This is a genomic window from Paraburkholderia sediminicola, assembly GCF_902859805.1.
Classification (GTDB): Bacteria; Pseudomonadota; Gammaproteobacteria; order Burkholderiales; family Burkholderiaceae; genus Paraburkholderia; species Paraburkholderia sediminicola.
This window is the reverse complement of record NZ_CADIKC010000004.1, coordinates 518,300-575,970: the sequence shown is the minus strand read 5'-3', so window position 1 is coordinate 575,970 and position 57,671 is coordinate 518,300. Positions and strand designations below refer to the sequence as shown.

Below are 57,671 nucleotides of genomic sequence, written 5' to 3'. Positions count from 1 at the left end.
GACTGACACACTGCCCGACTCATACGGAATTGCTTTTCTGCCGCCACGCCTCATACGCAGCCCTGGTTTTTTCGTCCGGCGGATAAGTGCCGGGCAGGGCGGCGCCCTCACGAATACGCTCGGTGAGAAACACTTCGAGTTGTTCCTGCTCGCTGGCGGCTTGCGCAACTTCGGCTGCCATTTTGAACGGAATGACCACCACGCCGTCGGCATCGCCCACGATCACGTCGCCGGGAAACACCGCTACACCGCCGCAGCCGATCGGCACATTGATATCCACCGCGTGATGCCGGATCAGATTCGGCGGCGCGCTTGCGCCGGCACAAAACACCGGCATGCCGAGCGCGGCGATCGTCGTGCTGTCGCGCACCGGACCGTCGGACACCATGCCCGCTACGCCGCGCACCTGCAACCGCAGCGAGAGGATCGAACCGAACGAGGCGCTGCCGCGTTCACCGCGGCAATCCTGCACGAGTACGTGACCGGCTGGAATGGTCTCGACACATTTGCGTTGTGCGTACTCGGGGTCTGCAAAGAGTTCGAGCACGTCGATGTCTTCGCGCGAGGGAATATTGCGCAGCGTGAAGGCCGGCCCAACCAGATTCGCGCCACTGTGCGCGGCGAGCGGCGCGACGCCCTGCATGAACGTATTGCGCAAGCCGCGCTTGAACAATTGGGTGGTCAGCGTGGCGGTACTGACATGGCGGAGTGCTTCGAGCGTGGCGGAGTCGAGATCGGACATGGTGTCGGGCGGCCTCAGGTTTTAGGGGCGGAGAGATGGCGCTCATATGACGTGCTGCGTCGCAACGGTTAAACGCAATGCGGTCGTTGCGATCTCGCGCACATGATCATAGCGCCGCCGAGGATCGTGCAGCAGGCTCGCACAACCATGCTGACGTAACGACGAATCTGATGAGTCCGGCGAAGCCGGCGAGGCACGCAACGTGCTACCTGAGGAGTGGATCTGAACGCCGAGCGGGAGAAATAACAACGTCGGCGTCGCAATAGAACACGGATGTCAGGGCAGCCGCTTAGGCGGGCAAGGCGATGGACATGGGTTTGCACCAGCCGCCGCGGCGAATCGGGTGTCGGCATCGGTCAGCCAGGGTAGTGGAGCCGAGGGCCGGTTTTTCATCGGCGTGCAATTTTGGCGCGTTACTGTGCGCACGCGTTGCGCCCAGGCCATGTTTTACAATCGCGGGCCTGCATGCAACTCGACGCATGAAATCGAGTCGGAGCCATGAACAGCAATATCGCAGCCGCGCAAATCGGCGGCAAACAGCAGGGTAATACGTTGGCCGAGTCTGATGGCCTAACCGGTTTTTTTGAGCAACAACAGAACATGAATGGAGTATTGAGGCTCGATCAGGCCACGATCGTGCTCGTCGAAGACGACCCGGATAGCCGGGAATCGCTGGCCTTGTTACTCAAGGCGGAAGGGGCGCATGTTGTCGCTGTGGCGGATGCGGAAGAGGGCGTCGAAGCGGCAATGCGGTTATTGCCTGACGCCGTGGTCTGCGACCTCGAATTGCCGGGCATGGATGGCTTTTATCTGATCCAGCGGCTGCGCGATCACGAGATTCGCGGTGACCACGCGCCTTCGGTGGCCGTGGCGCTCACGGGCCATACCGACGACGCTTACCGCTTACGCAGCATCGGCGAAGGCTTCCAGCATTTCATGACCAAGCCGGCATTGCCGGAAGACCTCGTGACACTGTTGCACGACGCGATCGACGCTCGCGCGGCAGGCTGAGGAAGCGGCCTCGCGGCCGGAGGCGGTTTCTTGCCGCCGGATCTTCGGCCGCAAGCTTTCGTCTGGCGAAACGATCTGCAATCAGATTGCAAACCTGATTGCAGGCGCCGCTGTTATTTGGCGGCGGCGACCGGTGCAGCAGCGCTGGCGCTGGCGGCTTCCGCTGCCTGACAGGCTGAACACAATCCCTTCAATTCGATTTCATCGCTCGCCAGGCGGTAACCCGCGTCTTCGATTTGCGCGACGAGCGCCTGGCGCAGCTTCGGCTGATGCAATTCGGTGACGTTGCCGCATTGCTGGCAAACCACCAGAATGCCGTGCTGGCATTGAGTCAGGTCGTGGCAGACGGTGAACGCATTGATCGATTCGATCCGATGCACGAGCCCTGCCGAGAGCAGAAAGTCCAGCGCCCGGTAAACCGTAGGCGGCGCCGAGCCCGGATGGATCTGGCGCATGTCGTCGAGCAGCGAATACGCTTTGGTGGCGCGCCCGGAATTCAACAGCAATTCGAGCACTTTGCGGCGGATCGGCGTGAGTTTTTCGCCGCGTTCGCGGCAATATTCTTCCGCGAGTGTCAGTGCGGCTTCCTGCGATTCACCGTGGCCACTGTGCATGTGCCCCGGCTCATGATGATGAGCGGAGGCGGCAGGCGTGGTTTTGTCGGTAGTCGCGGCGGGCTTGGCGGTCTTCATGCGTGGATTATAAAGGCCATCGTGTTCGGCTGTGCCGGTGTGCGGCGTACCTGCCGGCCGTGGCTGGACACCGCGCCGCGGCGCGACGTGGCCCGTAAAGGCGCCTGTAAAACCGCCTAATCGCCGCCGGATCGTTCAAGTCAGCGGGAAATCGATGTATTTCTTGAATCCCGGGCGTGTCGCAAGCCGCGAATACCAGCGCTCCAGATTCGGCAACGGCGGGCGTTCGACACCGTCCAGCCCGAACCAGCGTTTCGCGTACGCGCCGATCACGATATCGGCGAGCGTGAACTTTTCGCCCTCGAGGAAGAAACGGCCTTGCAGATGGTTATCTAGCAGGCGCCACAGCAGCGTGACCGCGCCGAAGTCGGTGGCGAGCTTGTCGGCGTTGCGTTCGGCGGCGGGTGTGCGCACGAGGGCCCAGAACACGGGCCTTTCCGCGGGTTGCAGCGTGGTGAGCGACCAGTCGAGCCAGCGGTCGATGCTGGCGCGCAGTTTCGGTTCGGACGGGTACAGGAGGCTCGATTCCCCGTATTGCAGCACCAGATAGCGCAGGATCGAGTTCGATTCCCACAGCACGAAGCCGTCGTCGACCAGCGTCGGAATTTTGCCGGTCGGGTTCATCGCCAGGTAGTCGGGCTCGTTGTTACGGCCGAATTGCAGGCCTGCGTCGATGCGTTCGTACGGCAGCACCAGTTCGTCGCAACACCACAAAACTTTTTGTACGTTGACCGAGTTGGCGCGTCCCCAGATCGTGATCATCCGGTAAATCCTTTCTTTATATTGACGGGTGGCAAGCCGCGCGCGGCGCGCGGCGTTCAGCCAGTAACGATACACGATGCGCATGGGTTTGCGCGCCGCCAGCCTGCAATCTTCTGCGTGAAATGTTGCCCGGAGCGTGGACAAAGCGCTTTAAGCACAGAGAGCCGATTGCCACCCGATGTGCCATGCCGGCAACGTGCGGGCGTTGCGTACAATGAGCGCACCCGAATACGACGAGGCATCGCATGGCCCGCATTGTCCCCGACGACTGGAAGAGCCTCGCCGCCACCGGCGCGGCGGCACGCGAACGCGAAACCCTCGCCCTGCTGGAAGAAGCGCTTCCTGATGGCTACACCGTCTATCACGGCGTGCATTGGACCCGCCTGAACCAGAACTTTTCGGTGTTCGGCGAGGCCGACTTCGTGATCGTCAGCCCGGCCGGGCGCGTGATGATCGTCGAACAGAAAACCGGCTTCCTGCGCGAAACGCCCAAGGGGCTCGTCAAGGTCTATCTTCAGACAGAACGCAATGTGGCGATCGCGCTTGCGCATACCGTCGAAACGCTGCATCGGCGCTTCACTGCGGCGTTCGGCGCGGGTACGTATTTCATCGAAGAACTGTTGTATTGCCCGGACCACATCGTCAAGGATGCGGCGATTGCCGGCGTGAATCCCGCACGGATCGTCGACGCGACGCGTAAGGACCGGCTTGCCGCGATCATTCGCGAAGCCTTGCCGGCGGACGAAGCACGCCTTGCCTGCGCACCGAAAATCCATCACTTTCTCGCCGACGAACTTTCGCTGACGCCTGACGCCAGCGCACTGGTCGGCCAGGCCGGCACGCTTGTCACGCGTCTGGCCGGAGGGCTCGCGACCTGGGCGCGACGGCTCGAGTTTTCCCCGTTCCGGCTGCGCGTGATCGGCACGGCCGGCTCCGGCAAGACTCAATTGGCGGTGCAGGTGATGAAGGACGCAGCGGCGCGTGGCCAGCGCCCTTTGTACGTGTGTTTCAACCGGCCGCTCGCGGATCACATTGCGCGGGTCGCGCCGCCTGAGGCCAAGGTGGCGAACTATCACCAGCTATGCGACTGGATCGCGCGCGACGCGGGCCGCGAGCCGGATTTTCAGTCCGGCGACGTCTTCAGGCAGCTTGAAACGACTTTCGCCGAAACGCCGATCGACGCGCGCTGGCAATTCGACGTGCTGATCGTCGACGAAGGACAGGATTTCCAGCAGCCGTGGGTGGCCGCACTCGAGCGTCTGTTGCGGCCGGGCGCCGCGTGGTGGTGGCTCGAAGATCCGCTGCAGAATCTGTATATGCGCGAGCCGGTCGAGTTACACGGCTGGACCACGCTGAAAGAGACGACTAACTACCGCAGTCCGCGCGACATTCTCGATTATGTGCGCGACGTGGTTGGCGCTTCGGTGCCGGTCGCGGCAGGTCTCGCCTCGGGCAGTCCGTTCGACGGCTCCGATATTTCGCTTTCCGTCTACGACGAAGCGAACGCCGCCGAAGGCAGCATCGAGGCAACCAAGCGGGCGATCACGCAGGCATTGTCGCTCGGCTTTCGCAAACAGGATATTGCGGTGCTCTCGTTTCGCGGCCGTGAAGGCTCGGCGATGACCGCGCAGGATCATCTCGGACCGCATCGGTTGCGCAGTTTCACGGGCAAGTACGATCTGTTCGGCAACCCGGAGTATCGCGAAGGAGACGTGCTGTTCGAGTCGATCTATCGCTTCAAGGGACAGTCGGCGCCGTGCGTGATTCTCACGGAGGTCGACTTCGAACTATTCGACGAGCGGATTGCGCGCAAGCTGTTCGTCGGCGCCACGCGTGCGACGCTGAAACTGATCATCGTCGCCTCGCAGCGGGCCGCGCGGCATCTGCATCTGCGTGATGGTAGAGAGGGTAAAGAGCTCAGAGAAACCAAAGAACTCAGAGAGGCGAAGGAAGCCTAGCCGCCGCTCACGTCCACGCGCGCGCACCCACCAGCATCCCGGTTTGCGTAAGCGCGTCCCACCAGATCACGCGCAGTAACGGCGCCTGCTGCGCGATCAGCAGCGCCTGCACCGGATCGCTTTCGACAAAGTGCGTGACGCCGCCGCGCAATGCCGCCGCAGCCTTGTGAGCGGCGGTGCCGGCGGCACTTTCGTCGTGGGTGCCGGGCGTGCGCATCACCAGTTGCATATGACCGAAGCCGTGCCGCGCGAGCCACGCTTCCGTGCGCGCGCGATCCAGTTCCGGCCGCCCGGTGATGATCGTGCGCACGCGTTGCAGATCGATGCCCGGCAGCACCTCGAACGGTAGCAGCGCGTCGCGTTCGGCGAGCGCCGCGGCCAGATCCTCGTCGTAGCGGGCGAGCGGTACGTCGGGTAGCAGGATGCCGTCGAGGTCGATCGCGTAGGTGGCGTATTCGTGATCGTCGGCCATGGCGGGCGCGGTGCCCGCTTCGACACGTTCCCAGTCCTCGCGATAACGCTCGGTGTAGGCCTGGCGCTCCCAGGGAAACAGTGCGAAGTAGCCGCGGGCGTCGATCGCATAGTCGGGTTGCGTGCGGCTCAGGTCGTCGACCGCGGCGGTCAGTGTTCTGACGTCGAGGCCATGATGCTGCAGGAACGCGATGCAATCGGTCAGTGTAAAGCCGCGCCCCGCGATGTCTTCGCACAGCAGCACTTTCGAGCCGGCGGGCGGAATCGGCAGCGTCGAATCCCAGGCGACCGTGCGTGACTGGCGGTCGTATCGAAGGAAGGCGACGGGCGTGCCGGCCGCATGCGAAACCATCAGCGCAAGCGGCGCGCCGCCACGCAGAATGCCGATCGCCATGGTGAAACGCTCCGCCAGCAACGCAGGTTGCAGCGACTCGATCCAGTGATCGAGTTGTTCGTACGTCAGGGGCAAAACCGGCTTGTTCATGACTCTCAGGGCGTCGCGGTGCGCGCGTAGGGCAGGTGTCCTGTAGACGGAGAGCGACGCGCGGCGCGGTGCTGCGGCAGGCCCCCGTTTTTGAGACGAAGAATTTTGGCGATATTATGCATGCGGTTCAAAGATCGCGCGTCGGGGTGACGCGTGTTGCCGGACGGGGCGTGTCGCAAAGACCGCTGCGGCCGCGGGAAAAGCGCAAGAGCAAGGGCGACCACGAGGGTGTTGCAGGTTCGCTGACCGGTTAAGCCGGCAGCGCCGCCGTCCGCAAAATAACAAACGATGGAATGACCAGACAGATGACCAAGGTGAGCATAGCGGTGAATGGCAGGAAAGGCGCGATCAGGTGCGTAGGGTGGGGGCTGGGTCTGATCCTTGGACTCGCCGCGTGGAGCATGCAGGCACACGCAGAGTCGTTGCCCTTATCGCTCGACGTGAAGGGCAAGATCAGCAAGACCAACGATGCGGCGCACCAGCTGTATCACTTCACCGAGGCACAACTGCTCGCGCTGCCGGCTCATTCGATTACGACCGCGACCACCTGGACGCCACGTTCCACCTTCACAGGACCGCTGCTCGCGGATATCCTGAAGACAGTCGGCGCATCCGGCAGCGCGGTCGAGATCCATACGCTCGACGACTACACATACACCATTCCGGTGTCGGACTGCGATCGCTACGGCGTGGTCGTTGCGTACAGCATGAACGGCCAGCGCCTGAAGATCAGCGACTTCGGGCCGCTGTTTCTTATCTATCCGCGCGACGCGTTTCCCGATGAACTCATGGGCGCGGCGGGCGATTCTAAATTCGTATGGCAGATCAAGGCACTCATCGTCAAATAACACGCCGCCCCTGGCGTCGTGTCCTCTATGTGTTGATCTGGCTGACCGCGCTTGCGGCGCCGGCCGGCGCGATCGGCTATCTGTTGTACGCGAACCTGCTGAATCCACGCGCCACCGAACCGCTGACCGGTCAATATGATGGTTTTTACTGGGACGCCGCGCAACTGCAGATCGCCTACGCGCGTTTCGAGAACCAGTTGCTGCTATATCAATCCGGCGTCGACGACGACTATCAGCGGCTCGTGCTGCGCTATCAGCTGCTGCAATCGAAGCTGCACGTGATGGCCGGTTCGACACGCAGACTGACTACTCAGCTTGCGCTGCTGCAACGGCAACAGGAGGAAATCCAGTCGCTCGATCATTTGCTGGACGGGATTCAGCCTGAGGTCGACGCGTTGCCGAAGGACCGCAGCGGCGCCGACAGGATTGTGGTGGAGTTGCGCCAGCACTGGAACGAGGTCAACGACCTCGCGTTGAGCCGCCGTTTCGCCGACGTGGCTGACCGTGAGGCGATGAACCGCGATTTCATCGATAAGCGCCGCATGCTGTTCGCGGGCGGCCTGTTGCTGCTGTTGTTGTCGGCGGCCGCGACCACGCTGCTGGTACTCAACGGCCGGCGCCGCACGCGTCTGATGCATCAGCAGCACGCGGCGCTCGACGCAGAGCATCAGGCGAGCCGCGCGGCGCGCGAGGCGAGTCTCGCGAAGGACGCGTTTCTCGGCATGATCAGCCACGAACTGCGCACGCCCTTGCATGCGATCGTGTCGTCGATCGAATTGCTGGGCTTCAACTATCACTCCGAGGCCGATCGAAAGGTCATTCAGCGGCTCGAAACCGCAGGGCGGCATCTGGAAGCGCAGATGAAAGACCTGACCGACTACGCCCGCCTCGGCGCCGGCAAGCTCGAGTTGCGTCACGAGCATTTCGAGCCGCGCGAGTTGCTGGCGTCGATCGTCGACGAACACGCGATGTCGGCCGCCGCGCGTGGCCTCAAGCTGGAAAGCGAGGCGAGCGGCATGAGCGGCCTCGTCGACTCCGATCCGCACCGCATCCGCCAGATCGTCAACAACCTGGTCACCAACGCGATCCGTTACACCGAAACCGGCACGGTGCGCGTGCAATTGAGGCAGCGGCCGGCGGTGCTGATTTTCGTCGTCAGCGATACGGGGCCGGGCGTGCCGCAGGCGCAGATTCCGCTGATTTTCCAGGAGTTCACGCAACTGGACGCGTCGCGCGCGCGCCGCTTCGAGGGCGCGGGGATGGGACTCGCGATCGTGCAGGGGCTGGTCAAGCTGTTCGGCGGCACCGTCGAGGTGGCGAGCACGGTGGGCGAAGGCACGACCTTTACGGTGACGATCCCGGTCACGCCGGTTGCGGCAGCCGCGCCGCCCGGCGTGGCGGCGCAGGCCGAATCAGGCGGTGCGCGCCCGTGCGTGCTGATCGTCGACGACAACCGGCTGATTCGCGAGTCGCTCAGCGAAATGATCGCGCACATGGATTTCGACGCGCACGCCGTCTCCAATGCCGACGATGCACTTGCGTGGCTCGACGCGCGTCGCTGTGACGTGGTATTGCTCGATCTGCATATGCCGGATCGCGACGGTTATACGTTCCTTGCGGATTTCGCGGCGCGTGGAGGACCGTCGTCGGGTGTTCCGGTGATCGTGGTGAGCGCGTATGCGCCGGAGGCGGATAGCGTAGGTAGTGCGGGTGGGGCAAGTGGGGCAAGTGGTGCGGCGGGGGAAGCGGAAGAGGCCGGCTTGCAGCCGTTCTTTGAAGCGTTATTAAAGCCAGTACATTACGAGGAGCTGCGCAGCGCGTTGCAGCGAGCCCTGGCTTCGCGGCATACGGTGTGACGTGACGCCTTGAAGAAACGCAGTTGGAGGAGGGCTCAACCTGAGCACACACCTTCAGCCGCTTACCGGCGCATGCAACCTTAAGGCCGGTTGAGGCGCTTGGACAGATCGGCGACCAGGATCGCCATACGCGCGGGCTTTTCATAACACGCGACGTCGTAATTGCGGATGACCTGGCTTATCTCTGATTCGCTGGCCTTGCCGGTCAGCAGTTCGCCGGTCAGGACGAAAATCGGCGCGTCCGGATTTTCCGACGCCCGCACGGCGCGGATCGCTGCCGCCGAGGTCTGCGAACCGAACAACCAGTCGATCACAACGCCGTCGAAGATCTGCGTTTGCAGTTGTTCGGTGAACGCCGCGAGACCGTAGATCGCCACCGCTGCGAAACCGCTGCGCTCGAGATAGTCGCGCAGGTTGTCGGCGGAGGCCTGATCGTCGTCCACCACGGCGATGGTCGGCTTGTCGGTTTCGGCGCGGCGCGGATAGATCTCGATCTTGTGGACTTCGTACGCGCTTTGGTAGAGCGTGCCGTCGTGGCGCGCCACGCGCCATTGGCCGAGCTTCGAGTACGCGACAAATTCAGGGCGGCTGCCCGGTTCGAGCGCGGCGCCGACCCATGCTGTGCAGGCCAGCTCGATTGCGCCGACGCAGAACAGCGCCTCCTGGGCGATGGCGCCGACCATGCCCGGATCGAGCGACTGTGCGCCGAATAGCTGGGCGGCAGGTTCGCCGAACACCTCGGCAACCTTCTTGATCTGCGAGAGGGTCCAGGGGCTGTTGCCGCGCAGCTTGCGGTGTCCCTGCGAAAAACTCAGATCGAGGATGCGGCATAGCTCAGTGGTCTGCTGGCGTTTGCCGATCCCATGCCGGCTCATCAACTCGCGCACGCGCTCGGCGACGGCAATGGAGTCAGGTGAGTTTGTTTCGTTGGTCATACTGCGTGAGGATCTGCCTTCTTGAAGGGTGGCTGGGGGCATGCGATACGGCACGCGCAGCGCGGCCATGCACATTGGATGCGCATTGACGCGGCAACGCGGGGGACAGCAAATGTACCGTAAAAAGTCTCACGGCCTGTGTTTTGGTATGACCGCCGCCAAACCTGTCGGTACGAGGTGTGAGCAGACAAATTCGGCGATCTGTTTATGCCTTTTGCATCGAATGCATTTTACCGATTAAACCGGGAAGAATCTGTAAGTAATTCCGATTGGATTTTTCCCTATCTGCTGTTATGTCGGCGGCATGTTGGCCAGCTTGGCCGCCGAGTTTTTCAGACCCTTGAAAATCCGCTCGGCGACCTTGCCTGGAAAGCGCTCAGGCAATTCGGCCGAGACCCGCGCGATGACCTCCGGCGTCTGCTCGATCAGCCTCTGGATCAACGGCTCGGCGTTCGCACCGTATGAACACCGTAGCGCCATGGTGTTGAAGTGGCGCCGCTGCACGTCGCGGAAGGCGTCGTGTTTGCTGCGCGACCACATCCCCATGGCGAGCCTGGCCTTGAACCATGACCACTGGTTCGGGCCGCTGCCTTCCACCGGCCAGATCGACATCACGTCGTAAAGCGGCGTGAGACGGTACTGGCCACCCGCCAACAGGCGAATGCTGAAGTTCTTCGCGTGGCCGTCCGGCGCCGCCAGCATCCAGAACAGGATCTGGCTTGCCAGCAGCGTCTCGATGTCCTGTTGCGCCGACACCGATTGCTGGAGAATCCGCGCGAGATCCAGTACGCCCGGACCGCCTTCGTTTTCGTACTTGCGATGCGACGGCACGCCGTACACCTGGCAGAAGTCTTCCTGCGGCAGGCGCAGCAGCCATTGCCCGCTCGAATGCAGTTGCCGGTCGAAGCGTTCGACGCTCAGCACCCGCTGCTTGCCGAACGTCATGATCTCGGCGTTGGCTACCGGCAGGCCATAGGCGCGCAGAATCCGCAGACACAGCCATTCGTTTTCGACCGAGGTGCTGAGGTCGGCGAGCTTGTTGCCGACCAACCCGAGCGGGAGCTTGAAAATGTGCGTGGTGGGCGTGGCGCCATGCGGGCGCTGCCACTTGCCGTCGTGCCACAGCAGGGCGGTTTTCTCCTGTGCGCCGGCGAGCGAGATGCGGAAATCGTCCGCTTCGTCGGCCGCGCCAAGGGCGGGAGTGCTGACAGTGCGCGCCAGCATGGTCTCGATCTCGCTGTCTGAGAGCGGCGTGCCCTCGATGCGTTCGACGCCGGCCGGCGCGTCGTCTTCGGCCAGCAACTGGACGGCGCCCACGCAATCGCGGCCGATGGCTTGCAGCAGATCGAAGGCATCGAGCGTATCGGTCTGGTAGCGCTGGGCGATGCGCTTTCTGATCGCCTCGCTGTCGGGGAGCAGGTTGTCGAAATAGTTGAGCACCCGTGGCCCTTTGTTCGCCGCGTTGCTCGGCGCGAACGGCAGCGAGAGCGAAAGCGGCCGGCCCGCGGGCGAGGCGACCCATGCAGGGTCGTAAGCGAACTCCATGGGGCCGCGGGTGGGCAGGTGCCAGACGCCGACGCGCTCGCCGTTGGCCCACACCGAAAGCGCCCGCGAATGCGTTTGGCGGCCCATGCTTACCACTCGACCAAAGGCGCCGGTTCAGGCGCCGGCTGGTTTTTGTCGCGTACCTGCAATTGCAGACCGTAGGCGCCGCACAGCGCCAGCAATTGTGCGAGGGTGAGGGCGGTGGCATCGGTTTCCAGTGCCGAGATGCGGCTCTGGCTGACGCCGATGCGCGCGGCGGCGTCGGTCTGCGTGAGGCCGGCCTGGCGCCGACCGGCAGCGAGCAGCTGGGCCATCTGGTCCGTCGTGGCGACAAGGTGGATCATGGCAAATTATCCGTGAGACGAATAAACGCACTTTATGCGTCTTGCAGATATTTGTCAAATATTCGTGAGACGCATATTCGGCAAATATCTGTCTGGCGAATAAACGGCAAATATCTGCACGACGAATAAATTCTATCTGCGTGTATCCCAGCTGGGCCGGCCGTGTAGCATGCTGTGAAAATATTCTCTGCCGACTCCGCGCGACTCATGAACCGACCGACACTGCGCCACACCGACGTGCCGTACCACACGCAATGGGGCAGCCCCGAATGGGTACGCCACATCGTCGAACAGGAGGGCGACCCATGCGACGATCCACACTGGCAGCAGAGCGGTTTTGCCGACCCGGAACGTTACCGTTTCTGGGCAAAACGCCTGTGCGGTCTGACCTGCCTCGAATCCGCGCTCGACTACTGGCGCATCGAACACGTGCCGCGCGCTGCCTTGCTGGATGAAGCGTTGCGCCACGGCGTGTACCGGCTGCGCGACGACGGCGGCGTCGATGGTTTGATCTACCGGCCGTTCGCCGACTGGCTTGGCGAGGCATTCGGTATTCAGGTCGAGGTGCTGCCGCAGGCGCCGCTCGAAGAGATTGCCGTGCGCATCGACGGCGACACGCTGGCGATCGTTTCCGTGAGCCCCGAGATCCGTTATCCCGAGCGGCCGAATCAGCACCAGGGCGGGCATCTGATCCTGCTGCATGGGCGCGATCGCGATGGCGTATGGTTTCATAACCCGTCGGGCATTGCGCCTCACCAGGCGGATGTCTATTTGCCGTTCGCAACGATGGCGCGTTTCTATGCAGGGCGTGGCATGACGCTCACTCGCATCGCGCGCTAGACACGGCCGCCGGCAAGCCGCACGGCGAACGCGATGATCGGGCCCGTTTTCTGCTGAAGAGCTTGACACCGACTTTTGCGATACCGGAGCCCGCCATGAAGCGAACCTATGCCGTGCTTGCCGCCGGCCTCGTAGCGTTCAGCGCCGTCACCGCAGCGCATGCGGCCACCCAGGATGACCAGTCCAGGGCCTGCCGCGGCGACGCGATGCATTTTTGCGCCGCCGACATTCCGAACAGGGAAAAAATCACCGCCTGCATGAAGCAGCACCTCGACGAACTCAGTCCGCCGTGCCGCGCGATGTTCAAGGGCGGCAAGAAAGACGACGCTAAAGCCGACGCCGCCTCGCAATAACCTTAGTGGCGGCGCGCCGCTGCTTTTCAGCGAATCACGCTAATTACTGCGCTACAGATGTAGAGGCAACCGCGTTCCCGCGATCAGGCCCCACGGTGCGCCGGGCGTCGTAGAATCGCTTGTTCCCGATTCCCGGAGTAGCCGCGTGTCTGACCAGCCACACCCGCAGTCACGCCCGCCACGTTTCCGTCTGCCGCGCCGTGCCCGCACGCCCTGGCAGGCGCCGCGCGCGCGCACGCTGTTCACGCGTCCCGCAGCCTCGCCGCAGCGCGTGCTGCTGCAGCGTATCTATCTCGTGCTCGGCTTGTGCGTGCTCGCTTTCGCCGTTCTCTATCTCGACCGCGACGGTCTGCGCGACGCCAACCGCAAGGTGATCGGCATCGTCGACCTGATGTACTTCACGATGGTCACCGTCGCCACCGTTGGTTATGGCGATATCGTGCCGGTCACCGCCCGCGCGCGGCTCATCGACGCCTTCTTTATCGTGCCGATCCGTATCGTCATCTGGTTCGTGTTTCTGGGCACCGCTTATCAGTTCGTCATTCAACGCGTCATCGAGGAATTCCGCATGAAACGCCTGCAAAAACAACTGCACGATCACGTCGTGGTGTGCGGCTACGGCTTGAGCGGTTCGGTCGCGGTGCGCGAGCTGTTGGAAAGCGGCTTCGCCGCGGAGTCGATCGTCGTCATCGATTCGCAGCAGAACGCGCTCGAAGCAGCCACGGCGTTGGGCGTGGCGGGCCTGCTCGGCGATCCGTCGCGTGAGGATCTGTTGCAGCAGGCACAAGTGCGCATTGCCAAAGCGGTGATCATCGCTGTCAGCGACGATGCCGTTGCGATCCTGCTCACGCTGACCGTGCGCAGCGTCGCGCCGGACACCAAGATCGTCGTGCGGATCCAGGAGCAAACCTACCAGCGCCAGTTGCGCCAGGCCGGCGCGGACGTCATCGTTTCGTCGACCAGGATCGGTGGCCTGCTGCTCGCCGACGCGGTGGACAGCAACTACATCGTGCCGTTCGTCAACGACCTGCTGTCCGCGCGCGGCCGGGCCAATCTGATCGAGCGTCCGGCGACGGCGCAGGAAGTCGGCCGCTGGAGCAATGCGTTGCCGGGCGCCGTGGTGGTCGGCCTGGTCCGCGCAGGGCGCATGCTGTCGTTCTACGACGACGAGCCGTGCCCGATCGAAGCAGACGACCTGCTCATGGTGATCCAGTCGTCGCGTCCGCCGCGAGCGAACGCCTCGCGCTAGCCCACACTGCAACGCGCACGACCGGGTGCGCTGAATCGAACGCATCAACTCGTCTGAACAGGAAAACCCCGCTTATGACCCGCCCGACTACGCAGATTTTCGACGCCGCCGCCACCGCGCAGCTGATCCCGTACGCGACGCTCGTCGACGCATTGAGGCGTGCGAGCATCGACTACGCGCAGCAACGCATTGTGAGTCCCGAACGGCTCGTCGTGCCGCTCAACGAGGGCGGCATCATGCTATCGATGCCGGCGACCGCGCCAGATCTCGCGATCCACAAGCTGGTCAACGTGTGCGCGAGCAATCGCGCGCGCGGCATCCCGACGATCCACGGCCAGGTGATGGCCTTCGACGCCGATACCGGCGAGACGCTCTTCATCCTCGATGGCCCGACAGTGACAGGGCGCCGCACAGCGGCGATGTCGATGCTCGGCGTACACACTTTCGCGTCGGCAAAGCCGCGCGAATTCCTGCTGATTGGCACCGGCACGCAGGCGGTGAACCATCTGGAAGCGATCGGTGAGCTGTTTCCCGACGCCCGCGTGTGGGTGAAGGGCAGTGCGCCAGCGCGAGCCGAAGCGTTTTGCGCCGCGCATGGTGCACAGGGTGCGCAGGGTGGCAGCGCACGCCAACTGCAACCGCTGGCCGACCCCAACGCGGCCATTCCCGATTCGGTCGACGTGGTGATCGCGCTGACCACCAGCAAGCAGGCCGTCTACGACGAAGCCGCGCGCGCGAACCGGCTCGTGATCGGCGTCGGCGCGTTCACGCCCGCCATGGTCGAGATCGGTGCGCGCACAATCGCAGGCAGCGCGCTGTTCGTCGACGACGAAGCCGGCGCCAGGCATGAAGCCGGCGATTTCATCCAGGCCGGTGTCGATTGGGCGCGGGTCGGTGGAATTGCCACCGTGGTGGGCAACGCTGCATTGTTGCCGTCGAAACAACCGATTGTTTTTAAAAGTGTCGGCTGCGCGGCGTGGGATCTGGCGGCCTGCCGCGTGGCGCGCGAAGCCTTGTCCGGCGGCTGATCGCGGACTGTTCGCCGCGCCCGGTGCGTTGCGGTTCGGAGGTCCTGATTGGCATCTTGCGCCAACCTGCGGCACATGTTGCCGTGCAAACAATCTCAAAACGTTGCACCATAGGCGTTTGCCAGAAAAAAGCGCCGGTCCGCCGGCGTTTTTTTGCCCTTTGTCTGTTGACCTGACGCCTACCACGACGCTGCGACCGCGCTATGACGACCCAACACGCTTCAGCTACCCCCGACCTGCCGCTCGACATGATCATCTTCGGCGGCACCGGCGATCTGTCGTTCCGCAAGCTGCTGCCCGCGCTTTACATGGCGCATCTGCACTGCAATTTGCCGCCGGATACCCGCATTCTCACGATTGGCCGCAAGCCGTGGTCGCGTGAGGAGTACATCAGCGAATTCATGGAAACGAAGGCGAAGCCCTTCATCGAAAAGAAGGCGTTCGATGCCGCCGCCTGGGACAAATTCCTGGCGCTGTTCGAGTACGTGCGCATGGACGTCGATTCGGTCGAGGACTACCAGCGTCTGAAGGAAGTGTCGCGCGAAGGCGTGCGGCGCGTGTTCTATCTCGCGACCTCACCTGATCTGTTCACAAATATCTGCGAAAACCTTTCGGCTGCGGGATTGGTCGACGAGAATTCGCGGGTGGTGCTCGAGAAACCGCTGGGCCACGATCTGGCATCCGCGCAGGAGATCAACACGGCGGTCGGCAAGCATTTCAGCGAAGCGCAGATCTATCGGATCGACCATTACCTCGGCAAGGAAACCGTGCAGAACCTGATGGTGCTGCGCTTTGGCAACGCGATTTTCGGCCCGCTGTGGCAGGCGCCGTATATCAAGCGCGTGCAGATCACCGTGGCCGAAGAGGTCGGGGTAGGCAGCCGCGCGGGCTTTTACGATAAAACCGGCGCGCTGCGCGACATGGTGCAGAACCACTTGCTGCAGCTGCTGTGCATCGTCGCCATGGAGCCGCCGGTATCGCTCGATCCGGATGCGGTACGCGACGAGAAGCTCAAGGTGCTGCGCTCGCTGCGTCCCATGACGCCCGAGGATATCGCGCGCGATACCGTGCGCGGCCAATACACGGCCGGCGCGGTAAACGGCGAGCCGGTGAAGGGCTACCTCGAGGAAGACAACGTGCCGGCAAACAGCCGCGCCGAGACTTTCGTCGCGTTGCGCGCGCATATCAACAACTGGCGCTGGGCCAACGTGCCGTTTTACCTGCGCACCGGCAAGCGTCTGCAGAAGAAGGTATCGGAAATCGTTATCGAGTTTTCCGAACTGCCGTTCTCGATCATTCCGAGCGGCGGGCGCAATTACGGCAACCGTCTCGTGATCCAGTTGCAGCCGGAAGAGTCGATCCAGTTGCAGATGCTTGCGAAGGAACCGGGCAGCGGCATGCATATGCTGCCGGTGAATCTGAACCTCGACTTGCAGCAGGCCTTCACCGAGCGTCGCGCGGAAGCGTACGAGCGTTTGTTGATCGACGTGATTCGCGGACGCCTCACGCACTTCATGCGCCGCGACGAACTGGAAGCCGCATGGGCGTGGGCCGAGCCGATTCTGGACGGCTGGGCCAAGTCGGGCGACAAGCCGCGTGGTTATACGGCTGGCACGTTTGGGCCGGCTGCGTCGACGGCGCTGATGGCGCGTGAAAACGCCGTGTGGGCGGAAGAGTCGCAGTAAGCAGAGCAGGCAGTCAGGCGTCGGCGGTACGTCGACGCTTCGAAGCGTTTGTCTCGCACCAGAAAAAGCGGCCCGTTTTTACGGGCCGCTTTTTTCATTACGCGTTGTGGTTCTGATTTACGGCAGCGAAATCGTCAACGTGGCCGATTGCGGACCGAGTTTGACCACCTGCGAATACGGTGCAAGTGTGCGCAACGTCTGATCTTTCAGGTAGGTGTTCAGGCCGAGATAGGCGAGCAGTCCAACCAGCGCGAACACCGCGCCGATCGACCACAACGGCACCTCGCGCTTGAGCCGGTGCGCGACCTGATCCGGCAGCGGCCAATGCGGTGCGAACGGTGCGCGCTTGCCCTTCATATGCGCGATTTCGTCGCCGATGCGCGCGGTCAGATAGGCGAGCTTCTCCGGTCCTTCGAGCAGATACTTGCCCTGGAAGCCGAGCAGCAGGCACATGTGGAACACTTCGAGCGACTGCAAACGCGCGGCGCCCTGCGCACGGCATTCCTCGAGATACTGGAAGAACTTCTCGCCTGCCAGTTGCTCGCCAAACAGCACCAGTTGCAACGGCCGGCGCTCCCATTCCGTGCGAATCTTGAAGGTCGACGACAACACCGATTCGTCGATCGCGGCGCAGAACGCAAACTTGGACGCGTAGACATCTTCCGCCGACGCATTGAGCTTTTTCGCGCCGCGCTCGAAGTCGCCGAGAAACTGCTGGATGCGCTGGCTGAATTCGTGCGCTTCGCCGGGCTCGCGGCCGTTCTTCAACAGAAACAGCATGAAGAAACCGTCGTACAGCAGATCGAGCAGCGAGCGGACCTGATAGCTCGGCTCGGTCATGGGGGCGGGCGTCGCGGCAGGCGTGCTGCCGCCAAACAGGGAAGGCGCGTAGCTCATGATGTGACGGCGATCAGTTCGAGTTGAAGATCGTTGATGCCCGACGGCGCGTAGATCATTGCCGATTGGGCCTGCAACATGCGGTCATACAATGCGCCGCGCGATTCGCAAGAGAAGTAGCATGCGCCCGGCCGCACCGGAATGGCGGGCGGGACTTGCGGGGTGTAGACGAGGCGCACGCCCGGCATGGCCGAGAGCACCAGCTTGTCGACGTCGTCCGGCGCGCCGACCTTGAAGCGGGCGGGTACGGCTTCGACGAGTTCGGCGGTCGGCATGTCCGCGGACACCGCGATGTAGAACATCGTTTTGTCGTCGATCTTGCCCGAGTCGAGGCGGCCCGCATGGAACGACGGGCGTACTTCTTCGAGTGCGATCGCGAAGTAACGCGTGGAGATCACCGTTTCGAGCAGATCGCGCAGGATCGTGTCGAGCCGCGCGAAGCCGGGGCCCGGATCGTCGTGCCGGTAAGCCGGCAGATCGGACAGCGCATAGCCCTTTGAAAATGTCATCAACTGGCCGGCCAGACGCAGCAATTCCTGGAACAGACGTTCAGGATGCAGCGCCGAATGCTGATACAGATGCGCGAGCGAGGCAAACGCGGCGCTCGCGGTGTGCAGCAGCCAGAACGACGCGATGTCGCCCGAGCGGAACTCGATGATGTTCTTGGTCGGCTCGCGGTGAAAGCCATACAGCGCGTTGACCTTGGCCTGCAGCGCGTCGATCAGTTGACGCAGCCGTTGATGCAGGACCGGCGACGCGTCGATCGCGAGGCAGGGCGGCACGAACGTGTCGTCGATTTCAAAACCCGAGGTGGCGGTGCGGCGCACACGCACGAGCGGTACCGACAGCAGCTGGTCGCGCGGCTCGCTATGCGCAATGAATTTGACGCTGGTCTTCAGGAAGGTGATGTCGGCTTCAGCGGCGTCGGTGAAATGATCGGCCACCGGTGTTTGCTCGCTGACGTAACGCGCTACGAAACCCGCATTGCTGTCTTGTGAATAGTTCGCGCCGGCTTCGCGCAACGGATGCAGTGCGAGATAAAAGGTAAATTCGTTGATGCCGTCTGGCAGCGTGTCGAGCGCGATGGGAGGTGGCAGGCCGTCGGCTTGCGGCGCGGAGTAGAGCGCGCCATCCGGAAACACCAGCGAGAGTTCGCTCACGCGCAGCACGTTGCTGCCGAGTGCGTCGCGGTCGAAGCGCGCCGAGCGCACGCCCCAGTTGTACGGCTGGATTGCCTGGATCGATTCGAACAGGCGTGCCTCGTGATAGGCGTCCTGACGCTGAAAATGCTGCGGCCTCAGAAACAGGCCTTCCCCCCAGAGCACTTTTGCTGAATAACTCATCTCAAACCTGTTATATGCGTTCAGCGTGTGACGCGTCCGGAGATAAACGATTCGAACGCCGCATTGTTAATTCTCTAAAAACTGTTAAATCGTATTTGCACGGCATCTTTAGCCACAGCTTACCGAAGAAAGCATATTCAACGGCTGGGCGGGCAATCCCTGTTCTGGCGGGATCACAGTGCCGTTGGTCACCGTCATTGCACAGTTATGCAGGCCGATCATTATGCCGGATTTCTCCGACTTCGCCGGGTCGAAGGCGAATTTCCAACGTTGCATGGCCGGATCGCGGAATAGAGCGACGATACCGAATGCCTGCGCTTCACGCGAGACTTTTTCGGTGACGACGTAACGTTGACCGGGGATCAGCGTCACTTCGCGCACGCCCAGCAGATCGCCGCCCAGTACGGTCTTTTCCTTGGCCGGATCGGTAAATGCGTCGAATGGCGCCTGCTGGAATGAAGTGGGGTCTTTCAGCACGTAAAGCCGCACGACCAGCGCCAATGGGCGATTGTCATTGGCGGAATTCAGATTTGGCGCGGCATATAACGTGAGGCCGACATTGCGAGGTGGCTTTTGCGCATCCGGTACGTCAGGCTTGCCGAGGCCGCTCGCCTGCAAAACCGCGTTGGCAGCGGCTCCCAGCGCCGGCACGGCGGCTGCGCAGCCGCCCAGCAGCGCGCACGCCGCGGCGATTGCAATCAATAGCGATGCATGGTGAACAAGACGCGAATTCATATACATCGACCGGCTCGGCGCCGTCCCCCGTCAAAACATCAATAACGAATTCAATCCGGCAAATTTGCAGCAACGCTATGCCGCGTAATGCCGCTTTATGCAAAGCGCATTGTTCTATGACACTCGCGTGTTGGTGGAGCGATATGCGGAAATTTTTTCCGTTCTCCACAATGCCGCTATTGCACCAGGAAACAATTTCTGCCTGCTTCGTTTAAATCATCCACATGCATTTTTTTTGTGCAATGCTTCTTCACACGAAAGTTGAATTATCGAAAATTGGCCTGTACTATACCCGCGCAGTTGAAGCAAAGCAAAAGTCCGGTTTCTCCTTGAATTAAAAAAATCGCACGTCGGTGAAAAACGATGAATGAGCGTCTGTTAGTAAAACTATCTGGGGTAGTGTTGGCATGCGGCGTGATTGCCGGTTGCGCGACACAGGGCAACAACACAGCGACCACACCGGAGGCTTTTAATAAGCAACTCGCGGACGCGGATACCGTCGCCAAGGGCGGTGATCAGGATCGCGCCATCTCGCTTTACCAGCAATTGTCTAAATCCGATCCGACCCGTGAAGAACCGTGGTCGCGCATTGCGCAGATCCAGTTCACGCAGGGTCATTACGGTCAGGCTATCGTCGCCGCACAGGAAGCGCTTCAGCGCGACCAGACGGATCGTCAGGCCAAGAGCGTGCTGGCAGTAGCCGGCCTGCGCGTGGCCACGCAGTCGCTCGGCGAACTGCGTCAGGATGCGTCGCTCGCGGGTGACGCGAAGTCGGACGCACAAGCGCTCGCCAAGCAACTGCGCGACACGCTCGGCGAAGCCACGTTGTTCCCGCCTGACCCGAACGATAAGCCGGCCGTGAAGAAGAAACGCATCATTCGCCACGTTGCCAAGGGTAAGGCCGGGGACACGCCGGATGCCACTACCAGCGCAGCGGCTCCGGCCGCTACGCCGGCGGCTCCCGCGGCGCCCGCCGCTCCGGCTGCGCCTGCAGCACCCGCCAAAGCCGCACAAAGCGGCGGCGCGTCCGACCCGTTCAGCGCACTGCGCTGAACCACACGCCTGACCTATCTGCATCCGGGAGCCGACGATGGCGAAGAAAGAAAGTATTCAGAAACGTTTGCAAAAAGTGCGGCCTCCGCGCGTTCAACTGACGTACGAAGTTGAGCGCGGCGATGCGATCGAGATAAAGGAGCTGCCGTTCGTCGTCGGTGTGGTTGCCGATCTGGCAGGGCAGTCCGAAGTCGATCAGCCGAAACTGCGCGATCGCAAGTTCGTCAACATCGACCGCGACAATTTTGACGACGTGATGAAAGCGATCGAACCGCGCGCGGCATTTCAGGTGGAAAACCGCCTGAGCGAGGCGGGCGGCAAATTTGCAGTCGACTTGCGTTTCAAGTCGATGGCCGATTTCAATCCGGATGAGGTGGTTGCGCAGATCGAGCCGCTGCGCCGTCTGCTCGATGCGCGTTCGAAGCTGGCCGACCTGCGCAACAAGCTGGCCGGCAACGACAAGCTCGAGGACCTGCTGAGCGAAGTGCTCAGCAACACGCAGCAGTTGCAGACGCTGGCGAAAGATCAGGGCAACGCAGCAGACCAGCACGCCGGCGCGCCGGATCACGATAAGCAGGGCGAATAAGTACGTACGGGGTGTGAGATGAACCAGCAAACGGCAGCAGCCCAACTCGCCAGCGCGCAGAGCGGCACGGAATCCACGCTGCTCGACGAAATCGTCGAGAAAAGCCGCGTGGCGAAGTCCGATTCCGAACACGCACGTGCGAAAGACCTGATCGGCGAGCTCGTCCACCAGGTGCTCGACGGCACGGTGGTCATGTCCGACAATCTGTCGGCCACCATCGACGCGCGCGTGGCGGAACTCGACCGCCTGATCTCCGCGCAACTGAGCGCGGTGATGCATGCGCCGCAATTCCAGCGCATGGAAAGCACGTGGCGCGGCCTTGACTATCTGTGCAAGGAAAGCAATACCGGCTCGACGGTCAAGATCAAGGCGCTGCACGCGCCGAAGCGCGACCTCGTGCGCGACTTCAAGAACGCCATCGAATTCGACCAGAGCGCACTCTTCAAGAAGGTGTACGAAGAAGAGTTCGGCACGTTCGGCGGCGCGCCGTTCGGCACGATTATTGGCGACTTCGAAGTGACGCGTCAGCCGGAAGACGTGTACTTCATCGAACAGATGGCGCATGTTGCGGCCGCGGCGCACGCACCGTTCATCGCATCGGCCTCGCCTGAACTGATGGGGCTCGAAACGTTTGCCGATCTCGGCAAGCCGCGCGATCTCGGCAAAGTGTTCGATACCGTCGAGTACGCGAAGTGGAAGTCGTTCCGCGACTCCGAAGACTCGCGCTATGTCGGCTTGACCTTGCCGCGTTTCCTCGGCCGCCTGCCTTTCAATCCGAAAGACGGCGCCACGGCGGAAGGCTTCAACTTCGTCGAAGACGTGGACGGCACCGATCACAGCAAATACTTGTGGTGTAACGCAGCGTGGGCATTTGCCGCCCGCCTGACAGCCGCATTCGACGACTTCGGCTGGTGCGCGGCGATTCGCGGTGTGGAAGGCGGCGGTCTGGTTGAGGACCTGCCCACCCACACGTTCAAGACCGACGACGGTGAAGTCGCGCTGAAATGCCCGACCGAAATCGCGATTACCGATCGCCGCGAAAAGGAACTGAGCGACCTCGGTTTCATCCCGCTCGTGCACTGCAAGAATTCGGATTACGCCGCGTTCTTCGCCGCGCAATCGGTGCAGAAACCCAAGAAATACAGCACCGATAGCGCGAATGCGAACGCCGTGCTGTCCGCGCAGCTTCAGTACATCTTCTCGGTATCGCGCGTCGCGCATTACCTGAAGGCGATGATGCGCGACAAGATCGGCAGCTTCGCATCGGCGCAGAACGTCGAAGTATTCCTGAACCGTTGGATCTCGCAGTACGTGCTGCTGGACGACAACGCGACCCAGGAGCAGAAAGCGCAGTTCCCGCTGCGCGAGGCATCGATACAGGTCTCGGAGATTCCGGGCAAACCTGGTGCGTATCGTTCGGTCGCGTTCCTGCGTCCGCACTTTCAACTGGACGAGCTGTCGATCTCTTTGCGGCTTGTCGCTGACCTGCCGAAACCGGCAAATTCATAAACGAAGTCAGAAAGCCCGTGCCGGCCGCACGGGTTAGCTGTTAAAACCACCTCTTTGGGGAGTCGATGAGTTATGAAGGACATCTATTTAAAATTCGGCAATCCGGCGATCAAAGGCGAGTCCGCCGATAAAGATCATGCTGGCTGGATCGAAATCGATTCGTGGAGCCACTCGATTACGCAACCGCGTTCGGCAACCGCTTCGACGGCAGGCGGTCATACGTCCGAGCGTTGCGAGCACGCTGACATGCAGTTCACGAAAGATATCGACGTGGTCAGCCCGCTGATCTATCAACACGCATCGGGCGGCACGACGTTCGACGAAGTGACGATCGACTTCATGCGTTCGGACGGCGAAGGCAACCGCATCAAGTACCTGGAAGTGAAACTCAAGTACGTGATCATCTCGAGCGCCACGCCGAGCGTGGTGGGCGAAGGCCTGCCGAGCGAACAGTTCTCGCTGAAGTACGCTGCCGTGCAGTGGAAGTACACGCAGCAGAAGATCGGCGGCAACCAGGGCGGCAACGCGCAAGGCGCGTGGAGCCTGACGAAGAACGACAAGACGTACGCGGTCTGATGCCGGGGCGCACGCGGCGTGCGGCCTGAAAAGGCTGACGCCCGCCGCGCGCGCCTCGCATCGAGCCGGTTTTTCGGACGCTGATGAAACGCTTCGAACCCAGCTTTCTCGACAAGCTGTTCGACGACGAACCGCATCTGCCGGCTTCCCCGGCGATGCGGCAATTGTCGTTGGACGAGTTGAAGGCCACAGTTGCACGCGACGTCGAGGCAATCCTGAACACCCGGATTGCCCTGACTGAGCACGAACTGGCGGCGCTGCCTGAATGCCAGCGCTCGGTGCTTACGTACGGCCTGAACGACTTCGCGGGCCTGAGTCTCGCGAGCCACTACGACCGCACGTTTATCTGCAAATCGATTCAACAGGCCATCGCACGGCATGAGCCGCGCTTGCAGCAGGTGGCGGTCACGCTCGAATTGAACGAACAATCCACCAACGCGCTGAATTTTGCGATTCAGGCGCTGCTGGTTGTGCACCCGGCGGAAGAACCGGTGAGTTTTGATGCGATGCTGCAGCCTTCCACGCTGCAATATTCGGTGACGCGCGCACGCGCGAAGCTTTAGTACCTGCGTTTTGGTGTTTTGAGTACCGCTTTGTCGTCGCCGTTAACGCGCAACGGTAGCGACTGTTCAGGCGGCGATGGTTCAGGTTCGGGGATAGATCGATGGAAGAATTGCTGCCGTATTACGAGCGCGAATTATCATTTCTGCGGCGCTACTCGCGCGATTTCGCCGAGCGCTATCCGAAGATCGCAGCGCGCCTCGCGATGTCAGGCGAGCACTGCGAAGATCCGCACGTCGAGCGGATGATCGAATCGTTCGCGCTATTGGGCGCGCGTATCAACAAGAAGCTCGACGACGATTACCCCGAATTCACCGAAGCGCTGCTGGAAGTGCTGTATCCGCACTACTTGCGGCCGTTTCCGTCGTGCTCGATCGCCCAGTTGGGCACCTCGGCCGCGCTTAGCCATCTGACCGAACCGGTGCTGGTTGAGCGAGGCACCGAACTCAAGTCGCGCCCGATTCGCGGCGTGCAATGCCGTTTCCGGACCGCCTACGACGTGACGCTGGCGCCAATCCGGATCTCGGAGGCAAAGTACACATCGGTAGCCATGGCGCCGAGTGCGACCGTCCTGCCGGGCAACGCTACGGCGATCGTGTCGATCACGTTCGAATCGACGGCTGCGCAGCTCGATCTGTCCGCATTGAAAGTCGGCACGTTGCGCACGCACCTGCACGGCGAACAGTCGTTTATCGCGGCGCTGGCGGACTGCCTGTTCGTCAACGCGATGGCCACTTATGTCGAAGCCGACCGCCGCGGTGTGTGGACCCAACTGCGTGAATCGCCAGTGGTGCAAGCCGGTTTCGATGAAGACGATGCGCTGATCGACTATCCGGCCAAATCGCATCCGGCGTACCGGTTGCTGACCGAATACTTTGCTTTCCCCGAAAAATTCAACTTCACCGATTTCGATCTGGCGGCGATGACGCGCGCGAGCGGCCGCTGCCAGCGTCTGACGCTGCACATCGTACTCAAGGAAGTACGCAGCGATTCTCACGTCGCGCGCTTGCTGGATTCGTTGTCCGCGCATCATTTCCGGTTGTTCTGCACGCCGGTGGTGAACCTGTTCGAACAGCACGGCGAGCCGATCCGTATCAGTCATCAGGCGATTTCGTATCCGGTGATCGCCGAAGCGCGCCGGGCGTTCGCATATGAGGTCTATTCGATCGACTCGGTGAAACTCGTGCGGCAGCAGGCGCATGAAGAATCGGTGATCGAATTCCGGCCGTTCTATTCGCTGCATCACGGCGAAGCGGCGCGTGCAGGGCACTACTGGTTCGCTCGACGCAACGATTGGGTTGCGCAGAAAAGCCCCGGCTACGAGACTGAAATCTCGATCGTCGATATCGACTTTGAACCGGCCGCGCCGCAAACCGATACGCTGAGTCTCGATCTGACGTGCACCAATCGCGACCTGCCTGCCGGCCTCGCCGTGGGTCTCGAAGGCGGTGATCTGTTTCTGGAAGGCGGTTCGTTGACGGGCAGCATCACGATGTTGCGCAGGCCGACGCCTAGCGTGCGTTTCGAGCGCGGGCGCGCCTCGCACTGGCGGCTGATTTCGCATCTGGCGTTAAATCATGTGTCGCTCGCCAATAGCGGCCTGTCGGCGCTAAAGGAAATGCTGGTGCTTTACGATTTGCGGCGCACGGCAGTGTCGGCGCGGCATATCGACGGCCTGGTCGGCATCGAGCAGCGCGCAGCGGTGCAATGGCTGCCAGGCAAGCCGTTTGCAACCTTCGTGCGCGGCATCGAGATTCGTTTGACGATCGACGAGGAGCACTTTGTCGGCACGAGTCTCGCGTCGTTCGTGCGGGTGATCGACACGTTTTTCGGGCTGTACGTGCATCTGAACAGCTTTGTACAACTGGTCGTCGTGTCGAAGCGCACCGGCGAGGAGATTCTGCGATGCAAACCGCGCAGCGGCGAATCGATCCTGGCGTAGTCGAGCAACTTCTCGACGAACCGCACCGCTTCGAATTTTTTCAGGCGGTGCGGATTCTCGAGAAGTGGTTCGCGCAACAAACGCCGTCGAATCATGGACGTCCTGGCGAAATCGTCGCGCAGCGGATTGCCTTTCGCAATTCTCTGTCGATGTCGTTTCCGCCGAGCGAAATTCACAGCGCGCAGTCTTACGACGATGAAGGCACGGCGCTGAAAGAGAAGCCGCAGCGCACCGCCGCGCTCGAAGCAGGCTCGCTCAACAAGGTCGATATCACGCCGGCGTTTTTCGGTTTGCTCGGCGGGCAGGGCGCCTTGCCGCTGCATTACACCGAACAGATCATCGCGCGCGAGCAGATCAAGCGCGACCGGGCCGCACGCGAATTCTTCGACGTGTTTTCGAATCGCGCGACTGCGCTTTTCTACGCGGCGTGGAAGAAGTACAGGTTGCCGTTTCATTACGAACTGGATCGCGATGAACGCTATCTGCCGCTGTTGCTCGCGTTGGCAGGCGTCGCCGACGACGACACGCGCAACAGTCTGCAAAGCGGCGACGGCGCGCTATTCGACGAAGCGATTGCCGGTTACGCATTGGCCGCGCGGCACCGGCCGGTGTCAGCGGCCTATCTGCAACGTACGCTGTCCGAGTACTTCAAGGTGCGGGTGCGCGTCGAGCAGTTCGTCGGCAAATGGTACGACGTGCCGCGCGATCAACTGACCGTGCTCGGCGGTGTCAACGCGACGCTTGGCGCAACGGCGCTGGCGGGCGAGCGGGTCTGGCAACGCGACATGCGCGCGCGCCTCGTGATCGGGCCACTCGACAAGGCCGACTACGAAGCGTTTTTACCTGGCGCCGACCGCGCTGTGGCGCTCGAACGCATGCTGACATTGCTCGCCGGCGTGACCCTCGAATATGAGGTCTCGCTGGTACTGCGCCGCAAGGAGGTCGGACCCAGTACGCTGAGCGGCGGCGCACGCCTCGGCTGGGATGCGTTTCTGTGCACGAGAGAAGCCGACCGTGACCGTGCGGATGCCCGCTACGAATTGCATGTGATTCACTGACTACAACGATAGAACCTGGACCCGGATCGCACGACATGAGCACGTCCCTCAATACCCTGATCGCCAAACTGAATCCGACCTGCCGGCAAGCGGCTTTGCTCGCGGCGAACAACTGTCTCGCGCGCGGTCACTATGAGGTCGACCTCGAGCATCTGCTGCTCGCGCTGCTGGATGAACCGGCGAGCGACGTCACGCTGGCGCTGCGTGCGAGCCGGGTCGACGCGCATGCTTTGCGCGCCGATATCGAACGCGAATTGCAGCGCTTGAAGACGGGCAACACACGTACGCCGGTGTTTTCGAAGCACCTCATTGATTTGCTCGAACAGGCATGGCTGATCGCGTCGCTCGATTCGCAGATCGGACGGATTCGCTCGGGGCATTTGCTGCTCGCGTTGCTCACGGCGCCGGACCTCGCGCAGTTTGCTGAGCGCATGTCGCCGCTGCTGCGCGACGTGCGGGTGACGGATCTGAAGCACAAGTTCGACGAAATGACAGCGGGGTCGCGTGAAGTCGAACGGAGCAATGCGGCGGAGAACGCTGCAGAAGGCGTGAGTGACGTAGCTGCGCCCGACTCTGCTCCCGGTGCGCCTTCTAAAACCCCTGCGCTCGACACCTACACCAGCAATCTCACGCAGCGTGCGCGTGAAGGCAAGATCGATCCGGTGATCGGCCGCGAAGGCGAGATTCGCCAGACCATCGACATCCTGATGCGTCGCCGGCAGAACAATCCGATCATGACGGGCGAGGCGGGCGTTGGCAAAACGGCGGTGGTCGAAGGCCTCGCACTGCGTATCGCGGCCGACGACGTGCCTGCGCCGCTCAAAGGCGTCGCGTTGCATGTGCTCGATATGGGGTTGCTGCAAGCCGGTGCGAGCGTCAAAGGTGAGTTCGAGAACCGCCTGAAGAATGTGATCGACGAGGTGAAGAAGAGCCCACATCCGATCATTCTATTTATCGACGAAGCGCACACGATCATCGGCGCCGGCGGCCAGGCCGGGCAGAACGACGCAGCGAATCTGCTGAAACCGGCCCTGGCGCGCGGCGAATTGCGCACTATCGCGGCGACCACGTGGAGCGAATACAAGAAGTACTTCGAGAAAGATGCGGCACTGGCGCGTCGTTTCCAGGTCGTAAAGATCGAAGAACCGAGCGAGGTGCTCGCGGCGGCGATGCTGCGCGGCATGGCTGCGTTGATGGAAAAGCACTTCAACGTCCGCGTGCTGGACGATGCGATCACCGAAGCCGTGCGTCTGTCGCATCGCTACATCAGCGGCCGTCAACTGCCGGATAAGGCGATTAGCGTGCTCGACACCGCCTGTGCGAAAGTCGCGCTCGCGCATAGCTCGACACCTGCCGCGATCGACGACACGAAGAAACGGCTTGAACGCATCGACGCCGAAATCGCCGCGCTGGAACGCGAAGTGGCGAGCGGCGCGTTGCACGACGAGCGGCTTGCGGAATTGCGCAGCCTGCGTGAAGAAGACCTGAAAGATCTCGCTGAAGACGAAGCGCGCTACGACAAGGAACGCACACTGGTGACGGAGATCGTCGGCTTGCGCGCGGAAATCGACGCCGCACGCGTGAGCAGCGCGGACGCCGCGCAGGCCGACAAGGCGCAGCAGGCACGCGAAACACTGGCCACACGTGTTGCGCAATTACATGCATTGCAAGGCGGCCAGCCGATGGTTCCCTTGCAGGTCGACGGCCATGTGGTCGCTGAAATCGTCGCTTCGTGGACCGGCATTCCGCTCGGCCGCATGATCAAGGACGAAATCCAGACCGTGCTGAATCTGCAGCCATTGCTGGCCGCGCGCGTGATCGGTCAGGACCATGCGCTCGATGCGATCGCACAACGCGTGCGCACCGCCAGCGCGAGTCTCGAAGATCCGAACAAACCGCGTGGCGTGTTCATGTTCGTTGGACCGTCCGGTGTCGGCAAGACCGAAACCGCGCTGGCGCTCGCTGACGTGCTGTACGGTGGCGAACGCAAGATGGTCACGATCAACATGAGCGAGTATCAGGAGGCGCACAGCGTGTCCGGCCTGAAGGGCTCGCCCCCGGGCTACGTCGGTTACGGCGAGGGCGGTGTGCTGACCGAAGCGGTGCGTCGCAATCCATATTCGGTCGTGCTGCTCGACGAAGTGGAAAAGGCGCACCCTGACGTGCTGGAAATGTTCTTCCAGGTGTTCGACAAGGGCACGATGGACGACGCTGAAGGCCGCGAGATCGATTTCCGCAACACGCTGATCATTCTGACCTCGAATGTCGGCTCGCAGGCGGTGATGCAGGCCTGCCTGAACAAGAGCGCCGAAGAACTGCCAGATCCGGATGAACTCGCGGAGACGTTGCGCCCGCAACTGTACAAGACGTTCAAGCCGGCGTTCCTTGGCCGTATGAAGGTGGTGCCGTACTACCCGATTTCCGACGACGTGCTGGCCGAAATCATCGACTTGAAGCTGGAGCGGATTCGCCGCCGTATCGAGTCGAATCACAAGGCGGTGTTCGAGTGGGACGAGTCGCTCGTCGACGCAGTGCTCGCGCGCTGCACCGAGGTGGATTCCGGTGCGCGCAATGTCGACCACATTCTGAACGGCACGCTATTGCCTGAAGTCGCGCAGCAGGTGCTGGAGCGTATTGCCAATGGCACCGCGATCGAACGCATCGCAGTGCGTGCGAGCGAAGCGGGCGAGTTCGAATACACGGTTGCGTGAGCAGGCAAGTCCCCGCCTGTTTGCCAATCTGTTTTAATGCCGTACCGGAACCTTATTGCTTTCTGTCATGCCGACTAATCTGAACACGCTGCTGGCGCCGATCAGCGAAACCTCGCCTTGTGGCGACGACCTGCTGTTTTCGGCGGATTTCGACGCGATTCAGCACGCGCGCCGATTCGAAGACCCGTCGCTCGACCAGGGCGAATGGGTCACGGATATCAAGGAGGCCGACTGGCCATTCGTGGTTGAGCGCTCCAGCAGCCTGCTGCAGACGCAGACTAAAGACCTGCGCCTCGCTGTCTGGCTCACCGAGGCGTTGGCTATCGAAGAGGGCGTGACCGGTCTCACGCAAGGGTATGCGTTGCTGACGGGGCTGTGCGAAAAGTACTGGGATCACGTGCATCCGTTGCCCGAAGGCGACGACACCGAGTATCGCCTTGGCAACGTCGCGTGGCTCATGGGCCGCACAGGTGATCTGCTGCGGTCGATGCCGCTCACGTCGTCGCAGGGTAACTCGTACAGCACGATCGATTGGGACGTGGCCACGCATGTCGCGCAAGCGGTCAAGCGCGATCCGGATCATGCCGACGACATCGCGCGCGGCAAGCCTTCCATCGAGCAGATCGAAGCGTCGAAACGCGCCACGCCGCCGGCGTTCTATTCGACGCTGCTGGCCGATCTGAAAGCGTTTGAGGCGGCGATGCTCGCACTCGAACAGCAACTGGACCAGCGCGCGGCCGATTCAGCGCCGAGCTTCCGTCAGGCGAAAGACGCGTACGAAAGCGTCTACCGGTTGGCTGAACGCTTCGCACGCGAACTGGGCGTGAGCGCTGAAGCGTCGCCGCCGAAAGCGCCGAAGCCGGAAGAGCACGAACGCGCCGAGCCTACCTTCAAGACTTCACCGCAACGCGAGGAACCCGTGTTGACGACCATGCCGACGACGATCAGCCCGATTGCAGGAATCCAGAGCCGTGCGCAAGCCGTCGCGCAGTTGCGTGCTGTGGCCAAATTCTTTCGCAGCACCGAGCCGCATAACCCGGCTGCTTACCTCGCGGATAAGGCAGCGGAATGCGCGGACATGCCTTTGCATCAGTGGCTTTCCTCGGTGGTGAAGGACGATGGATCGCTCGCGCATATTCGCGAGTTGTTAGGCGTGAAGCCCGAAGAAAACAGCTAGAACTTCCCTTAGCGCAAGAAAAAAGCCTGGCATCGAAATCGGTGCCAGGCTTTTTTAATTCATGAGGTCAAGCAAGCAGCAACTCAGGACCCCGCACGAAACTCAATACGTCGGTTACGCGCCCGCCCATCGGTCGAATCGTTCGATGCGATCGGCTGATCGGGACCAACTCCTGTGGTCGTCATCTGCTCGGGCGGAATGCCGCGCGCGACCAGATAACCCTTCACCGCATCCGCACGCGCCTGGCTCAGCGCGATATTCGAGGTGCGATTGCCCGAGTTGTCGGTATGGCCGATGATCGCCACCGTCTTCGTTTGCATTTTCGACAACACGGCCGCCATCTGATCGAGAATCGCGCGGCCTTGCGGCGTAAGCGTCGCGCTGCCTGTCTCGAACTCGATCGTGCGATTCGCCAAGGTCTGGTCGAGCAGGCCCTGTTCCGATGCGCTTACGCGCAGGCCGTTCTTGATCGTGTAGGTTGGATTCAGCGCGTTCGCCATATCGCTTGCGAGCTGCTGGCGCTGCGATTCGTTGTGCACTTCGCCCTTCACGTCGATCTGCGTGCCGTCGATTTTCAACTGGCCTTTGCTGATCTGCTTCAACTGCGGGCCGATGAGCTTTTGCACGTTGGCGGACCAGTTCGGCGGCGTCGCGACGTCGGCGACTTCGATCTGATCGACCACGTTGGCTGCGCCGTAGGTGTCACGCAGACGTGCGAGCACAGCCGCTTTGGTCGCTTCATCCGGCACCTTTCCGCCCACCACCACCTGGCCCGGAGTTGCATTGGCAGGCGGAGGCGCCGCGCTGATCGCACCGGTGCCGCCGCCCGTGGTGCCGCTAGCGAGCCCGGCCGTGCTGACTGCAGGACCTGCAGTGCCCGGTTGCGCCGACGAAGGCGCGGGCAGGACCGTCGTGCGAATCGCCATGCCGCTGTTGTCGACCGGCGTGACGCGTGCCGGGCCGTCATTGTCGGCATGGGCGAGGGTGCTGATCAGAAGACCTGCCAGCAGCGAGGCAATGCGCGTGTGTTTGCTCAACATCGTGTCACGCTCCCGTGAATGCTTCGCGGAACGTGTCGATGCTGACACGCAACGACAGTTGCGGTTGGTCGAGGTAGCTGACGAGCTTGCTGATGCCATGGTCGTTTTGTGCGTGTTCGTCGATCCACTCGGGATCGTCGATATCGATGTTGTGTGCCGCGTACGCCTGCGGATCGACCACGCTGTGCAGCGTTTTGGCCGAGGCGCCGTTAAAGCCGATGATGAGCCGTTCGCGCTCGGCAATCGTGCCGATAAAAATCGCCAGTTCGAAATCGGCCTGCGAGACGAACGGTGCGATCAGTTCGAGCCAGAAAGCGGCGACGAGCGAGCGATAGAACGGATCGTTCGGCAGCGGCAGCGTGAGCCCGCGTTCGAGATGCGACGAGCCGCTTTGCATCACCGGACGCAGCAGCGAACCGAGCGCGAGCATCGCGCCGCGCAAGCGCACCGGATGGCCGCTCGCAAGCAGCATCTGTTCGAGTCCGGAGAGGGTCTGATGCTCGACGAAGTCGTTAAAGGTGCCGTCGTGCGGATTGCCTGGGCCGCCGCCGATTTCGATCGGCACTTGTGTTTCGCCGAGCGCATGCAACGCACCGGCCGGCTCGCTCACGCCGAGCAAGGGCTTCATCTGCGAAGCGATGCGCGACCACAGGCGCGCAAAGGCCAGCGGACTGTGCGCGAGGAACGTCAGCGGCTTTTCTACTTCCAGCGCGGTGGCGGCAAGAAACGGAAAGCGGCGCGACGATTGATCCTGGCTCGCCACCATATGCCCGGCAATCGCCAGCTTGCTGCGCGAACCGAGGAACGCGAAGTGCATCGGCTTGGCGTTTTCGTAGACGATCTTCCAGCGCGGATCGTCAGTGAGCAACTCCATGGCCTCGGCGATCCAGCGGTCGAGCGTGGCCAGCAATTGCGGGTTATGCGCGCTTTTGACGAAGTCGCCGCGCGACGGAATCTTGCCGAAGTAGGCGATTTGCGCCTGCACGGTTTGCGTCATTGCGCACCCCCTGTGTTCGAAACCGCGGCGGCGGCCGTGGCCGGCCGTGCCGCTGGTGAGGCCGGTGCGGCGCCCGCTGTTCCTGTTGGTCCCGCTGGCCCGGTCCCACCCGCGGCCGTGGCGTTGACTGAATTCGCCGCCGCGCTCACGTCCGCCACCGACGACGGCAGCCGCAAGCCACGCAGGCTTTGCTGCTGCGGTGCATCGCTGCTGGCGCTGCCCGAGGCCTGCGACGTGCTGATGATGCGCATGCTGACCGCCACCGTGACATTGCCTTGCGTCCACGACAGATCGAAAGTGCCGTCCGGACGGCGTTTGCGTTGCGCCGAGTTGATCAGCTTCTCCAGACCGTAGCGGCCCGGCTCGTTGACCAGTTGCAGCGTACGGCCGTCGAAGGTCGTGGCGTTCAGCGTGGCGCCCGGCGAGCCCGACGGATTCGGCCACACGAAGTTGGTCCACTGCGGCGGCGTATTGCGGTAACGCATCTGCTGGCCGTCGATCGCGAGCGTGTATTCCGTGGTGCCGCTGCTCGGCTGCGGCAGGATCTGGAATACGGTCTGCGGTTCGGCCGAGCTTTGGCCACCGGAGGTCGCCGCGCCGCCGGCAAGCGGCGCCACCCAGCGCGCGAAACCGCTGGTGAAATCAGGTGTCAGCGCGAGACCCATATCGCCCCAAGTGCGTGAGGTCAGCGTGTCGCCGCGGCGCACCGCGAGCGGCCCGAGCGTGGTGCCGACGAACTTGGCGATCGCGCCGTCCGGCCCGAACACCTGAGCGATTTCGCCGGCGCCGGCTTCGACCTTCGCATCGCCTGCAAACGGATACTTGTTCGCGAGCGAGCCCTGGAAGGTCTGGTAGACCTGCGCGTTCCACACCTTGTTGACTTCGACGCTGGCCGGCTGGATCACCACCGCATATGCCGCCATCAGCGGACGCACCAGCAGCGGGCGCAGCGCCTTGCGTTGCGAATCGGTGAGGCCCGTCAGCATCTGCTCGTCGACGTACTTCAGCGAATCGGCCAACTCAGACCCGCTGCCGTCGAGCGTCTGCTGCATCAGCTGACGCGCGCCCGGTCCCGGATCGCCCTGGTTCTTGATTACGTTGAAGCGCGTACGAACCTTCGAGAGCGTGTCCATGTAGCCCTTCAACATCGAGCCGTTGTCGCCGGAGACGACGATGCGACCCAATGCGGAGAACTCCTGGCCGATCGGGCCCATCGGCACTTCGACCGGATTGCCGTTGATGTCGATGTTGGCATTCAGCTGGCCGGTCGGCGCACGCGAGAACCAGTTCTTGAACCAGCTGGTCATGCCGGTTTGCGCGCGCTTCAGGTTCGCGTTGAAGAGCGAGGGGTTGTCCCACGAAGTCTGGTCATAGGCGGTTTCGAGCACCTTGCGGATCGGCGAATCCTGCGGGTCGCCGAGACGGTTCATTGCATCCACTGCCTGACCGAAGCTGCCGAAGCTCTGCACGGCAATGCCTTGCATGAACTTCTGCCAGTGCATCGCGTACTCCGTTTTGTACATCGCAACGAGTGCCTTCTGGATCTGCTCGGGGCTGCCTTCGAGCGTCAGGTCGTCGTGCGCGGAGGTGTTGAGCACCCAGTCCTTGGCCTGCAATTCCTTGGTAGCGGCGTCACGGATTGCCGGCTGCACGTACTGGAACCACGCTTCACGCGTGAAGGTGCCGGGAATCGCGTAGCTGCCGGCCACCAGCGCCGTATTGTTTTCGCCGACGATGCGCGCAATCGTCATCGGCGCGAAGCGGGTCGACGCACGCGCCTTGATTTCTTCGTAGACACGCTGACGGGCCGGCATGCCGCGCACCACGCGGCGCAGGTTTTCGCGGGTCTGGTCGACGAGGCCGAGGTTCTGGTCGATCATCGGCCAGTCGTTATCGGACACGCGCGACAGATAGAACGTGATCATGCGCTCGGCGCTGCGGATCATCTCGTCGCGGGGCATGTTGCCGCGATTCGTCTCGAGCCAGCCGCGCCAGAAGCGCGCGACCTGATCGGTCAGGTGAGCGGTTTCCACGTGACGCTTGTCGCTCAGCATCAAGTAAGTCTTGAGCGCGTTGTACGCGTCTTCGACATTGGTCGGCGACGCGTCGCTATACAGGCCACCCTGGCTGTTCGCCGCCATCGCCGTGTGTGCGGACACCGGAATCGCCGCGGCGTCCGGCGTGCGGTTCAACGGCGCGAGCTGATCGGGGTGCGCATTGACGTCCTTCAGGAACGATGCGAGATTCTGCGAGACCGGGTCAAGCAGGATCTGGCGCACGCCGTTGTAATACTCGGTGAGCAAGTGCTGCTCGAGGCGGTCGCCCTGATAGAGCCCGAGCGACACCGCCAGCGGCTTGTCGCGGCGGAACTGTTCGAGCTGGTCGATGCGGTCTTCCAGAATATCCATGGCCTGCAAGCGCGATTGCAGGTCGTTGCGGTTCTGCTGCAGGCGCACCACGTTGTCGAGGTCGGCCTTGACGTTGTCAGCGAGCTGCTGATTGCCGATCGTCGACCACGTCCAGCCGCCGAGCGCCAACGCGAGCACCGCGACGAAGCCGAAGAACGTCGCATAACGCATGCGCGTCTTGGCGGGGCTGGCGAATTGCTTGACGGTTTGCCGGTCGGCGAAGATCACCTTGGAGAACAGATCGCGCAGGAAGAAGCCGTTCTTCGAGAATGCGCTATGCGGCTTGGGCAGACTGTCGGCGGAAAGGCCAAAACGGTTGGCGATGCGCGTGGCGGCGGCGCTGTTGGTCTCGCCTTCCTGCAACGCGCTGGTGAAGTAGAAGCCGCGGAAAATCGGCTTGTGCTGGAATGGGTTCGTTTCGAACAGCGTGGCGAGGAACGCGCGCAATGCAGGCTTGATCGTCGAGAATTCGAGCGGGAAGCTCAACTGGCCCGGCGAGAGCTTGTTGCCGCGGTTGATCGACATCTGCGCAACGCTGATTTCTTTCAGGCCGTCGTAGAGCTCTTCAAAGTGCTCGTCAAAGAGGCCCACCACGTCGCGCTTTTCGTCCGGCTCGTAGGGCAGGGTGGCGCCCCACACGCGGTCGTATTCGTGGCGGTCGCTGCCACTGAAAAATTCGGTGAAACCCGTGATCAGGTCGGCCTTGGTGAACATCACGTACACCGGCGCGAACACTTCGAGCTTTTCGGTCAATTCCTGCACCCGTTGGCGCAGATTCTTCGCGAGATTGATTGCGAACTCGGGCTTGCTGCTGGTCAACTCGGCAATGCTCGCCGTGACGATGATGCCGTTGATCGGCGCCTTCGGCCGGAAGCGCTTGAGCAGGCCGAGGAAGCCGATCCATTCAGTGCGGTCTTCTTCATGCACGGAATAGCGGCCGGCGGTGTCGAGCAGAATGCCTTCGGTCGTAAAGAACCAGTCGCAATTGCGCGTGCCGCCGATGCCGTGAATCACGGCGTTGTTCTTGTCGGCGAAAGGAAATTGCAGACCGGAATTCAGCACGGCGCTGCTCTTGCCCGCGGCCGGGTTGCCGATGACGATGTACCAGGGCAATTCATACAGCGCCGAGCCGCCGGACATCTGACCGATCTTCGAGGTCTTGATGGTTTTCACCGCGTCGACGAGGCGCGTGCGCAGCACGTCGAGTTCGGCCTGACGCGCGGGTGTCGGGGCGGGGCCGGTTTCGGTCTGTTTTTCGGCTTGCTGCTCGAGCATTTCGCCGAGCTTGTTATTCGCGCGCCGCGCGCGCAGGCGGCGCACCACCCAGACCAGCAGCCATAGCGCGATTACTGCGCCGAGCACGATGGCAGGCCACATCAGGTCGATCTGCAAGGTATCGGCACCGATGAACAAAACAGCAGCGAGCGCGAGCAGGCCGATGATCGAGAGCGTGCGTGTATGGGTCAACACGTTAAGAATGCGTCGCATAAGCCGTTCAGGTCTTGGTGATGTGTGTTGTGGCGCGTGTGTGGCAAACAGCATGACGCGAGCGCGGGCAAAGTCTGCCTGCGCCGCGTTTGAAATAAATCGAAAGCATATTCAGGTGACGGTGAATGCGGCAGGATTGTTAAATCCGCCATGAGATTTCCCGCAGATGGCGATGGAGCGAATGCCGTTATGCATGCGGCATTGCCGATTTTTGCCAGAAAATTTGCTTGAACGCCCCATTGCCAACCTCTTTATTGCCCGCTTCGCCTTAATGACCACGCCCCAGGACGAAGCCGGGTTTGTGATATTCAACGTGCCCGAGATCCATCAATTTCCAACGGCCACCCCACGTCAGGCCGACCTGTTCGGCCGTCTGTCCGTATAACTGATAGCCTCGCATGGCCCAGGGATCTTTTTCTGAAATGACGAGCTTGCCGTCGCGCAAAAACGCATTGTCAGCGGCAAGACCGTATTGGTGATAGCTTTGAAACGCTGCGGCATTGGTGACGTTGCCCCCCATTTGCGCCAGGCGGTTTTGCCGCTCCGGACTGCGATAACCTTCCAGCAATGCCATTTCATACCCATACTGCTCGTGCATGATTTTGTAAACGAGCAATAAACGCGTTCTGAAATCGGCATCGAGCAAATTCCAGTCGCGGCTCGCGTCTTTCAGCGCGGGCCGAATCTGCTCCACTTCCTGTGTTGCAAATACCTCGGGCGGCAGCGGCGGCGGGGGCACGAGCTGTTCGCCATTCAATAATGCGGCAATTTTCTCATCCGGAACCCGTGCAGTGTCATCGAATTGGAATAATTGCCGGCCGCGTAAAGCCAATGCCACCAATGGCGGCGTCGCAAGAATACCTGTGGTGGTAAAAATCAGCAAGCGCCGCTTTGCCAGTAACTTTTGCATATCGACTGCAGTCGATTGCGAAATTTTTGCCGAACGCACTAATTGACCGCGAGCACGTGAAGCACCTTGAGATGCTCCGCGCATAACGCGGCCATGAATGGCGAGTGCGGCGCCTAATAAAGAGGCGCGTACCGCCGGCAATAGCAGCATTGCGGCGATCACAACGGCGAAGGCGAAATAGGCGAGAAGTACTACGGCAATCAAAGTCGACCCCGGAAATTGGAAACAATTGTATTTTGTAATGCTTGCTCTTAGAATCAGGCCTGCTCGGAGAGGAGCCGGAACGGTATTATCACGGCGAAATAATCCAGGATTCAATGAGACAGTGAATGAGTGCGCCGGAAAGTTCGAATTCCAAAGCCCCACCTAGCCTGTTATCCGATAAGGCTAAGGGCGCCGATGGCAATGGTTCGCGAATTCTCGCGAATCTGGAAGGCCGCGTCGAGCCGCCTACCGATAAACCACGCCGGTCCAAAGCGCCGCTGCTGCTGGTCGCCCTGCTGGTGATCGCGGCCGGCGGTTGGGGCGCATGGCATATGCAGCAGCGTGTGCAGACGGAGTCGTTGGCGTCAGCCACGCCCGCTAACGCTGCGAAAGCTGCCGTGCCGGCGTCCGCCGCGAGCGGCGCGCCGCAGGTCACTGCGAAAGCGGAGGCGCCGGCTGCGGCCTCGTCGCAAGCGGCCACGATTGTTGCTGACGACAGCGACAGCAAGGCGCCAGCGGCGTCCGCGAGTGCGCCTGCAAGTGGCGATGAAAGCCGCTTGTCGCGCGCGCTTGCCGATGGCGCTGAGCCGAGCACCGCATCTACACCGGTTGCGTCCGCAACGTCTGCGTCGGCGGTCACGGTGCCGGCGGCAAAGCACGGTAAGAGCTCGACGGCTGTCGCCAGCAATGCGAAGCACGACACGGCGGCGCACAGCAAGAAGGAGAGCGCGAGCGCAAGCAATCATCACGCGAGCGCGCCAACCGCCGTCGCTCAAACGAAGAAATCGCGCCCGGCCGGTAATGCTTCGAAAGATGATTCGGATGCCGATCTATTGGCCGCACTCGTGGCGCGCACCAAACCGGCTGACGCGAAAGCGGCAGACGGCAGCACCGCCACCAAGGTCAGCGCATCGGCGGCGCCTGGGAACGCCAAATTGGCCGAACGCGTGAAAGAGTGCGGGCAACGCGGCTTCTTTGAAGACCAGTTGTGCCGCTGGCGCGTGTGCGATGGCCATTGGGGTAAAGACCCGGCTTGTCCGGGGGCTGCGCCGCAGGCACGTCAGCCGTAAGTTTGGATAATGCGCCGTGCGTCCTGGTGGCTCGCGGCGCATGCGGTTCACGCGGTTCACATCCACTGCCGCAGCGTTTTGGGGATCTGCAGTTTGGCCGATAGCGGTGCGCGTCACTCCACGCGCATCCGTTCCACCAGAAAGTCGAGCAGCGCGCGTACACGGGCGGGCAGATGACCGCCCTGGCCAAGATAAAGCGCGTTGATTGGCTCGGTCTCGCCGGAATCGAATGCTTCGAGCAACACGGTGAGTCGGCCGGCAGCGACATCTTCACGCACCTGAAAGGCGGCAAGCCGCGCCAGACCCACGCCGGCCAGCACGAGCTGACGAAGCGTTTCACCATCGCCGACCTGCGCATTGCCTTCCACGGGTACTTCTATCCGCCGTTGCTCAGCGTCGAGCAATGGCCAGCCACTCGTCGCTCTTGCAAAGCCGAATCCCAGCCGGTTATGCGCGGCCAGATCAGCGGGCGTTTGTGGCGTACCGTTGCGCGCCAGATAGGCCGGTGCACCAACAATCACCATTTTCGCGTCGCCCAATTTGCGCGCCACCAGTTGCGAATCCTTCAGCGGACCGCTGCGCAGCGCGAGATCAGTGCGCTGTTCGAGCAGGTCGACCACCTGATCGGTCAGCACGATATCGAGCGTAATGTCGGGATGGGCAGCAAGAAATTCAGGCACGAGCGGCAGCAGATAGTGCCTTCCGAGCGGTACGTTCGCATGCACGCGCAGTCGGCCACGGGGGGCCGCGCCGGTGGCGGCACCGCGTTCGGTTTCGTCGAGTTCGGCGAGCACGCGCACGCCGCGTTCGTAAAATACGCAGCCTTCCGGTGTGAGTTGCAGATTGCGTGTCGAGCGGTTCACCAGCCGCGCGCCCAGCCGGGCTTCGAGGCGTGACACCAGTTTGCTGACTGCCGACGGCGTCATCCCCAGCGCGCGAGCCGCTGCCGAAAACCCGCCTAGTTCGACCGCGCGCACGAACACTTCGAGCTCGCCGGAACGGTTCACATCCAAACGTGCCATCGTGAGTCCAGTTCACAGGTGATATGCCATCAGGCAGTCTACCGAAAGCGCTGTTGTGCCGATATCTTTCAGTTGCCGAACGGCGTGGGCCGTCGCAACAAAAAGAGTGATCGGGAGCATGGCAATGAACGCAACAAGGAAGGTGGCGTTGGTGGTGGGCGCGCAGGGTGTGATCGGGCGCAATCTGGTTGATCATCTGGCCACGCTCGACGATTGGGAGGTGATCGGCCTCTCGCGCCGCGGCGGCGAGGCTCGGGAACGGGTGCAATACATCGCCGTCGATCTGCTCGATCCGGCCGACACCGAGTCGAAACTGCGCGCTTTGGATCACGCTTTGGATCACGCTTTGGATCACGCATTGGATCGCGTCACGCACGTGTTCTATGCCGCATATCAGGACCGTCCTACCTGGGCCGAACTGGTGCCGCCTAATCTGGCGATGCTGGTCAACGTGCTCGATGCCCTCGAACCGGTTGCTGCGGGCTTGCAGCATGTGAGCCTGATGCAGGGTTACAAGGTGTACGGTGGCCATCTAGGCCCGTTCAAGACGCCGGCGCGCGAGGACGATGCGCATTTCATGCCGCCTGAGTTCATGTTCGACCAGCAGACTTTCCTCGAGTCGCGCCAGCAGGGTAAGCCGTGGAGCTGGTCGGCGATCCGGCCTTCGGTGGTGGGCGGCTTTGCGTTGGGTAACCCGATGAATCTGGCGGTGGCGATCGCAGTGTATGCGTCGATATCGAAAGAGCTCGGCTTGCCTTTGCGCTTTCCCGGCAAGCCAGGTGCCTACGACAAACTGCTGGAAATGACCGATGCCGGTTTGCTTGCGCGCGCAACGGTTTGGGCTGCGACCGAGCCGCGCGCCGCGAATCAGGCGTTCAACATCAACAATGGCGACCTGTTCCGCTGGAACGACATGTGGCCGAAGATCGCCCGCTATTTCGAGCTCGACGTGGCGCCGCCGTTGCCTATGTCGCTCGACACGGTCATGGCTGACAAAGAATCATTGTGGAACGCGATGGCAGTCAGGCACGGCCTGCAAGCCGTTCCCTATCGGGATGTCTCGTCATGGCGTTTCGCGGATTTCGTTTTCTCCTGGGACTACGATATGTTCGGCGACGGATCAAAAGCGCGGCGTTTCGGGTTTCATGAATTTGTCGATACCGAGGCGATGTTTATCGGTATTTTCGATGATTTAAGGCGCAGAAAGCTGATTCCATGAATTACGCATTAAATCTGACGATTTTATTTCGTTAGGTTTACGTCTATCATGAGTCTCCTTATTCGAGCAGTATGACTGCATAAAATGGAGACAACCGTGAAGGGACTTTTCGTGGCGTTGACCTGCGTGGCAAGCGTGGTGGCCGTCTCGGCGCTCTCGGCATGTGGCGGGAACGATATCAATGCGCAGACGAATCCGCCCAGGGTGATTATCGACAGCGACTACAACACGTTGAGCGACGACGGCCAACTCGGTGTAATGGCTGCGCAATTGCAGGCGCAAGGTTCACTGAAAGTATTGGGTATTACGGTGGTCTCCGGCAATCAATGGCTGAAGCAGGGCGTAGCGGACGCATTGAAATCGGTTGAGCGTCTGGGCGTTGAAAATCAGATCGGTGTCTATGCGGGCGCCAATTATGCGCTGTCGCATGATTTCGCCACCATCCAGGCTGAGCAGAAACAATTCCCTGGCGGTGACGGCTATCTCGGCGCGTGGAATACGCCCGAGCCGAAATCGGATAGCGACCTCATTGCACCGCCGGACGGCTTCGCCACGCACACGAAAGTGCAGGGCAAGAGCGCAGTGGATTTCATCGTCGATTCGGTGAAGCAATATCCTGGCGAGGTCACGATTCTGGCGATCGGCCCGCTGACCAACATCGCACTCGCCACGCGTCAGCATCCTGAGATCGTTCCGCTGATCAAACAGATCATCTACATGGGCGGTGCGATCGACGTGCCTGGCAACACGACGCCCACAGCTGAATTTAACTGGTGGTTCGATCCGGAAGCGGCGAAGACAGTGTTGCGCCTGCCGATCAAACAGGTGGTGATTCCGCTCGACGTGACGGACACCGTGAAGATGGACAAAGCGCTGTACGACCGCGTTGCGCATGACCCGAGCAAACAGACCATCATCACGCAGCTATTCAAGACTTTGAACGGCTATGGTTTCGACGGTAAGAACGGTTTTGAAACGAATCCGAACTACACCACGAACATCTGGGACACGTTGACGCTGGCGTATCTGATGCATCCGTCGTTTGCGACGCAGACGGTGGACGAATGGGTGGATGTGGATATGAGCTTTGGCGCGAATGACGGCAAGTCGACCGGTTACACCAGTTCGCCGCCGGCGGGTTTGCAGAAGATGACGGTGGTGAAACGCTTCGACAATCCGACCTTTTTCAATTTCTACGTTGATCTGCTGACACGTCCGGTACCGGTGACGCTACCGAACTAACGCGTCCATGGTGTTGCGGGCCTGCATGAAACCCGCCTCAAGCGGGATGCAGGCCACGCAACAACTGACGCACTCGCGACAGGTCCTGATCGACGTGTTCGGTCTGCTCGAACAACTCCGCGAGCCAGTCGACGAAAGCTCTCACGCGAGGCGACACCCGGCGGTTTTTCACATACGCGACCGAGACCGGCATCGGCACGGGTTTCCATTGCGGCAGTACTTCGCGCAACAGTCCTGAATCGAGGTAGGGCTGTGCGGCGATTCGCGCGGGCTGGATCAGCCCCAGACCTTGCAATCCGCAGGTGAGATAAGCCTGCTCGTCGCTGACTTTAACGAAGCCTCTGACCTTGACGTTTTGCGCTTCGCCGTCCACTTCGAAGTCGAAGTCGACTTCGCGGCCGTTATGCGGCGACATGCAATTGACCGCGACGTGTCCGCGCAGATCGTCGAGGTCGACGGGCGTGCCATGTCGGGCCAGATAAGCCGGGCTCGCGCATGTCACGTGTTCGAGGGTGCCCAATTGCCGCGCGATCAGATTCGAGTCGGGCAATTCGCCTAGCTGGATACTGCAGTCGATGGCTTCCGAGATCAGGTCGACCGTGCGGTTGCTGATGCCGATGGCGAGATCGAGATTCGGGTAGCGGTTGTGGAAGTCCTCCAGTGCGGGCAGGACGATGGTGCTTGCTACCGCGCCGGGCATTTCTATGCGCAGGCGGCCGGTCAGGTTATCCGTTGCGTGACGGAGGCTCGCTTCCATTTCGTCGATGTCGGCGAGGATTTGCGCGCAGCGCTCGTAGTAGGCTGCGCCTTCCGGGGTGATGCTTAGGCGCCGCGTCGTGCGGGTTAGGAGAGGGGTGCCTAGCAGTGCTTCCAGGTTCTGGACAATGGTTGTCGCGGTCGCGCGGGGGATGTTGAGGGATTCCGCTGCGCGGGTGAAGCTGTTGGTGTCCACGATTCGGATGAATGTCCGCATTGCAGTTATTCTGTCAATCACGATTCAAACTCCTGTTAGTGAGAGAGGGTAGTTTTTTTGCCTTTTGCGGCGGCATTGTCCGTGTTCTTATGGCTTTGGCCTTTCCTTGATTTGTTAGTGGTCTATTAGCGTTGCCCCTGTGCGGGGCGGCACCTACTTTTCTTTGCCGGCTGCAAAGAAAAGTAGGCAAAAGAAAGCAGCTCAAACCGCTAATGCTAAGTGGGGCCCGTGGCCTGCCACGGGTAGTGGTGCATCTGGAATCTGGGTTCGTGCACCTACATACGCCAGTGACAAAGGCGTCATACTTCCAGCGGCGCTGCGCGCGCTGAAGCGTTATTCTTAAAACCGCTCGCTACGTTGGTGCTCTCGCGGTCGAGCCTTTGGGTTTGGGCTCTCGTGTTTTTTCGGCACCATGACTCGTTATTGCATCGCCACCGCCACCGCGAGCGATCGATCGATATTTATTTGAAGTGGGGTTCGCCCATAAGTGCGCCGGCGCATCGCCGAGGCGAAGCCGACGGCCCGCGCTGCGCAAAAGCGAAGCCGCTGGTTTCCCACGCAGCCCCGTCCGCGACGCACGCAGTGCGGAGTGGGAGCGGATGAATCCTTTGTCACTAGCGCGGAATGTGCGAGAGCACGGATTCCAGTCGCACCACTACCTGCAGCAGACCATGGTGCCCACTTAGCAGGAGTGGTTTGAGCCGCTTTCTTTTGCCTACTTTTCTTTGCGGCAAGCAAAGAAAAGTAGGTGCCGCCCCGCACAGGGGCAACGCTAATAGACCACTACCAAATCAAGGAAAGGCCAAAGCCCCAGGAACACGGCCAAAGCCACCGCAAAAGGAAAAAACAAAAAGCAAAATCACTTCCGTAAGGAATCCAGATCAACAACAAACCGATACTTAACATCACTCTTAAGCATCCGTTCAAACGCGTCATTAATCCCCTGCATAGGAATCACCTCAATATCCGAAGTAATCCCATGTTCGCCGCAAAAATCGAGCATTTCCTGCGTCTCAGCAATCCCACCAATCAACGACCCAGCCAGCCGGCGGCGCTGAAAGATCAGATTGAACACTTGCGGCGACGGATGGTCATGCTCCGGCGCTCCAACCAGTGTCATCGTCCCATCACGCTTGAGCAGATTCAAAAACGGATTCAAATCATGCTGCGCGGCCACCGTATTCAGAATGAAATCGAAGCTATTGGCATGCGCGCCCATCTCTTCAGCATTCTTCGAGATGACAACTTCATGCGCACCCAGCCGCTTGGCATCTTCAATCTTCGACGGCGACGTCGTAAACAAGACGACATGCGCGCCCATCGCACGGGCCAATTTCACGCCCATGTGACCCAGGCCGCCCAGGCCGACAATCCCGACCTTCTTGCCAGGACCGGCACCCCACGTGCGCAGCGGCGAATATGTCGTGATACCGGCGCACAGCAACGGCGCCACACCCGCCGGGTCGAGATTCTCCGGCACGCGCAGCGTGAATGCCTCATCCACCACCAGTTGCGTGGAATAACCGCCGTAAGTGATCTGGCCGTCAACCCGGTCCACACCGTTGTACGTGCCGACAAAACCGTTTTCGCAATACTGCTCGAGACCTTCCTCGCAGCTCGCACACGTACGGCACGAATCGACCAGACATCCCACGCCCACCAGATCGCCTGCCTTGTACTTCGTCACGTCCGGGCCAACCGCCGTCACACGACCGACAATTTCATGGCCCGGCACCACCGGAAAAACCGTGTTCTTCCATTCGTTGCGTGCCTGGTGCAAGTCGGAATGGCACACACCGCAAAACAGGACTTCCATCTGCACGTCATGGGCGCGCAGTTCGCGGCGCTGGATTTCGAACGGAGCGAGCGGCGCGGTCGCGTCGGTCGCTGCATAGGCGTAAGTCGTGCTCATGGGTAACTCCAGCAAAGAGGGTGATGTCGCAAGGCGCCGGCGATGAGCGACACGCGTCGCCGATGCGGCCAAACCTTGTCATGAACCGGGATCAGGGCGCAGGCGGTGGTCGACGTATTCACCGAAACGGTGAACGGGTAACCGAGCCCGGCGCAGCGTGGAAATAGATGATCCGGCAGGGTTTCCATAGTAGGGGCCGGGAGCGAACCGGGGAATACCTGAATGTCTTGAAGATTTGCCTAAAACTCCTGGCGATGAGCGCAGTAGGTCGTTTGGTGCTAAATTTCAAGCATTATTCTCTTGCGCGTCACTATACCGTCATGTCAACCCGTTCCGTTGAACCCGCTTCGGTCACTCATGATCCGGCCGAGCAGGCCCCCGCCGTTGGCTCCCCGGGCGATCCCACCCAGCAGCGTCTGGTCGATTTGTTCGATCTGCTCGCGCCCAAACCGGGCGTGACGCGTTCGAGCTTCGATGGCGTCAACCTGTTGCGCGCCAATAGTCCGATGCCGCGTATGCCCGTGATGTACGAGCCGAGCATCGTGATCGTCTGTCAGGGCCGCAAGCGCGGCTTTCTCGGCGATCAGGTGTTCCAGTACGACGCACAGCAATATCTGGTGCTGTCGGTGCCGCTGCCGTTCGAATGCGAAACCGAGGCGAGTCCGGAAGAGCCGTTCCTCGCGATCTCGGTGCGTGTCGATCTGACCATGGTGGCCGAATTGCTGATGGCGTTGAACGAAACTCAGGGCGCGACGCAGAACGAGCCGCTGGGCATTTACTCGACGCCGCTCGACCCGGCCCTCTCCAATGCCGTACAGCGTTTGATGGACGCGTTGGCCTCACCGCTCGATGCGCGTATTCTGGTGCCAGGCGTGGTCCGCGAAATCTGCTATCGCGTGTTGACGGGCGAGCAGGGCGATGCGATTCGCGCGGCGCTCACGCATCAGAACCATTTCGGCCGTATCGCCAAGGCTTTACGGCGTATCCACGCCGACTACCAGGGGCAACTCGACGTCGACACGCTCGCCTCTGAAGCCGGCATGAGCCTCGCCGTCTTTCATGCGCAATTCAAGGCCGTGACGGCAACCTCGCCGATGCAATACGTGAAGACCACGCGTTTGCATCACGCGCGTTTGCTGATGGCGCACGATGGTCTGAATGCAGGTGCGGCCGCGGCACGCGTCGGTTACGAAAGTGCGTCGCAATTCAGCCGCGAGTTCAAGCGTCTGTTCGGCCTGAGCCCGGTTGATGAAGTCAAGCGTATGCGCACCGTGTACGATGCACCACCGCCGCCGCGCGTGGTTAAACCGGTCCCGCGTTATGTGACCGCGGTATAGGCGCGCCCCAGGGAAGCGTTATAGCCCGCTAAACCAGTTGTACCCCTGGTCTTCCCAATAGCCGCCAGGGTTCGTGTTGGTCACGAAAATCGCCGCGATGTGTTTCGGATTCTTGAAGCCCAGTTTGGTCGGTACGCGCAGCTTTAGCGGGTAGCCGTATTTGGCCGGCAGCGGCGCATCGCGGAAGTCGAGCGTGAGCTGGGTTTGCGGATGCAAGGCCGTCGCCATGTCGAGGCTCGAGTAATAACGGTCAGCACATTTGAAGCCGACATAGCGTGCGCTCAGATCTGCGCCGATGCGCTCGAGGAACGTGCGAAACGGCACGCCTCGCCATTGCCCGATCGCGCTCCATCCTTCGATGCAGATATGCCGCGTAATCTGCGAGGCCTGGGGCAACGCGCGCAGTTGATCGAGATTCCACGTGCGCTTGTCCGACACCAGACCCGACACTTCCAGTTGATACGTCGAGCCATCGATATCCGGCGCATCGAACTCCGGATAGAACGCGTTGAAGGGGAACGGGTCGGTGATCTCTTTCGCCGAGTAGGTCGGCGCGAGCTTGTTGCGATCGAACAGCCACCCCTGCACGCGATCGTTCCAGCGCGACATGGCCCACAGCACCTTGTCGACCGAATCGCCGTCCTGCATGTTGCAACCCGAGAGCATCGCCAGCGCGCCGATCGAAAGCGACGAGCGCAGGAACAGGCGCCGTTGTAATTGTTCGATTTGCGGTTTGTGGTCGGCGAGGACAATACGCGTGCAGCGCGAGTCTTTGCGTTCTGCGTCGCTCATGCCTCGCTCCTTTCATGCGTGGACAGCTTGGCGCGGCCGGTCAACATCGGCGGCAACGTGCGCGGCACCAATAGCACCAGCGCCAGATGCACGACAACAAAACCCACCACGCCCGCCATCGCGACAAAATGCACGCGACGCGCGAAATCGAAACCGCCGAACACCGCGGTAAGCCACGAGAATTGCACCGGCTTCCAGATCGAAAGTCCCGACGCGACCAGCAGCACGCCAAGTAACAATACGAAGAGATAGAGCGCGCGCTGCACTGCGTTGTATTTGCCCGCATTGTGCGGTAGTTTGAAGCGCATCGCTAATGCGGCATCGTGTACGACGTCGCGCGGATAGACAGGCAATAGCTTGCGGCGAAAATGCCCACGGCCGATGCCATACGCCAGATACAGCAGGCCGTTCGCGCACAGCAGCCACATGGCCGCAAAATGCCATGCAATCGAGCCGCCGAGCCAGCCGCCTACGGTCGCCCACACCGGAAATTTGAACGGAAAGAAGGGCGACGCGTTATAGATCGCCCAGCCGCTCATCACCATGCAGACCATGGCAAACGCGTTGATCCAGTGCGTGATTCGTACGACGAGGGGGTGGACGATGAAGCGCGCTTGCGGTTCGGGCATGGTCAGCGGTGATGAAACAGGAAGAAATCTGAAAGCCGCGTCATTGAGGCACGCGGCTGTTCGAGCAGCTGAAAATTAGAGCGTTTGAAGAAACGCCGTATTACATCGGCGGCGTTACGCCGTGCTCGCCAGCGGAAATGAAATTCGCCGCCATCGAGCCATCAGCTTCCTTATGGGCGAACAACACGACCTTCGCGCCCGGCACCAGCAGCGAACGGTCGCCCGGTTCGAGCGCGACGATAGGCACATCTTGCGGAATCACGATTTTCTTTTCGCCGTCCTTGTACTTGACCGTGATCGTGCGGCCGTTGCTGACCACGAGCGAGCCCACCGTTCCGTTGGTCATCGTGCTGTTCGAGCCGAGGTCCCACGGGCGATGTCCTTCGCCCGAGCCACGCATGCTGGCCGGGAATACGTGCACTTCAAGCGCCTTCAGCGAGCCATCGGGCTGCGGGATCGCGGCAGTGCCGACATAGCTGTCCGGCTTGATGTCGTTCACGTCGGCAATCGTCACGCCGCGAATCGGCGTGTCTTTGGCGAGCTTCACGTCGACATCTTTGCCGTCGCGCGTGTGGACCTTGAGCACGTCGCCCGAGAGCGCGGTCACGGTGCCACGCACGCCGGTGGGCGCGGCGCTCTGAGCTTGTGCGACGGATCCTGCTGCCAACAATGAGGCGGCGACGAGGGCGGGGGCAACGAAGGCGCGCATCGCATTAGCGGAGACAATCTTCATGAGTCTGCTCTGGGTGGGTGAAAGGTAGCGTCAGGTTAGGCGCGCGATCGGCTCCGCCAAGTGACAGGCGGATGACAAAAACGTCATGAACGGCGCGCCGCGGCCACGTAGAATGGCCGCCATATCCACGTCCACATTCATGACCCACGCCCACGGCGGCGCTCGGGGTCGGAAACCAGGCATCATGAGCATCCTCGTCATCGAAGACGACCCGAAAACCGGCGACTATCTGAAGAAAGGCCTGCGCGAAAGCGGCTATGCAGTCGACCTTGCGCGCACCGGCACCGATGGGCTGCACATGGCGCTCGAGCACGCGTATGACCTCGTGGTGCTGGACGTGATGCTGCCCGGTATCGACGGTTGGGAAATCATGCGTGCGTTACGGGCGCGGCGCGATCTGCCGGTCATTTTTCTGACCGCACGCGATCACGTCAGCGACCGCATTCGTGGGCTCGAACTCGGCGCCGACGATTACCTCGTCAAGCCTTTCTCGTTCACCGAGCTGGTGTTGCGCATCCGCACACTGTTGCGCCGCGGCGTGATCCGCGAGAGCGATGTGTTCGAGATCGCCGACCTCAAGCTCGACGTGCTGCGCCGCAAGGTGACGCGCGAAGGCGTCGAGATTCCGCTGACCAATAAGGAATTCATGCTGTTGCATCTGTTGGTGCGCCGGCAGGGCGAGGCGTTATCGCGTACGCAAATCGCCTCGGAAGTGTGGGATATGAATTTCGATAGCGACACTAATGTGGTCGACGTGGCGATCAAACGGCTGCGTGCGAAGATCGATCATCCGTTTGAAAAGAAGCTGATTCATACGGTGCGCAGCATCGGCTATACATTCGGCGACGGCGCATGAAACTGTGGACCGAACGTTCGTTGACGGCTCGCACCACGGTGCTGTTCGCCTCGATCGCGTGCGTGGTGATCGGCACGTTGGGCATGTATTTCTACCACTCCGCCGAGCTGTCGTTGCACCGTCGCGCGGACGTGGTGCTCACTGGCCGTGTCGAGCATTTCAGCCGCATCGTGCACGATCTCTATTCGGTCAGCGAACTAAAGAGCCGGCCGTTGCTGTTCGAGAGCATGCTCGGCGCGGAGCAGGATGTGCTGTTGTTCCGCCGTCCGGGCGAAGCGCCGTTCATCGACGTGAACCCCGGCAATGTCGCGGTACCTGCGCTGCAGGCCGGCACGGCGGATCACTTGCCGACGCTCTCGGATATTCGCCAGACCACGCTGCCGGACGGCGTGCCGGTTCATTGGGCGGTCGCTACCGTCAAAGCGCGTGAGGATGGCAGCGAAGTCGAAGTGATTGCCGCGCATCCGATGACCCAGGAAATGCGCATGCTGGCCGCCTACCGCAATCGAATTGTGCTGGCCACGCTGATCGGCATGCTGGCTGCCACGTTGCTTGCTTATTACGTGCTGCGCCGCGCGTTGCGGCCGGTGCGCGAGATCGCCACGCGGGCGGCGCAGATCAGTCCGGCGAGTTTGTCGGTCCGGCTCGACAGCGAGGCCGCGCCAGTCGAATTGCGCCAGCTTACGCATGCCTTTAACGCCATGCTCGACCGTCTTGCCGACGGTTACCAACGTCTCTCGCAGTTCTCGGCCGATCTGGCGCATGAAATTCGTACACCAGTGGGCGCCTTGATCGGCCAGACCCAGGTGACACTCGCCAAACCGCGCGACACCGAGGAGTATCAGCAACTGCTCGAATCGAATCTCGAGGAGCTGAACCGCTTGAGTCACATCGCGGAGAACATTCTGTTTCTCGCACACGCTGACCATGCGGCGCTCTCCATCGACCGTGAGCCGGTCGATCTGCGCGATGAACTCATCAGGATCGCAGACTATTTCGAAGGCCCCGCCGATGAACGCGGCATGCGTTTTACCGTCGAGGCGCAGGGCGTGGTGTCGGCCAATCCGATGCTATGCCGGCGGGCGATCAACAATCTTGTCGTGAATGCGGTGCGATACGGCGCGGGCGACACGGTGGTGCGGTTAAGCGGCACACAGGACGAGCAGGGTGCGACCGTGGTGGTGGAAAACGACGGTACACCGATTCCTGGCGAGCAACTGGACCGCCTGTTCGATCGTTTCTACCGAGGAGATTCGGCGCGCAGCGAGTTCACCGAATCGAGCGGGCTGGGGCTCGCGATTGTTAAAGCGATCATGCATCTGCACGGCGGCACGGCACGCGTGGTGTGTCCGGTGCCGGGCGTGGTGCGCTTCGAATTGCGCTTTCCAGGCGCTTAACCGGCTATCTGCGTGGCTGAGGTTGTGTCCGGCGCGTGGCAGCACACGCAGAGCTTATTGCCGTCGGGATCGCGAAAATACGCACCGTAATAGTCCGCGTGATACTGCGGTCGCAAACCCGGCGGCCCTTCGCAGGCGCCGCCGTGAGCGAGCGCCGCAGCATGCGCGCGATCGACCGTGGCGCGGTCCGTGGCCAGCAGGGCCAGCATCTGGCCATTGCCGACGGTGGCCGGACGACCGTCGTGGGGTCTGCTAATTACGAACAGCGGCCGCGCTGCGTCTGCCGGCATCCAGCCGGCCCAGCACGCATCGTCATCGCGGAACTTGAGCCGCAGTCCCAGCGTTTCCATCAGCACGCCATAAAAGCCGAACGCACGCTCGAAATCCGTTATACCGACGAATACGTGGGAAAGCATCAGTGACGCTCCTTGTTTGTGTGGCGGGCCGGTCACCGTTATGGCGCAAACCGGTAATGCCGATACCGGGATGATCGCCCAACTGGTTGCCGCAGCGCGCGGCGGATACGATGAAACACCTCATCCTAACCGTCGGGAAAACCGCTATGAAACGCTTCCATATTGCTTTGGCCGTTACCAGCCTCGAGGCTTCCATCGACGATTACAGTGCCCGTCTCGGTCAGTCGCCCACGGCTGTGGTGCCGGGCCGTTACGCGATGTGGCGAACCGAGCTGCTCAACTTTTCGATCAACGAGATGCCGGATAAGGGCGGGCAGCTTCGGCACGTCGGCTTCGAGGACGACTCGGTAGAAGGCTACTCGAGCAGCAAGGACGTGAATGGCCTCGAATGGGAGCTGTTTTCAGCGGAAGAGCAGGATCGGCGGATCGTCAGCACTTACGGCGAGGCCGTGCGGACCGACCAGGGCTGACGCGCCTTTCCGCCCCGGCCCGAACCTGGCTGCTGCACGGCGAGGCGTCAGTCCTCCGGCGCGTCCGCGGACGGACGGTTCGTGTAGTGCGCGTGCTTTTCCTCATACATCAGCAGATCGGCGCGTTGCACACCGGCTTCGAGACGGTCGCCGCGCTGGCACGTCGCCGCACCCATCGAAAGACTCAGCAGAGAACCCGGATAAAACTGGTTGTTCAGATCGACCAGTTGCCGGATCGCGTCGATCATTGCCGCGCCGCCACGCTCGTCGGTGTCCGGCATCAGGATCGCGAACTCGTCGCCGCCGATGCGCGCCGCGTGAAACGGCGAGTCCGTCGCTTTGGCGAGGACTTCGCCCGCACGCCGTAACAGGGCGTCGCCGGCCGCATGGCCGAGCTGATCGTTCACGCGTTTGAGGCCGTTCAGATCGGCCATGATGATGGTCACCGGCCACGGACCCTTGCGCTCCAGCCGGTTCAGTTCATCCACGTAAAAGGAGCGGTTGCGCAGCTTGGTCAGCACGTCATGTTTGCCGAGGAACTCCAGGTAAGCTTCGGCCTTCTTGCGCGCCGTGATGTCGGTAAGGGCTACCAGCACCAGGTCCCAATTCTTTTCGTGACCCGGCAATACGGAGAACTGCAGGTGCACGTGCACCTCGTTGCCGTCGAGCGAATAGTTGAGCACTTCGCGCTGCTGGAACAGCTTGCCGTCCCATAGATCGATCAACTGCTCGCGGAAATGTGGCCGCATATCGTCGCGGAAAACGTCGGGCAGGCGCGCCAGCAGCGTTTTCTTGTCTTTTGCCACGAACATGTCGAGCGTGTGCTGGTTCACGTCGAGTACGTGGATTTCCTGCATGCAGCGCTCGACAAACTCGGGATGCACGTCAGTAAACACGCGGAAATCGCTGATGCCGGCGGAGCGCGCGTCGTCGAGCAGACGTTTGACCGCGCTGAAATCCTCCACCCACAACGAGACCGGCGAATATTCGAACAGGCCGCGCACATACTGTTCGGCAAGCGTCACCCGATGCCGCGCGCCTTCGAGTTCGGTAATGTCTTCGACTGATACCAGCACGCGGTCCCAGCGGTCTTCATGGCCGGGCAGCACGGCGCCCTTGAGCAGGACGTCGAGGCGGCGTCCGCCGAGCGTGTAGTTGACCGTCTGGCTCGTGAAATGCGCCTGGCCGGCCCACAGTTGACATAGCTCCTCGAGGTGAGTCTTGAGCATGTCGTCGCGGAACACGGAGGCGAGATTGCCGGTGAGCGCGTCGAAATCGGCGGCCTCGAATTGCGTCAGCGTTTTCTGGTTGACCTTGATGACGCCGATGCTATGCGCGCATTCGGCGACAAGGGCCGGATATTCGGCGAAATGAGCCCGCAGATCGGTCACGCCTTCTGCCCGCCATTTGTCAAATAGTGCACGCACGCCGCTGAAGTCTTCGAGCCAGAGCGAAACAGGCGCGAGTTCGAACATTTCGGAATCGTCGCTGGCGGGCGCTGAGCCGCGTCGGAGGGTGTCCTGCATGAGATTCCCGTGGTCGGAGTTCCGGCTATTCTAAAGCGGCTTGCATTCGGCTCAAAAGAAAGACGCGTGGCGCATATTTTTCGTGCCGATCTATTCACGAAGATAACGGCGTGGTTCGTGGGGACTTTAGGCTACGCGGCGGCAGGTTCGCAACAGGGTCGTTTGCTTGTGGTCGCCCGTGATCGCCCGCCAGCAGGGCCGCGGGCGCCTTGTTACACTCACTCGTCGCGTCCTCCGTCCGTCATCGTCTTTAGAAAAAACACCCGCTATGAAGCCATCCCTGCTGGTTCTGATTCCCCTGAAAGACGCAAGCCGCGCCAGCGTCGAGACTGCGTTCGACGTCGTCTACGCACCCGATGCCGCCCAACGGACCGCCGCGATTGCCACGCACGGTGAGACGATCCGCGCCGTGCTGACCAACGGCACAACCGGGCTGACGGCCGCCGAAATCGACCGGATGCCGCAACTCGAGTTTGTCAGCGCGCTCGGCGCCGGCTATGAAAACCTCGCCGTCGACCACGCCCGTTCGCGCGACCTCGTGCTCGTCAACGGCGCGGGCACCAACGACCATTGCGTGGCCGATCACGCGTTCGCCTTGCTGCTTGCGGTGGTGCGCGACGTGCCGCAACTCGACCAGGCCACCCGCAAGGGCGCCTGGCGCGACACGTTGCCGATGCACCCGAATGTGTCCGGCAAGCGGCTCGGCATCGTCGGGCTCGGCAATATCGGCGAGAAGGTCGCGCGGCGTGGCGCCGGCTTCGATATGGAAATCGGTTACCACAACCGCAAACCGCGCGAAGGCTCGCCGCTGCGCTATTTCGACAGCGTGCAGGGTCTGGCGCAATGGTGCGACTTTCTGGTGGTGGCGACGCCCGGCGGCGCCGGTACGCGTCATCTGATTGACAAGGCGGTGCTGGACGCACTCGGTCCGGACGGCTTCGTGGTCAATGTCTCGCGTGGCAGCGTGGTGGATACCGCTGCTTTAGCGGATGCGCTTGCCGCTGGCGCGATCGCCGGCGCGGGTCTCGACGTCTACGAGGGCGAGCCGCATCCGCCTGAAGCCTTGCTGACACTGCGCAACGTCGTCCTGACGCCGCATGTGGGCGGCCGCTCGCCGGAGGCGATCACGGCTTCGGTCGACAATTTCCTCGCCAACGCCAGACGCCACTTTGCTGGCGAGGCGGTGTTGACGCCCATCTGACATTTGAAGGCAAACTGAAACCATCAGCCCAGCGGATAGTTTCTCTCGTAAATCGCGATTTCCCTTGTAGGCTCGTGGCGAATAGGATGATCGGTATCGAACCCACATCGCTTCGACACAGCCGGAGCCGCGACGGAGACCCCGCATGGAACACCACGCCCGCACGCAGGACGAACGGCTCGAGATCAAGACGACCACCTGCTACATGTGCGCCTGCCGCTGCGGCATCCGCGTGCATCTGCGGGAAGGCGAGGTGCGCTATATCGACGGCAACCCCGAGCATCCGCTGAACCAGGGGGTGATCTGTGCGAAGGGCGCCTCGGGCATCATGAAGCAGTACTCGCCCGCGCGCCTGACCCAGCCGTTGATGCGCAAGGCGGGCGCGGAGCGGGGCAGTGCGCAGTTCGAGCCGGTGTCGTGGGAGGTTGCGTTCAACGTGCTCGAAAAACGCCTCGCCACGATTCGCGCCACCGATCCGAAGAAATTCGCGCTGTTCACCGGCCGTGACCAGATGCAGGCGCTAACCGGCCTGTTCGCCAAACAGTTCGGCACGCCTAATTATGCGGCGCATGGCGGCTTCTGCTCGGCCAACATGGCGGCCGGGATGATCTATACGATCGGCGGCTCGTTCTGGGAGTTCGGCGGCCCCGATCTCGACAGCGCCAAACTTTTCTTCATGATCGGCACGGCGGAAGATCATCATTCAAATCCGCTCAAGATCGCCATTTCGAAGTTCAAGCGCGCCGGCGGGCGCTTCATCGCGATCAATCCGATCCGCACTGGCTATGCGGCGATTGCCGACGAATGGGTGCCGATCAAACCCGGCACCGACGGCGCGCTATTCATGGCGTTTCTGCACGAACTGATCGCCGCCGACGCCTGGGACCACGAGTTCGTGCAACGCTATACGAACGCGGCAGAGCTGGTCGATCTCGACGAAGCCAGCGAGAACTTCGGCCTGTTCGTACGCGATCCAGACAGGCCGGCTGGCAATCCGCTGTTTCCGCAGAACCATCTCTGGTGGGACGCCGCAGCCGCGCGCGCCGTGCCGCATCATGCACCCGGTGTGACGCCCGCGCTCGACGGCCGCTATACGCTCGCGGACGGCACGCCAGTCACGCCGTCGTTCGCGTTGCTGCGCGAACGCGTGGCCGAGTGCACGCCAGAGTGGGCCGCGGAGATCACCGGCATTGCTGCGGACACGATTCGCCGCCTCGCCGGCGAAATGATTCAAACCAGCCGCGATCACCGGATCACGCTGCCGATCCAATGGACCGACGCGTGGGGCGAGACGCACGAGACCGTCACCGGCAATCCGGTCGCTTTTCACGCAATGCGCGGGCTCGCTGCGCATTCCAACGGCTTCCAGTCGATCCGCGCGCTGGCGGTGCTGATGTCGCTGCTGGGCACGATCGACCGCCCTGGCGGCTTTCGTCATAAGTCGCCGTTTCCTCGCGCGGTGCCGCCGTCGGCGAAACCGCCGAACAGCCCGGACGCCGTCAAGCCGAACACGCCGCTTGCCACCGGTCCGCTTGGCTGGCCCGCCGCGCCCGAAGATCTGTTCATCGACGAACAGGGCGGCCCGGTTCGCATCGACAAGGCCTTCTCCTGGGAATATCCGCTTGCCGTGCACGGCGTGATGCATAGTGTGATCACCAATGCCTGGCGTGGCGATCCCTATCCCATCGACACGCTGCTGATTTTCATGGCCAACATGGCCTGGAATTCGTCGATGAACACGATGAAGGTGCGCGAGATGCTCGCCGACAAGCACGCGAACGGCGAGTACAAGATTCCGTTTCTCGTGGTGTGCGACGCGTTCCAGTCGGAGATGACGGCATTCGCCGATCTGATCCTGCCGGACACGACGTATCTCGAGCGGCACGACGCGATGTCGATGCTCGACCGGCCGATCTCCGAATTCGACGGTCCGGTGGATTCCGTGCGCGTGCCGGTCGTGCCGCCGACGGGTCAATGCAAGCCGTTTCAGGAAGTGCTGATCGAACTGGCTTCGCGCCTCAAGTTTCCCGCCTTCACGACAGCCGAAGGCACGCGCCGCTTCCGGGACTATCCCGACTTCATCGTCAATCACACGACGACGCCTGATTCCGGTGTGGGCTTTCTGATCGGCTGGCGCGGCAAGGAGGGCGACAAGGCGCTGGTCGGCGAGCCGAATCCGCAGCAGTGGGAACAGTATGCAAAGAACAACTGCGTGTTCCATTACCGCCTGCCGGAGACGCTCCAATACATGCGCAACTGCAACGGGCCGTATCTCGACTGGGCTGTGAAAAACGGCTTCCGCAAATTCAACGAGCCGATCCTGATCCAGTTGTACTCCGACGTCATGCAGAAGTTCAGGCTTGCCGCGCAAGGCCGCAGGAGCGGCAGGCAGCCGCCCGAACACCTGCGGGCGCGCGTGGAAAAGTACTTCGATCCGTTGCCGTTCTGGTATGCGCCGCTCGAAAGCGATTCGACCGATCTCACACGTTTTCCGCTGGCCGCGGTGACGCAACGGCCCATGGCGATGTATCACTCGTGGGATTCGCAGAACGCGTGGCTGCGGCAGATTCATGGCGAGAACTATCTCTACATGAATCCGCTGATGGCGGCCGAAAACGGCATTGCCGACGGCAGCTGGATCTATGCCGAATCGCAATGGGGCCGCGTGCGCTGCATGGCGCGCTTTAGCGAGACCGTCGAGCCGGGGACGGTGTGGACCTGGAATGCGATCGGCAAAGCGTCGGGCGCATGGAACCTCGGCGAGGGGGCGAACGAATCGCAGCGCGGCTTCCTGCTCAATCACCTCATCACCGACGAGTTGCCCGGTCGCGACGAAGCCGCCGCACGTCTCTCGAATTCGGATCCGGTGACAGGCCAG

At 61.7% G+C, this 57,671-nt stretch carries 50 protein-coding genes (2 of these 50 running past the window's edge); 28 read left to right on the top strand and 22 right to left on the bottom strand.

The genetic code is table 11. From position 1 onward, the window contains the following. Positions 1-6, top strand: the 3' portion of a protein-coding gene (locus R8871_RS18595; RefSeq protein ID WP_175051746.1) for a TetR/AcrR family transcriptional regulator. 786 nt of this gene lie to the left of the window's left edge; only the last 6 of its 792 coding nucleotides appear in the window; its start codon lies off the left edge, out of view; its stop codon occupies positions 4-6. A gap of 13 nt (positions 7-19) precedes the next feature. Here the strand turns inward: R8871_RS18595 and R8871_RS18590 are convergent, their stop codons facing one another. Continuing rightward, the gene (locus R8871_RS18590; protein ID WP_175051745.1) at positions 20-742 is read right to left on the bottom strand and encodes a ribonuclease activity regulator RraA; all 723 of its coding nucleotides are present in this window, start codon (positions 740-742) and stop codon (positions 20-22) included. Positions 743-1,240: 498 nt separating this feature from the next. On the opposite strand from R8871_RS18590, the gene R8871_RS18585 reads away from it, so the two are divergent. Beyond that, a complete protein-coding gene (locus tag R8871_RS18585; protein ID WP_175051744.1) occupies positions 1,241-1,753 on the top strand; it encodes a response regulator in 513 nt (170 codons plus the stop codon). 113 nt (positions 1,754-1,866) lie between these two features. Here R8871_RS18585 and R8871_RS18580 read toward each other — a convergent pair whose 3' ends face one another. Both R8871_RS18580 and R8871_RS18575 read right to left on the bottom strand, forming a co-directional pair. Next, on the bottom strand, positions 1,867-2,445 hold the full coding sequence (locus tag R8871_RS18580; protein ID WP_175051743.1) for a Fur family transcriptional regulator: 579 nt from the start codon (positions 2,443-2,445) through the stop codon (positions 1,867-1,869). Between the two features lie 135 nt (positions 2,446-2,580). Then, positions 2,581-3,207 (bottom strand): glutathione S-transferase family protein, encoded by a 627-nt coding sequence (locus tag R8871_RS18575; protein ID WP_175051817.1) that lies wholly within the window; start codon positions 3,205-3,207, stop codon positions 2,581-2,583. Positions 3,208-3,452: 245 nt separating this feature from the next. Here R8871_RS18575 and R8871_RS18570 point away from each other — a divergent pair, with 245 nt between their 5' ends. Continuing rightward, a complete protein-coding gene (locus tag R8871_RS18570; protein ID WP_175051742.1) occupies positions 3,453-5,165 on the top strand; it encodes an ATP-binding domain-containing protein in 1,713 nt (570 codons plus the stop codon). A gap of 7 nt (positions 5,166-5,172) precedes the next feature. On the opposite strand, the gene R8871_RS18565 is transcribed toward R8871_RS18570, so the two are convergent. Beyond that, positions 5,173-6,120: a phosphoribosyltransferase gene (locus R8871_RS18565; protein ID WP_175051741.1), complete on the bottom strand. Its 948-nt coding sequence runs from the start codon at positions 6,118-6,120 to the stop codon at positions 5,173-5,175. 305 nt (positions 6,121-6,425) lie between these two features. Between R8871_RS18565 and R8871_RS18560 the strand changes: the two genes are divergently transcribed. Further along, complete coding sequence (locus R8871_RS18560; RefSeq protein ID WP_175051816.1) at positions 6,426-6,968, top strand: molybdopterin-dependent oxidoreductase; 543 nt, start codon at positions 6,426-6,428, stop codon at positions 6,966-6,968. Next, a complete protein-coding gene (locus R8871_RS18555; protein WP_175051740.1) occupies positions 6,938-8,824 on the top strand; it encodes an ATP-binding response regulator in 1,887 nt (628 codons plus the stop codon). Before R8871_RS18560 ends, R8871_RS18555 begins: the two co-directional genes overlap by 31 nt. Positions 8,825-8,904: 80 nt before the next feature. On the opposite strand, the gene R8871_RS18550 is transcribed toward R8871_RS18555, so the two are convergent. The 3 genes from R8871_RS18550 to R8871_RS18540 form a co-directional block, all read right to left on the bottom strand. Continuing rightward, on the bottom strand, positions 8,905-9,759 hold the full coding sequence (locus tag R8871_RS18550; RefSeq protein ID WP_175051739.1) for a helix-turn-helix domain-containing protein: 855 nt from the start codon (positions 9,757-9,759) through the stop codon (positions 8,905-8,907). 291 nt (positions 9,760-10,050) lie between these two features. Beyond that, a complete protein-coding gene (locus R8871_RS18545; protein WP_175051738.1) occupies positions 10,051-11,391 on the bottom strand; it encodes a type II toxin-antitoxin system HipA family toxin in 1,341 nt (446 codons plus the stop codon). 2 nt (positions 11,392-11,393) lie between these two features. Continuing rightward, complete coding sequence (locus tag R8871_RS18540; RefSeq protein ID WP_175051737.1) at positions 11,394-11,648, bottom strand: helix-turn-helix transcriptional regulator; 255 nt, start codon at positions 11,646-11,648, stop codon at positions 11,394-11,396. Between the two features lie 207 nt (positions 11,649-11,855). Between R8871_RS18540 and R8871_RS18535 the strand changes: the two genes are divergently transcribed. From R8871_RS18535 to zwf, 5 genes are all read left to right on the top strand, one after another. Further along, on the top strand, positions 11,856-12,488 hold the full coding sequence (locus R8871_RS18535; RefSeq protein WP_175051736.1) for a C39 family peptidase: 633 nt from the start codon (positions 11,856-11,858) through the stop codon (positions 12,486-12,488). A gap of 95 nt (positions 12,489-12,583) precedes the next feature. Continuing rightward, on the top strand, positions 12,584-12,841 hold the full coding sequence (locus R8871_RS18530; RefSeq protein ID WP_175051735.1) for a hypothetical protein: 258 nt from the start codon (positions 12,584-12,586) through the stop codon (positions 12,839-12,841). A gap of 145 nt (positions 12,842-12,986) precedes the next feature. Then, positions 12,987-14,090, top strand: coding sequence for a potassium channel family protein (locus R8871_RS18525; RefSeq protein ID WP_175051734.1), 1,104 nt, complete (start codon positions 12,987-12,989; stop codon positions 14,088-14,090). A gap of 74 nt (positions 14,091-14,164) precedes the next feature. Continuing rightward, positions 14,165-15,118, top strand: a complete 954-nt coding sequence (gene lhpI, locus R8871_RS18520) for a bifunctional Delta(1)-pyrroline-2-carboxylate/Delta(1)-piperideine-2-carboxylate reductase (protein WP_175051733.1) — start codon at positions 14,165-14,167, stop codon at positions 15,116-15,118. A gap of 203 nt (positions 15,119-15,321) precedes the next feature. Then, positions 15,322-16,803: a glucose-6-phosphate dehydrogenase gene (zwf, locus tag R8871_RS18515; protein ID WP_175051732.1), complete on the top strand. Its 1,482-nt coding sequence runs from the start codon at positions 15,322-15,324 to the stop codon at positions 16,801-16,803. Between the two features lie 117 nt (positions 16,804-16,920). Here zwf and icmH read toward each other — a convergent pair whose 3' ends face one another. From icmH to tssJ, 3 genes are all read right to left on the bottom strand, one after another. Then, positions 16,921-17,700 carry a type IVB secretion system protein IcmH/DotU gene (gene icmH, locus R8871_RS18510; RefSeq protein WP_054036477.1) on the bottom strand — a complete coding sequence of 260 codons (780 nt, stop codon included), beginning with the start codon at positions 17,698-17,700 and terminating at the stop codon, positions 16,921-16,923. Beyond that, positions 17,697-19,043: a type VI secretion system baseplate subunit TssK gene (gene tssK / locus R8871_RS18505; RefSeq protein WP_175051731.1), complete on the bottom strand. Its 1,347-nt coding sequence runs from the start codon at positions 19,041-19,043 to the stop codon at positions 17,697-17,699. The genes icmH and tssK overlap by 4 nt, the downstream gene beginning before the upstream one ends. A gap of 108 nt (positions 19,044-19,151) precedes the next feature. Beyond that, on the bottom strand, positions 19,152-19,778 hold the full coding sequence (gene tssJ / locus R8871_RS18500; RefSeq protein WP_175051815.1) for a type VI secretion system lipoprotein TssJ: 627 nt from the start codon (positions 19,776-19,778) through the stop codon (positions 19,152-19,154). A gap of 363 nt (positions 19,779-20,141) precedes the next feature. Between tssJ and R8871_RS18495 the strand changes: the two genes are divergently transcribed. From R8871_RS18495 to tssA, 9 genes are all read left to right on the top strand, one after another. After that, positions 20,142-20,831, top strand: a complete 690-nt coding sequence (locus tag R8871_RS18495; protein ID WP_175051730.1) for a tetratricopeptide repeat protein — start codon at positions 20,142-20,144, stop codon at positions 20,829-20,831. 37 nt (positions 20,832-20,868) lie between these two features. Beyond that, positions 20,869-21,417 (top strand): type VI secretion system contractile sheath small subunit, encoded by a 549-nt coding sequence (gene tssB, locus R8871_RS18490; protein WP_175051729.1) that lies wholly within the window; start codon positions 20,869-20,871, stop codon positions 21,415-21,417. Between the two features lie 18 nt (positions 21,418-21,435). After that, positions 21,436-22,926 carry a type VI secretion system contractile sheath large subunit gene (gene tssC / locus R8871_RS18485; protein WP_097396851.1) on the top strand — a complete coding sequence of 497 codons (1,491 nt, stop codon included), beginning with the start codon at positions 21,436-21,438 and terminating at the stop codon, positions 22,924-22,926. Between the two features lie 72 nt (positions 22,927-22,998). Beyond that, positions 22,999-23,502 (top strand): Hcp family type VI secretion system effector, encoded by a 504-nt coding sequence (locus R8871_RS18480; RefSeq protein WP_074287739.1) that lies wholly within the window; start codon positions 22,999-23,001, stop codon positions 23,500-23,502. Between the two features lie 83 nt (positions 23,503-23,585). Then, complete coding sequence (tssE, locus tag R8871_RS18475) at positions 23,586-24,065, top strand: type VI secretion system baseplate subunit TssE (protein ID WP_054036473.1); 480 nt, start codon at positions 23,586-23,588, stop codon at positions 24,063-24,065. Between the two features lie 101 nt (positions 24,066-24,166). Beyond that, positions 24,167-26,005 (top strand): type VI secretion system baseplate subunit TssF, encoded by a 1,839-nt coding sequence (tssF, locus tag R8871_RS18470; protein WP_175051728.1) that lies wholly within the window; start codon positions 24,167-24,169, stop codon positions 26,003-26,005. Further along, positions 25,969-27,063, top strand: coding sequence for a type VI secretion system baseplate subunit TssG (tssG, locus tag R8871_RS18465; RefSeq protein WP_175051727.1), 1,095 nt, complete (start codon positions 25,969-25,971; stop codon positions 27,061-27,063). The genes tssF and tssG overlap by 37 nt, the downstream gene beginning before the upstream one ends. Before the next feature lie 35 nt (positions 27,064-27,098). Continuing rightward, positions 27,099-29,774, top strand: coding sequence for a type VI secretion system ATPase TssH (gene tssH, locus R8871_RS18460; RefSeq protein ID WP_175051726.1), 2,676 nt, complete (start codon positions 27,099-27,101; stop codon positions 29,772-29,774). Positions 29,775-29,841: 67 nt separating this feature from the next. Beyond that, complete coding sequence (tssA, locus tag R8871_RS18455; RefSeq protein WP_175051725.1) at positions 29,842-30,951, top strand: type VI secretion system protein TssA; 1,110 nt, start codon at positions 29,842-29,844, stop codon at positions 30,949-30,951. A gap of 83 nt (positions 30,952-31,034) precedes the next feature. Here the strand turns inward: tssA and R8871_RS18450 are convergent, their stop codons facing one another. The 4 genes from R8871_RS18450 to R8871_RS18435 all read right to left on the bottom strand — a co-directional run bounded on the left by R8871_RS18450 (position 31,035) and on the right by R8871_RS18435 (position 37,998). Then, positions 31,035-31,991, bottom strand: a complete 957-nt coding sequence (locus R8871_RS18450) for an OmpA family protein (protein WP_175051724.1) — start codon at positions 31,989-31,991, stop codon at positions 31,035-31,037. A gap of 4 nt (positions 31,992-31,995) precedes the next feature. Continuing rightward, positions 31,996-32,988: a type VI secretion system-associated protein TagF gene (tagF, locus tag R8871_RS18445; RefSeq protein WP_054036464.1), complete on the bottom strand. Its 993-nt coding sequence runs from the start codon at positions 32,986-32,988 to the stop codon at positions 31,996-31,998. Next, positions 32,985-36,884, bottom strand: a complete 3,900-nt coding sequence (gene tssM, locus R8871_RS18440) for a type VI secretion system membrane subunit TssM (protein WP_175051723.1) — start codon at positions 36,882-36,884, stop codon at positions 32,985-32,987. The genes tagF and tssM overlap by 4 nt, the downstream gene beginning before the upstream one ends. A gap of 268 nt (positions 36,885-37,152) precedes the next feature. Continuing rightward, entirely contained in the window at positions 37,153-37,998 is an 846-nt protein-coding gene (locus tag R8871_RS18435; RefSeq protein WP_054036462.1) for a M15 family metallopeptidase, read from the bottom strand. 125 nt (positions 37,999-38,123) lie between these two features. Here R8871_RS18435 and R8871_RS18430 point away from each other — a divergent pair, with 125 nt between their 5' ends. Next, positions 38,124-39,068, top strand: a complete 945-nt coding sequence (locus R8871_RS18430; RefSeq protein ID WP_175051722.1) for a hypothetical protein — start codon at positions 38,124-38,126, stop codon at positions 39,066-39,068. 113 nt (positions 39,069-39,181) lie between these two features. Here R8871_RS18430 and R8871_RS18425 read toward each other — a convergent pair whose 3' ends face one another. After that, entirely contained in the window at positions 39,182-40,090 is a 909-nt protein-coding gene (locus tag R8871_RS18425) for a LysR family transcriptional regulator (protein ID WP_175051721.1), read from the bottom strand. Between the two features lie 124 nt (positions 40,091-40,214). Here R8871_RS18425 and R8871_RS18420 point away from each other — a divergent pair, with 124 nt between their 5' ends. Together R8871_RS18420 and R8871_RS18415 are read left to right on the top strand one after the other, a co-directional pair. Continuing rightward, positions 40,215-41,309 carry an SDR family oxidoreductase gene (locus R8871_RS18420; RefSeq protein ID WP_175051720.1) on the top strand — a complete coding sequence of 365 codons (1,095 nt, stop codon included), beginning with the start codon at positions 40,215-40,217 and terminating at the stop codon, positions 41,307-41,309. Positions 41,310-41,405: 96 nt separating this feature from the next. Then, positions 41,406-42,551 (top strand): nucleoside hydrolase, encoded by a 1,146-nt coding sequence (locus R8871_RS18415; RefSeq protein ID WP_175051719.1) that lies wholly within the window; start codon positions 41,406-41,408, stop codon positions 42,549-42,551. Positions 42,552-42,588: 37 nt separating this feature from the next. On the opposite strand, the gene R8871_RS18410 is transcribed toward R8871_RS18415, so the two are convergent. Next, on the bottom strand, positions 42,589-43,545 hold the full coding sequence (locus R8871_RS18410; protein WP_175051718.1) for a LysR family transcriptional regulator: 957 nt from the start codon (positions 43,543-43,545) through the stop codon (positions 42,589-42,591). Between the two features lie 838 nt (positions 43,546-44,383). Continuing rightward, complete coding sequence (locus tag R8871_RS18405; protein ID WP_175051717.1) at positions 44,384-45,436, bottom strand: NAD(P)-dependent alcohol dehydrogenase; 1,053 nt, start codon at positions 45,434-45,436, stop codon at positions 44,384-44,386. A 320-nt stretch (positions 45,437-45,756) separates the two neighbouring features. Here R8871_RS18405 and R8871_RS18400 point away from each other — a divergent pair, with 320 nt between their 5' ends. Continuing rightward, positions 45,757-46,773 carry an AraC family transcriptional regulator gene (locus tag R8871_RS18400; protein ID WP_175051716.1) on the top strand — a complete coding sequence of 339 codons (1,017 nt, stop codon included), beginning with the start codon at positions 45,757-45,759 and terminating at the stop codon, positions 46,771-46,773. Between the two features lie 18 nt (positions 46,774-46,791). On the opposite strand, the gene R8871_RS18395 is transcribed toward R8871_RS18400, so the two are convergent. From R8871_RS18395 to R8871_RS18385, 3 genes are all read right to left on the bottom strand, one after another. After that, positions 46,792-47,565 (bottom strand): molybdopterin-dependent oxidoreductase, encoded by a 774-nt coding sequence (locus R8871_RS18395; RefSeq protein WP_175051715.1) that lies wholly within the window; start codon positions 47,563-47,565, stop codon positions 46,792-46,794. Continuing rightward, the gene (locus tag R8871_RS18390) at positions 47,562-48,194 is read right to left on the bottom strand and encodes a cytochrome b/b6 domain-containing protein (RefSeq protein WP_175051714.1); all 633 of its coding nucleotides are present in this window, start codon (positions 48,192-48,194) and stop codon (positions 47,562-47,564) included. Before R8871_RS18390 ends, R8871_RS18395 begins: the two co-directional genes overlap by 4 nt. A gap of 100 nt (positions 48,195-48,294) precedes the next feature. After that, positions 48,295-48,927, bottom strand: a complete 633-nt coding sequence (locus R8871_RS18385) for a hypothetical protein (protein WP_175051713.1) — start codon at positions 48,925-48,927, stop codon at positions 48,295-48,297. 184 nt (positions 48,928-49,111) lie between these two features. Here R8871_RS18385 and R8871_RS18380 point away from each other — a divergent pair, with 184 nt between their 5' ends. Together R8871_RS18380 and R8871_RS18375 are read left to right on the top strand one after the other, a co-directional pair. Then, positions 49,112-49,783, top strand: coding sequence for a heavy metal response regulator transcription factor (locus R8871_RS18380; RefSeq protein ID WP_093638501.1), 672 nt, complete (start codon positions 49,112-49,114; stop codon positions 49,781-49,783). After that, positions 49,780-51,180, top strand: coding sequence for a heavy metal sensor histidine kinase (locus tag R8871_RS18375; protein ID WP_175051712.1), 1,401 nt, complete (start codon positions 49,780-49,782; stop codon positions 51,178-51,180). Before R8871_RS18380 ends, R8871_RS18375 begins: the two co-directional genes overlap by 4 nt. Here the strand turns inward: R8871_RS18375 and R8871_RS18370 are convergent. Then, entirely contained in the window at positions 51,177-51,596 is a 420-nt protein-coding gene (locus R8871_RS18370) for a VOC family protein (protein ID WP_175051711.1), read from the bottom strand. The two genes, R8871_RS18375 and R8871_RS18370, sit on opposite strands and share 4 nt — an antisense overlap. A 146-nt stretch (positions 51,597-51,742) precedes the next feature. On the opposite strand from R8871_RS18370, the gene R8871_RS18365 reads away from it, so the two are divergent. Next, complete coding sequence (locus R8871_RS18365) at positions 51,743-52,066, top strand: VOC family protein (RefSeq protein WP_175051710.1); 324 nt, start codon at positions 51,743-51,745, stop codon at positions 52,064-52,066. Between the two features lie 47 nt (positions 52,067-52,113). Here the strand turns inward: R8871_RS18365 and R8871_RS18360 are convergent, their stop codons facing one another. Then, positions 52,114-53,592 carry a diguanylate cyclase domain-containing protein gene (locus R8871_RS18360; protein WP_175051709.1) on the bottom strand — a complete coding sequence of 493 codons (1,479 nt, stop codon included), beginning with the start codon at positions 53,590-53,592 and terminating at the stop codon, positions 52,114-52,116. A 268-nt stretch (positions 53,593-53,860) separates the two neighbouring features. Here R8871_RS18360 and R8871_RS18355 point away from each other — a divergent pair, with 268 nt between their 5' ends. Both R8871_RS18355 and R8871_RS18350 read left to right on the top strand, forming a co-directional pair. Continuing rightward, positions 53,861-54,793 (top strand): 2-hydroxyacid dehydrogenase, encoded by a 933-nt coding sequence (locus tag R8871_RS18355; protein WP_175051708.1) that lies wholly within the window; start codon positions 53,861-53,863, stop codon positions 54,791-54,793. A gap of 145 nt (positions 54,794-54,938) precedes the next feature. After that, positions 54,939-57,671, top strand: partial view of a molybdopterin-dependent oxidoreductase gene (locus R8871_RS18350; RefSeq protein ID WP_175051707.1) — the 5' portion only. 189 nt of this gene lie beyond the right edge of the window; 2,733 of the gene's 2,922 nt are visible here — the first part of the coding sequence; its start codon is at positions 54,939-54,941; its stop codon lies off the right edge, out of view.

Coding starts and splice junctions, on each gene's coding strand:
- R8871_RS18425 (WP_175051721.1), bottom strand. CDS start 40,090: ATGGCACGTTTGGATGTGAACCGTTCCGGCGAGCTCGAAGTGTTCGTG.
- R8871_RS18390 (WP_175051714.1), bottom strand. CDS start 48,194: ATGCCCGAACCGCAAGCGCGCTTCATCGTCCACCCCCTCGTCGTACGA.
- R8871_RS18495 (WP_175051730.1), top strand. CDS start 20,142: ATGAATGAGCGTCTGTTAGTAAAACTATCTGGGGTAGTGTTGGCATGC.
- R8871_RS18535 (WP_175051736.1), top strand. CDS start 11,856: ATGAACCGACCGACACTGCGCCACACCGACGTGCCGTACCACACGCAA.
- R8871_RS18430 (WP_175051722.1), top strand. CDS start 38,124: ATGAGTGCGCCGGAAAGTTCGAATTCCAAAGCCCCACCTAGCCTGTTA.
- tssH (WP_175051726.1), top strand. CDS start 27,099: ATGAGCACGTCCCTCAATACCCTGATCGCCAAACTGAATCCGACCTGC.
- R8871_RS18365 (WP_175051710.1), top strand. CDS start 51,743: ATGAAACGCTTCCATATTGCTTTGGCCGTTACCAGCCTCGAGGCTTCC.
- tssE (WP_054036473.1), top strand. CDS start 23,586: ATGAAACGCTTCGAACCCAGCTTTCTCGACAAGCTGTTCGACGACGAA.
- R8871_RS18545 (WP_175051738.1), bottom strand. CDS start 11,391: ATGGGCCGCCAAACGCATTCGCGGGCGCTTTCGGTGTGGGCCAACGGC.
- R8871_RS18385 (WP_175051713.1), bottom strand. CDS start 48,927: ATGAAGATTGTCTCCGCTAATGCGATGCGCGCCTTCGTTGCCCCCGCC.
- R8871_RS18555 (WP_175051740.1), top strand. CDS start 6,938: ATGGCAGATCAAGGCACTCATCGTCAAATAACACGCCGCCCCTGGCGT.
- R8871_RS18480 (WP_074287739.1), top strand. CDS start 22,999: ATGAAGGACATCTATTTAAAATTCGGCAATCCGGCGATCAAAGGCGAG.
- tssF (WP_175051728.1), top strand. CDS start 24,167: ATGGAAGAATTGCTGCCGTATTACGAGCGCGAATTATCATTTCTGCGG.
- R8871_RS18585 (WP_175051744.1), top strand. CDS start 1,241: ATGAACAGCAATATCGCAGCCGCGCAAATCGGCGGCAAACAGCAGGGT.
- R8871_RS18540 (WP_175051737.1), bottom strand. CDS start 11,648: ATGATCCACCTTGTCGCCACGACGGACCAGATGGCCCAGCTGCTCGCT.
- tssB (WP_175051729.1), top strand. CDS start 20,869: ATGGCGAAGAAAGAAAGTATTCAGAAACGTTTGCAAAAAGTGCGGCCT.
- tssC (WP_097396851.1), top strand. CDS start 21,436: ATGAACCAGCAAACGGCAGCAGCCCAACTCGCCAGCGCGCAGAGCGGC.
- R8871_RS18580 (WP_175051743.1), bottom strand. CDS start 2,445: ATGAAGACCGCCAAGCCCGCCGCGACTACCGACAAAACCACGCCTGCC.
- R8871_RS18355 (WP_175051708.1), top strand. CDS start 53,861: ATGAAGCCATCCCTGCTGGTTCTGATTCCCCTGAAAGACGCAAGCCGC.
- tssJ (WP_175051815.1), bottom strand. CDS start 19,778: ATGAATTCGCGTCTTGTTCACCATGCATCGCTATTGATTGCAATCGCC.
- zwf (WP_175051732.1), top strand. CDS start 15,322: ATGACGACCCAACACGCTTCAGCTACCCCCGACCTGCCGCTCGACATG.
- tssK (WP_175051731.1), bottom strand. CDS start 19,043: ATGAGTTATTCAGCAAAAGTGCTCTGGGGGGAAGGCCTGTTTCTGAGG.
- R8871_RS18380 (WP_093638501.1), top strand. CDS start 49,112: ATGAGCATCCTCGTCATCGAAGACGACCCGAAAACCGGCGACTATCTG.
- R8871_RS18405 (WP_175051717.1), bottom strand. CDS start 45,436: ATGAGCACGACTTACGCCTATGCAGCGACCGACGCGACCGCGCCGCTC.
- R8871_RS18370 (WP_175051711.1), bottom strand. CDS start 51,596: ATGCTTTCCCACGTATTCGTCGGTATAACGGATTTCGAGCGTGCGTTC.
- R8871_RS18395 (WP_175051715.1), bottom strand. CDS start 47,565: ATGAGCGACGCAGAACGCAAAGACTCGCGCTGCACGCGTATTGTCCTC.
- lhpI (WP_175051733.1), top strand. CDS start 14,165: ATGACCCGCCCGACTACGCAGATTTTCGACGCCGCCGCCACCGCGCAG.
- R8871_RS18360 (WP_175051709.1), bottom strand. CDS start 53,592: ATGCAGGACACCCTCCGACGCGGCTCAGCGCCCGCCAGCGACGATTCC.
- R8871_RS18530 (WP_175051735.1), top strand. CDS start 12,584: ATGAAGCGAACCTATGCCGTGCTTGCCGCCGGCCTCGTAGCGTTCAGC.
- R8871_RS18400 (WP_175051716.1), top strand. CDS start 45,757: ATGTCAACCCGTTCCGTTGAACCCGCTTCGGTCACTCATGATCCGGCC.
- tssA (WP_175051725.1), top strand. CDS start 29,842: ATGCCGACTAATCTGAACACGCTGCTGGCGCCGATCAGCGAAACCTCG.
- tagF (WP_054036464.1), bottom strand. CDS start 32,988: ATGACGCAAACCGTGCAGGCGCAAATCGCCTACTTCGGCAAGATTCCG.
- R8871_RS18450 (WP_175051724.1), bottom strand. CDS start 31,991: ATGTTGAGCAAACACACGCGCATTGCCTCGCTGCTGGCAGGTCTTCTG.
- R8871_RS18550 (WP_175051739.1), bottom strand. CDS start 9,759: ATGACCAACGAAACAAACTCACCTGACTCCATTGCCGTCGCCGAGCGC.
- R8871_RS18375 (WP_175051712.1), top strand. CDS start 49,780: ATGAAACTGTGGACCGAACGTTCGTTGACGGCTCGCACCACGGTGCTG.
- R8871_RS18565 (WP_175051741.1), bottom strand. CDS start 6,120: ATGAACAAGCCGGTTTTGCCCCTGACGTACGAACAACTCGATCACTGG.
- tssG (WP_175051727.1), top strand. CDS start 25,969: ATGCAAACCGCGCAGCGGCGAATCGATCCTGGCGTAGTCGAGCAACTT.
- R8871_RS18420 (WP_175051720.1), top strand. CDS start 40,215: ATGAACGCAACAAGGAAGGTGGCGTTGGTGGTGGGCGCGCAGGGTGTG.
- icmH (WP_054036477.1), bottom strand. CDS start 17,700: ATGAGCTACGCGCCTTCCCTGTTTGGCGGCAGCACGCCTGCCGCGACG.
- R8871_RS18590 (WP_175051745.1), bottom strand. CDS start 742: ATGTCCGATCTCGACTCCGCCACGCTCGAAGCACTCCGCCATGTCAGT.
- R8871_RS18560 (WP_175051816.1), top strand. CDS start 6,426: ATGACCAAGGTGAGCATAGCGGTGAATGGCAGGAAAGGCGCGATCAGG.
- R8871_RS18570 (WP_175051742.1), top strand. CDS start 3,453: ATGGCCCGCATTGTCCCCGACGACTGGAAGAGCCTCGCCGCCACCGGC.
- R8871_RS18575 (WP_175051817.1), bottom strand. CDS start 3,207: ATGATCACGATCTGGGGACGCGCCAACTCGGTCAACGTACAAAAAGTT.
- tssM (WP_175051723.1), bottom strand. CDS start 36,884: ATGCGACGCATTCTTAACGTGTTGACCCATACACGCACGCTCTCGATC.